Here is a 42,775-nt window from a genome sequence, read left to right as displayed (position 1 = left end):
AACAACGCGCCGGACAATGTCCACGCTGGTCTGGCCACATCCGACGCCTACGGATCAGGCTGCCCGAACACGTCCGTCCTGACTGCCATGCGCCCTTGCCGACCCCGTCGCCTCGATACGAGTCGTCGCGCACAGCATGGCGCAGGTGCCGGCCGTCCGCTCGGTGACGACCCAGGCGTTCCTCGACCCGCGCGTGACGGCCGACGGTCTGCTGGAGGAACCGCGGCCCGAAAACGTACTCAGTTCACCGCAGAGGTTCTGCGGGTGTAGCCGTCTGGCCCTTGCGGGGCGGAGCCCTCCCATGGCGGGGCCCGCCCGGCAAGCCGGTGAGAACGGAGGTGCCCAAAGGTGCGAGTGCATGTCGACAGCGGGGGCAGGAGGCGGCAATGAAGTGGTGGAATCGTGAAGCGATCCGGCAACTCCTCGCTCTGCCAATTGCCTTCCTCGCCAATCTCGTGCCGGGCGAGGCGGTGGTGAAGTCGCTGGCCGCCTGGGATATCTACGCCGTCTGCTATCTGCTACTGACCTGGCTGACCTACCGCGGACTTGATGCGTCTTCGTTGCGTGAGGTGACGCTCGCGACGCGCCGCCGCCGAGCGACCGACGGCTTGTTCAGCACCACCCCGAAACAGCTCCCCCAGGTGGCCGGCGGAATCGCCATGATCGCAACCCTGGTCGCACTGCCACAGGCCGACGAGCTGGGTACGTCTTCGTACCTGACCTTGGCGATCGGCATCCTCGCGGTACTCACTTCGTGGGTCACCCTCCAGATCGGCTTCACCATGGTCTACATGAGTCTGTATATCGATGACGGTGGGCTGACCTTTCCAAACGAAACGGACCCGGAGGTCATCGACTTCACTTATTTCGCCTTCTCTGTCGGAACCACCCTCGGTACGACAGATGTCCAGGTGACCCGGCGCGAGGTCCGCCGACAGGTGCTAGCGCACACGCTGCTGGCCTTCGTGTTCAACACCCTCCTCCTCGCCGTCGCTGTCACTGTCGTGACGTCCTACATCTCCGGCCACTGAGGCCCGAACTCACGGAGTGCAGTTCTGTATCTCATCCCTTAGCCTTAACGCCCTACTCCCCCGAACCCGACAATCCCATGGTGTCCCCCGCTTCCGGCTGAGCGGCGGCGACTGCTGTTACGCGGTCAACAACTGGACGAAGGACCTCACAGGTAGCCGAGGCGGCCGCGCTCGGACATATCTTCGACGGCGAGCGGTCGTCGCCCATCTGCCGGTACGGGGTTGGCTGTGCGACGACTGGCTGTACCGCGGGTCATATGTTTGGGGTACAGACCAGCAGGATTGAGCATCCAAGGCGACGTCTAGTACTCCAGCCGTAGATCGTGATCTGCCGATTGGGGCTGGTCCCTGGGCCTCGACATGCGTGGGAGTGCCCGGTTTCGGGCCGGGTGCTTTAGCGCAGTGAGTGACGCTGGTAGCCCGATTCCGGCGGCCCGAAGCTCAACCCATTCTCGTCGAGGGCGTTGGCGATGGTCACCTGGTTGTCGGGGAAGCGGAAGCTGACGGCGACTGATCCCTGGGCCATGTCGCTCCCGGTCCATTCGAGGAACTCTACGTCTTGAAGGATCTGGCCCTGGAGGGTGTGCAGTTCGGCGCGCATGTCGTGGCGCCACTGGAGATCGAAGTCGGACCACAGGACCGGCTTGTGGGGGTCGATCGCGTTCCAGGTGATCGAGAGGTCGTCGAACTTTTGGTGGTTGATCTCTACCTGTTCTCCGGTGAAGTCGAGCAGGACGGGGCAGTCGGAGAACCACTCGTTGTCCTGAACGTTCCAGACCAACCAAGCATGGGTCAGCGAGCGGCCGATGAGCGCACGGAGTTGCTGGCCGTGGCCTGCCACGACCGCGGAGCGACCATTCAGCCATTGAGGCCGGTAGCTTTCGATCCCGAAGTTGAACACGCCAGGATCCTCTCAGAACCAGACATCACGGGACTTTGCCGAGGCCGCAGTGGCTGGTCCCGGTATGGATGCGACCACCGATGATCATCGGTGTGTGAAGACAGAAGATCAGGCGGCGGCCGCAGGTCACAGCATAGATCCTGCGCGGTGGCAGGACAGGTTCGAGATTCTGATGGGCCGCATCGCAGGGCGGTTCGCCCGGGTGGAACCGCGGCGCCGGGCGAGGGCACTGGTGCTCGGTCTGCTGTCCGACCTGCCACGCAAGAATTGCTGGACGCTAGCCGAGTAAGCCGAGGACACAACCCCGGACGGCATGCAGCACCTGCTGTCCAGGGCCAGGTGGGACGCGGACGCGGTCCGCGACGACATCCGCGGCTTTGTCGTCGAGCAACTGCACCACCACGATGCGGTACTCGTCGTCGATGAGACCGGCGACCTGAAGAAGGGCACCACCACGGTGGGTGTGCAGCGTCAATACACCGGTACCGCCGGACGCATCGAGAACAGTCAGGTGGCCGTCTACCTCGCCTACTCGACCCCGAGGGGGCACGCGGCGATCGACCGGGAACTGTATGTCCCGCGTTCCTGGACCCAGGACACGGCCCGCTGCCGAGCCGCCGGGATACCCGACACCGTCGGCTTCGCCACGAAACCCGCGCTCGCCGCCCGCATGATCGGCCGTTCGCTGGACGCCGGTGTTCCCGCGTCCTGGGTAGCCGGTGACGAGGTCTATGGAGGCAACCCCCATCTACGGACCACGCTGGAGGGACGGGAGGTCGGCTATGTCCTCGCCGTCGCCTGCGACCACCAGATCACTACTCACGCGGGCAAATTCCGCGCCGACGTCCTGGTCAAGAAGCTGCCGAAGCGGGCCTGGCAGAAGCTCTCCGCCGGCGCCGGAGCTAAAGGGCACCGCTTCTACGACTGGGCTCTGGTCGACATCGCCGACGACCGGACCGGCCACCGCCACGCGGAAGCGTGCGCCGCAACCGGCGCACCGGCGAACTCGCCTTCTACCGCTGCTACTCAGCGGCGAGAGTGCCGCTGTCCACCCTCGTGAAAGTGGCAGGACGCAGATGGACAGTCGAGGAGACCTTCCAGTCCAGCAAGGGCCTGGCCGGGCTCGACGCACACCAGGTCCGGCGCTGGACGTCCTGGCACCGCTGGGTCACCCTCGCAATGCTCGCCCACGCCTTCCTCGCCGCGGCCACCGCCGATGAACGTGCACAGGAGCCAGCTCCGGACGACCTGATCCCGCTGAGCTGCAACGAGATCCAGCACCTGTTCACCACACTGGTCGCCCAGACCGTCCCCACAGTCATCCATAGGCTCCGCTGGTCCGAGTGGCGACGACGCCACCAGGCCAGGGCCCGTACCTGCCACTACCGACGGCGGACTGCCCAACAACCATGAAGATCGCGATCTACGGCTGGAGTACTAGGCGGATGACGCGCACGTCCGGGTCGTACGGCTCCCCAGGCTGCGCCGGCTTCGCGGGATCCCGCTGTGCCCGATCGGTCGTCGTCACGCCCTGCGCCGCCAGCCGCCAGAACGCGAACATGTACCGGGCGGTGAAGTCGTCATAGGCGTCTTCGACGATCCCGCCGTCCCACTCGCCGACCTCCGGGACGGGCTCTGCCCGCCACTGTGATGCCTCTTTGAGCGCATGTTGGAGTTCACGGTGCTGAGCGGAGATGTTCGCGAGCCGGTCGTCGGTCTGCTCCTCTTGGGACGTGTCGCCGCGGGCCCCGTACATTCCGTCAGGCATCAGCCGGGGCAGCGGCGTTCCTGACTCACGTGCCTGCCCGACCAGGAGTTGCCAGCCTGCGGGTTGGACGGGTCCGTCACGGTCCATGAACGTGGTGACCCGCACGCCGCGGTACTGGGCGGTGGGCAGGATTTGGTGCTGGATGGTGAACTGCCAGCCGAAGGCGGTGGTGTCGGAGACTGATCCGGCCCGGTTGGTGAGCAGTACCGGTTCGGGCAGTACGAGCAGTCCGTCGGGGACCACGATGTCGCGGTCTCTGTCCAGGGTGGCGACGTCTCCTGGTTCTACGGTCGCGGCGGCTGCCATGACCGCGGCGTGAGCGGCCGGCGAGATCACGAAGAGCTCCCCGTTCCTGAGGAGGCGCATGATCTGGTCTATCTGCCAGGTGGGGACCTGGTCCGGTCCGGCCGGCCAGGGCGGCTTCATGCCCTGCTTGCCCAGGACCATGGCACAGGCCATATCCCAGGCGGTTCCCTCCGGTGCGTCACTGTTGAGGAGTACGGCGTGCATCTCGGCCAGGACCGTGTTCACGTTCCCGGACAGGGAAGCGTGCACCCACGGATTGCCCGGCAAGTTCTGCAGGGTGTCCGCCCGGGCCTTCTGCTTCGACCACGGTGAGGGTGGCTGATCTCCACCCTTTCGGGTGATGCGCCCTGGTGGGCAGGACCGCCCGGCCAGTACGTTCCCCTTGATCTGATGACCGACGGGGGGATGTGGGGATGGACGAGCGGCGGGGTGCGTTACGGGTGCTGCGGGTCTTGATGTGGGTGGTGATCGCTGTAGAGGTGCCGGTGTACCTGGTGTGGCTGGTCCAGGTCGGCTACCAGGCAGGGCAGCAGCTCCCCCGCGACGACGTCATCCGGTGGGCGCCACCTGTGCTGCTGCCGCCGGCCGCCGTGCTGTTCTGCGGGGCAGCGGGCTGGGCGCGGTGGTGGCCGGCATCCGCTCACCGCTGCGGGAGCGGTGGGTCCTCGCGTCATTGGCGTTCGTCGCCGTCAGTTCGGTGTTCTGCGGGGTGGCCTCTTTCGACGCCCCGTCGTTCTCGGTGGGCCTGCTGAGCGCCACCGTGACTGCGCTCGGCATGACCGGGCTGTTCTTCGTCCCGGCCGCCGCCTCCCGCGAGCTGCCCGACGTCGTCCGCCGGCGCTCCCGTCGTACGCCGGGCGAGGCGGGCGCGGCCGATCCCGACCCGGGCCCGCAGTAGGCCGGCCGCCCGATTGTCCGGGGCGCCGTGCGGCGGGCATGCTGCGCGTTCTGCGAGGAAAAGGGGGGAGAGCGTGTCCGAAGACGACGACCCGACGGCGGCGGAAGCGTCGCTCAGGAAGGCCGTGGAGCAGCTGAGCGGCGACGGGGCGGGCGACGATGCCCAGGCCGCGCGCGCCTGGGCACTGACAGCGGGGCAGTTGTGCGGCAATAAGCCTCGCGGAGTGGCTGGTGGCGTCGGAGCACTGGGAGGGGCGGGCCGCACGTCCGGATTGAGGCGCTGCGCATCATGACGTACGAGGACTACCGCCAGGCGAAGCACATGCTGCCAACCGGCAGGACACCACCGGCTGACCCGGTCGAGTGGAGGCCCCGAGACTGTACGCGGCTCGGGCCCGTCGCGCGGGGGCCTGGTTCACACGCTAATTCAGCGTGTGGTCAGGGCTGTTGGTGGATCATGAGGGGATGAACAACTCTTTGTTCGCTGCGTCGGCAGCGGACCTGACGATCGAGCGCATCCGCGCCCTCGCCGCGCGTCTGGACCAGGTTGAGAGCCTGACGCTGGAGTACAAGAGCGAGTACTCCGCGAGTCTGGTGACGACCATCGCGGCGATGGCCAACACCTACGGCGGCATGATCCTGGTCGGCATCAACGACAGGGTGGAGCCGGGCGTCGAGCGGGTGGTCGGCGTCGACGCCCAGGCGACGATCGACCAGATCGTCAGCGGGTGCAGCACGATACTCGATCCGCCTTGGGAGCCGGCCTTCTTCAATGTGCCCTTCGGCGACGGGTCGGGGCGCAGCGTGGTGGTTGTCCGCGTGGACGCCAACGTCGCGCCCCGGCCGGTTCTGGTCAAGCTGAAGGCACCGATCCGGCTGAGCGGACGCAACGCCACCGCCGACCGCGCCCGGCTCCTCCAACTCGCCCGCGAGGAACCGTCCGCAACAGCCCTGCCTATGGGGCAGAACGTCATGTCCCCGAACCTGGACAGGGACAACGAGGGCAAGGCCACCGCTGACTTCGTCCTCCGTACTGGCATCAACCTTCCGATGGGAGAGGCCGGCGCTTGGCGCCCGCTGTCGGAGAAGACCGTCGCCGCCCTGGCCCAGGCGCTGGACGAATCAGCCTTCCCTCCGGCCCTGCGCAACCTCGGAAACGGGGCGATCGACTACACCACGGGTTTCCGTCCGCTCGGGCACAACCGGGCCCGGAAGGCCCGGCTGGTGTGGCAGGCCACCGGCCGGCCCGACGAGAAGAAGCACCTGGTCGAGGCGATCGTGTCGGTCGAACTCCCCGAAATCTACGGCACTGCGCCAGCGTCTCAGGTCGCGAGCGTCACCATTGACGTCATCGCCCGGGTCTGCCAGTACGCCGAAGGCCGAGGAAACGCAGGATGGAACCATCGGTACGAGGTGCCCGATCTGGCAACGCTGTTCGACGGGCTGCTGAAGACAGCCGTCGATCCCAAGGTCGTTGCGGAGATCGCCCGCATCGCCGACATCGACACCGCCCTGGTGGCTCAGCCTCGTGAGCTCCACCTCGTCGCGGACCGGCAGGTCAAAGAACTCCTCTACTCCGGCGGTCTGCAGGAGATCCCGGACGCCGGTGCGTCGGCCGGCGGCGTCTTCCGCAGCAATCCGGCCCTGAACCTGCGCAGCGTCACCGACCGCCAAGAGCAGGTGGACGACTGGCTCCGACAACTTGGCCTGGATGCTGGCCTGACAGGTATGGAAAGCGTGGTCGGAAGCTACCGGGCGGCCGCTGCTCGGACCACAACGTAGTCCGTAGGCTGAATACCCCGTGGTCCCCGGCAAGTCCAGTGCCGGGGACCACGCGGTTTTCGAGCAGACCTACAGCTCGATGTCGAGCCGCTCCACATCGGTGAACTCCACCCCGAGGCCGTCGGCGCGGGAGTTGTTCGCGCGGAAGTACATCCGGGCCAGGCCGTCGGCTGCGATCTGCTGGAGCCGCTGCTCGGTGGCTCCCTGCTCCCGCGCGGTGAACAGCTGGTCTGCGAAGACTGGCGGCAGGGCCTGGGTGATGTCGCGGATCCGGGCGTCGTCGGTCGTGCCCGATTCCGCGGTGAAGCCGAACCGGGCGCGGGTGAAGACGACCAGGCCGTCCGAGGACGCCGCCTTCTTACGCGCCTTCGCGCGCACCTGGGGCTGCCACCTCTTCTTGACCTCGCGCTCCAGGCGGCCGCGCAGGTCCTGGCGGGGCCGCTTGAGCTTGCCCGTCACGTACCGCTCCACGGTGCGCTGGGAGATCCCGAGCGCCTGGGCGGCGGCCTTGGTGCCCTTGAGCTGTTTGACCAGGTACTTCATCTGCGCCTGAGCGGACTGGGGGATGCGGCGGGTGAACGCCCCCTCCAGCGCGCGGTCCAGGCTGTCCCCGAGCGAGTCGACCATGGCCTACTCCCCTTCTCCGGGTGTCGGGTCGGCGGTCTTGATCAGGTTGGAGATGTTGAAGACGCCTCCGCGTTCCTCGAACTGGGCTTCCGCCCACAGAACGGTCTGCGTCCCCTGGTGCTTGACCATCCCCGGCGACACCCCGAGCCGGAACGTGCCCGGCGCCGGCTTGCCCTCGGGCGTGTGCGGCAGGACGTCCAGCGGGGACGGGCCCGGCGAGGGGTAGACGATCGCGTCGGTGCCGATCGCGACCGGGTACAGTTCGGCGGCCGCCGTCTTCATCAGCCTGCGGTGCAGGCCGGTCCGCTGGTTGGCGAGCACGGCGGCCCGGATGTCGGGGCGCCAGTTCACACGCTCCAGCGCCGGGTACGGCTCGTAGTACGGCACCTGCCCCCGGGAGCGCTGGCGCAGCTTGCCGATCGCGCCCTTCGCCGTCGCCTTGATCGCGGTCTCCAGCAGCGCCATCGTCGGGTCGACCTGCTTACGCCGCGCCATCGCCTCGAGGAACTCGCTCTCCCCGAGGTCGGTGGTGACGCCCAGGTCGGCCATCGTCGCCACGTAGGCGTCGCGCAGCCGCTTGTACCAGGAGTCCAGGTAGCGGCCGCTCTGCGTGCGCACGTACGCCTCGATCGGCGCGACGTCGAAGCCGAGCTCCACCGCGTACTGCACGGTGGGCGTGGCGTACCAGGCCGGGCCCTGGGGTTGGTCGCCCTTCGGCGTGAACGGGCTCGGGAGACGGGAGCCGTCGACGGTGCGGCCGTTGACCCGTACGCGGGACAGATCAACGTGGGAGAGGTCGACCAGCCACGAGCCGGGCAGCGCCGCGTCGAACTTGGGGTGGCCGGTCAGGTGGGTGGGCCCGTTCAGCCCGACCGTGAGACCGTTCGCGGCGGCGGCGAAGCTCATGTTGAGGTCGACGACGACCAGGTACGGCTGGGCGCACTCCTCATCCGTGAGCGGCCGGCACCAGTCGTAGGGCTCCTCCATCAGCATCTGGGCCGGGGTGCGCAGGTGGTGCCGGGCGAACCCCGCGTCCTTCAGGATCGGGTGTTCGCGGGGACCTCGCACGGCACCACCGGGTAGAGCTGGGTGAGCGCGTCGTCGTTGTACGCCCGCTCGAACTCGCCGGTCGCCGGGTTCTTCTCCGCGCGGGTGGGCGGGCGCAGCGCGGTCATCAGCTCCAGGCCGGTCGTCGCGGTGGAGCCGCGCGGTGTCATCACCCGGGCCGCGTACAGCCCGAGGTACTGGACGAGGTCTGCCGGGTGCATCGTCAGCAGCAGCTGCGGGTCGTCCTTCCTGCCCCACTCGCGGACGTCCAGCGCGTTCCAGGGCAGGACGCACAGCTGGACGCAGCGCCGCTTCGAGCCCTCGGGGGCCCGGTAGACCCGGGCCCACGGGCCGAAGCCCCGCTGGGTCATCTGCTGCCCGGCCCGCTCGATCTGCTTGACCACCTTGTGGCCGGCCGGGAGCCGGCCCGCGTGCCGCTCCTCCTCCGACAGGGTGACCGGAAGGCCGAAGCGTTCCAGCGCGGCTGCGGTGAGGATCGGGTCGGCGTCGCGGCCGTTGCGGTGCAGCCGGGCCTGCCCGAGCTTCGCCTCGGTCAGCGTCCAGTCGACCAGGGCGGGGATCGTCTTGGCGGGCACGTCCAGGACCAGGCCGCCGACGCAGTACGCCGACACCTGCCCGTCGGCGTTGGCGTCGACGACCGCGAGCGGCCCGTTCTCGAAGCGCGGGTCGACGTCGGCGGCCGCGGCCGCCGTGGTCTTCTTCGCCACCGCCTTCTTCGCACCCGGGCGCCGCGACGTCGCCGACGGCCTGGTGGTGCCGGGTGCCCCGGACTTCGGCCGGGACGGCGGGACGGCGCGACGGGCGCGGTGGGGGCCGGCTCCGGGGCCGGGCCGGTGAATGTCTCCGGTACCACCGGTGCCAGAGCGGCGGCCGAGGGGGCGTCGGCGGCCGGGGCGGGGAACCGCGCGGCGAGGCCCTCCAGGAGCCGGGCGTAGGCGGCGCGCTTCGGCGGCCGCGGTTCGGTACGCCCGGTCTCCCAGTTCCCGACTGCCTCCCGGCGGGCGTCCAGCGCCGTGCGATCTGCGCCTGACTCAGCCCCGCCGCCTCCCGCAGACGCTTGCGCTGCGCAGGTGCCGGCAGATCGTCCTGCGCAACCTGCTCCAGCAGCGCATCCACGGCGCCGAACAACGCGTTCTCATCAGTGGACACAGAGGTCACCTCCAATAGACAGCATATCTGATCGCGCTTTGATTCGCGCATTGATTCGCGCGTTAAATCGCACATGAATCGCGCAATGGCGGGAGTGCGACAAGCGGACGGATAAGCGGTGCAACGGCTGTTGATCTCTGGCAGCGAAGGTTGAGCATTGTCACCGAAGCTTGGTGACCGCTAGGTTTTCTCACTGAAGGTTGAGTGATCATTTAAGGCTGACTGTCTGGGGAGACGGTGGGGGAACCGTTGCACGTACGGCAATCCTGAATTCCCTCCGGCGACCAAGGAAGCACAACCGGAGGTTATGCGATGCCTGACGCCAATCGAGATAGTAATCCGAATGAAGAGTCAGAGTCCCAGGACGCTGAAGCGCCAGACCAGAATTCCGCAACACCTGAAGGCGCAACGAATCAAGCAGCTCAAACGCCGGGAGAGGCCCGGGGCAGCCAGGACCTAAACATCCCCGAGACGACGGACCAAGCGGGTCGGGCAGACTCAGGCGAAGCCGGCTGCGAGACTCCTGAATCTCCGACTCCGTCCGGTCGAGACACACGCAAGTACGAACGCGCGTCCGCTTTGGGCACTCTCATAGCCGCAATTGCAGCGGTCGTAGCTCTGGTCTTCTCGGGCATTGCAACCCTCTACTCTGTTGAAGTCTCCAAGGATCAGCTCCAGAACAGCAGAGAGGACGACGAGAAAGAAGCACAGGCCCAGGCAACGAGGGTCAACGTATGGACCGATACGGATCTGGTCGGGAAGAGATGGGGTGACTTTGACCACTTCATCTACATCGAGAACCGGTCTGCCGACACAGCGTATTCACCCGTAGTGTACTTCGATATTCTAGAGCACAATGAAAGCAAGCCTGCCGAGAAGGGGAAACGCAAGACCCTCACCTTTGCTGTCGGAAGATTCCTACCGGCATGCACCCGAATGAAGATCAAATCACAAATGATAGTGGATCAGCTCTACAACTTCTCCCACGATAAGAAACTTACCGGAAGGTCTATGTGGGGCGGCGCCGGGATCAATTTTTACGACACATCCGGCTTGGTATGGGATCGATTTTCGGGCGATCGCACGGACCCCCCTAAGCTGAAGAGAATTGAGAAGCTGCGCAAGGTGACCAACTGGGCTTTCACTACTTGGTACCTGGAGGAGCTACGACAAGTGGGAGCAGTTCAGAAATCCTCCAACTGTGGCGTGGACTAAAAACCTCACCGCAGGCGTGCGGCAGATACAGAAGGCAGAAAGACGCCCAGGGCGGCGTACGGCGCGGCACAGTGCGAGGGGTTACTGCGACACCGGACCGCCTTGACCTGCCCGCCCGCCGACGCCGCCACGCGCGGCACATCGCCGCCCTGACCACGCTGATCGGCGGCTGCGCCGAAGTGGCCGGCTCGGTGTACGAGCCGATCCCCGCCGCCCCGCCCGGTCAGGACGCCGTGGCGGTGAACCTCCTGCCGCTCAAAAAGATGGTACCGAGCGCTGCCACCCTGCTGGACCGTGCCTGAGACGAGGACCGGGCGCGGTGGCAGGCTGTCGTGACGCGGGAGCAGGAGGAGGCCCTTACGGACGTACGCCGCGCCGTGCGTTGTGGCCCAAACCCAGGAGCTCGTGGAGGATGCCGGGCCATCTGGGTCCTCCGGAGCGCCGTTGCCGACGGTGGGGCAGGCCGCAGCCCTCGATCTGGTGAGTGCCGGCGACGCGGTAGCGGCACAGTGGCAGCACGAGCCGCAGCAGGCGGTCGTCTTGGTGCACGAGCTGGCGGCCGGAGGCGAGTTCTACGTGGTGCTCGGGAGGGCCTTGGCGAGCGTCGATCTGGACTGATCACCGCCCGCCGGCCTGGTCGGTGACGTGCCCGACCTCGAACTCCGCAGATGCGGGGCATCGCGTCCCGCAGGAGATCGGCTGAGTGACGTCATGACGATTCCCGCTGGTCAGCGAGACGACCGGCGGGGTGCCATGCCAGCCGACTACAAAGTGATACTTGCCGCCGGGCCGGACCGGCCAACCGGCGAAGGTCCGGAGTGAGCTCCCTTGAGCGCTCGGATTTGCGAGCCTTCGATCGCGACGTCGTCCATGTCAGCAGACCCGCAGACCCACATGTCCGCCAGCAACACCTCATGCAGTTGCGGCCAGACGCCAGCTTCGGTCCAGGCCCGCAGACGCTCACCGGCGCCCAAGTCGCCGTGCTACTCCGAATTTTTGCAGTCAACGCCCGCTGTGTGGGGGGAGGTTGACGACTGCACCAACCGTCGCAGAGCATGACCTCACCATCTCCCTGAAGGCAAGGCTTCACTCGAAAGGTGTCGCATGAAATTCTCTCGTCGCGTTTTGCTTATATTTGCCACCCTAGCCAGCCTCGTAGGCGCGAATCTGCTGGTTTCCACCTCTGCGCAGGCCGCCTCCTCTGCGCAGGCCGCCACTTCCTGCTCCGGTACCATATCGGCCGATTACACCTTTACGTACCCAGGGGAAGGTGTAATCGGCGAGTTGACCATCTACTACAACAGCAGTAATGGCGGCACCAATAGTGCTTGCTTCTACCATCGCGGGTCAGCCGCCGGGGTGGCCGCTGAGACCTACGTCGCTATCATGCGATGCTCTCAGACGTCGGGCGAAGGGCAGACTTGCCACAATAACACCGCCCCCAATGATGACTTGGGTACTTACTCCTCCTACGCCGGTCCTGTCGGCGTGACTGGCACAGCGAATAACTGTGTCGGGGCGATTGGCTGGATAGTGTGGCACGGTATAACCGTTGGTCGTGGCACTCCCATCACGGCGGGTTGCTGACCACGGAATCGCGGCGGAGGCCGAAGCGGTAGGGCTCCTCAGCTTGCTGGCGAGTCCTACCGATCTGTCCGGTCTAGGGCAGGGCCCCGGCGGCCCTCTGGACTTCACCCAGAAGGCTGCGTTGCGGCAATGCCCTCGCTACCGGGAGCGCCCCTACCGGTGAGGCCTCGTCGCAGGCGCACTGGCCGCCGGCGCAGTGCCGCCAACGACACCGTGAGCCTTTTCCAACCTCAGTTTGAGCTGGTGAGGTGGAGGGTGAGGACAGCTTGGACGAGGCTGGTGATGCGGGTGGTCGAGCAGCGGAGTTTGCGCAGGAGCCGCCAGGTTTTGAGGGTGGCGATGGCGGGTTCGACCAGGGCTCGGATCTTGGCTTGTGAGCGGTTCACGGCCTGCTGGCCCTTGGAGAGGGTCTCCCATCGGCCTCGGTACGGCACGCGGACAGCAGGTCCGGCGCCCTGGTAGCCCTTGTCGGCCCAGCAGTGGATCTTTGCTGCGGTGAGGGCGTCGAGGATGCCGTGTTCACGTGCGGCGCGGATGTCGTGGACGGCTCCGGGCAGGGTGGGTGAGGCCCACAGGAGACGTCCGGCCGGGTCGGCGAGGACTTGGACGTTCATGCCGTGCTTCTTGTGCTTGCCCGAGTAGAGTGGCCGGTCGGCCGCAATCCGGTCGATGGGCAGGAGGGTGCCGTCGAGCAGGACGAACGCCTTTCGGGACGCTTGGCGGACGGCTTGTTCGAGCGTGGGTGCCAGGGCGGCCAGGAGGTCGACGGCTTCGGTGATGTAGCGGTAGGCGGTCGTCGTGCCGATGCCGAACCCGGCTGCGAGCTGGGCGTAGGGATGTCCGTTGCGGAGGTGGGCGAGGGCAAGCAGGGCCTGCCGGCCGGCGCTCAGCCGGCGCCACCTGCTGCCGATCGCACGGCGACGTTCGCGCAGTCGGGCGGTGAGGAAGCGAAGATGCGAGCTGGACAGGTCCAGCCCGGACGGGTAAACAAACACGTGAAGCCTCTGGCAGCGCGGGTGATCTTGGTCGTGAACCCGTCTACCAGGGGCTTCACTCGTCTGTCACGCCAACTGCCGTGTCGGCAGGGCAGGTTGGAAAAGGCTCCGTGTCATGGGTACACACTCAGCCCGACCTGAGGCAATTCATCCTCGGTGCAGCAGGACACGCGCTTCACGCGGGCAACCGGCCCTTCGTAGCGTGCAAATGCTGCGCGGCACCCGGAACACACCCTGCTGCAGCCCGAAGACCACCACCAAGACCACAAGCAGCATTTCGTCAACCATGGCCGCCGCTCCCGAACAGAGCGTGCGGAAGCACGTGCGCAAGCCCTGTCTCACGCCCTCACAGCCTCACAGCGCACGGCGTCTACCTGGAGAAAGAGGCTGTAAGGCTTACAGCCTCTGTGTCGTCGGACAGGTCCAGGTGCTCTTAAATTGCACCCCGTCCCGGCTTGGGCTGTCGGTACTGTCCTGACATGGAATCGCCGGTCACGTTCGATCGTCTCTACGAAGGTGCCAAGCGCTTCGCGCGCCTGGCGATGGAAGCCCATGCCAAAGAGGACCAGGAGGTCTTCCTGTTACACGCCGGCGTCAGCGTCGAGCGCCTGGCGAAGGCGACGTTGGTCCTTGTCCATCCCACTTTGCTCGCCGAGGTGAACGGGAAGGACGACATGCTGCTGCACTTCGCGGGAGCGGTACGCGAACCGCCGGTCCGTCTCAGGACCATCGGCGCCTCAGCGGCCATCGGCCGGCTGAGGAAGATGGATGTCCTCCCGCAGAAGACCAAGGGCGAGGCTGATGCCCTGGACGGTCTGATCGAGCTCCGCAACGGTGTCGCGCACCTCGGTACAGGGGAATATGTGGAGGACTACCTGGGGACTTTCACCGCGACAGTGGACAGCCTTCTGCAGCGGGTGGGGCGGGACTGCGGGTCCTTCTGGGAACCCTGGTCGGACACGGTCCAATTGGTGTTGGACGACAGGGCGGACCGCTTGCAGAAGGCTGTGCGGCTGCGGATCGACCAGGCCCGGTACCGGTTCCAGACGCGCTTTGGTGAGTTCTCGGTGGGGGCGCTCGACAGCTTCGCGAAGACAAAGAGCGAGCGCGGGCTGATAGTGCTTGAGGTCGGTCCCACAAAGGCGCTGTTCCAGACGCTGAGCCAGTGCCCTGCCTGCGAACAGGATTCCGCCCATCTTTTCTTGGCCGCGCGGGAGGATATCCCGATGTTCGACATGGACCTCACGGCCGAAGGTCTCCTTTGCGGGCTGTGCGAATTCCGCCTCACCAGCACGGACGAAGTCGAGGCCGTCGGCTTGCCGACCACTGTCCAGCTCTCCGTGGAAAATCTGACGCGAATCGATGTCGAAGCCCCGGGCCCGGCAGAGCACTTTGCCAGACTCAAACTCGCCCTGCCGATCGTGAGACCCAACGCCGACGACAGGCTCTAGGAGGCGTGTGATGCCCAGGAAGACCGTCGCCGACGACGCGTACGACCGCGAGAGCGACACGGTCCGGGTCGGGCGACATGACCTGGAGCGGCTGCTGCTGGAGTTCCGTTCGCTGGTCTGCCGGCAGGCGCCCGGCAGCTGGGAACACATGAGTGACTACGACGTGTCCTTCGAGCGGCTGGCCGACGCCGCCGACGCCGCCGCACAGGCCCGGCAGGGGGCTCGCTGGAAGGGACCTGACCTCCGGATGCGCTGCACCACCACCGAGGCCGTGTACGGCTGGCCGGAGGGCGCACCCTACGACGGCGGGACGACGGTCACGTGGAACGTGCGGGGCTACGGCTCCCACGCCACCCCCGCAGATGACGAGGACCAGCTCACGTCGCTGTGCGGCTTCAGCTGGGCGGAGGGGGAAGGCCGGCGCGCGAGCGGCCTGCCGGACTGCCGCGAGTGCGGGCGCGAGGTCCAGCTTGGCGCCCAACGCCCCCCGGTAACTGGTGATTGTCAGGGATGCGCCTTCGTGCCCCGCTTCCGGGGGGTCAGGCTGCGGGATCGCTACAACCGCTGGACAATGGCCTGCTGGAGATGGACCGGCCCAAGAGCCGCCTGATCTGGCTCCGCAACCCCAACGTCGTCCGCCTCCTGCGGGGCCTGGCCACCGGCACCGTCCCACTCACCCACGACGGGCTGGACCAGGAAACACCCTGGCGAACCGTCGTCCACCTGCGTGACCTGCTGATGGACAGCGGCGTCCTGCCACGCGTCGATCGGCAGCTCATGCTCTATCAGCGCTGGCTGACCGAACGGCTCGCCACCATCGAGGACCGCGAACACCGTCGCCATCTTCAGCACTTCGCCATCTGGCACCAGATGCGGCGCCTGCGGAGCAAGGCGGAGAAAGGGTCGTTGGGACGCTCCCAGACCAGTCAGACGAAACAGGAGATCACCCAGGCCGGCGCCTTCCTCACCTGGCTTGCCGACCGAGGCCGCACCATCGAACACTGTCAGCAGGCCGACCTCGACGCCTGGCACACGGAGAAGCTCGCCACCCGGCGCCCGGCCCAGACATTCCTGCGCTGGTGCATGAAGACGAGCCGGATGCCCCGCCTCACTCTGCCACCCCAGGTCATCAACCAGGACCAAGCGCCGCTGCACCAGCACCGCTGACTCGCCATTCTCCGGCGGATCCTTAACGACGGTTCTCTGCCCTCTCGGGCCCGGGTCGCCGCCGCGCTCGTTCTCCTCTACGCGCAACCCGTCACCAGCATCGTCCGCCTCACGGTCGACGGCGTCCTCGACGACGGGGCAACCGTCACCGTCCGGCTGGGAGACCCGCCGTCCCCGCTCCCGGAGCCCGTCGCTGACCTCATGCGGGCCTACATCCAGTCTCGCCAGCACCTGCCCTACGTCAGCAGCAGAAGCTCACAGTGGCTCTTCCCAGGCCGCCAGCCCGGACAGCCCATGAACCCGGTCAGCCTCCAAGTTCACCTGCGAGAAATCGGCGTCCCGCCGCAGCGCGGCAGGACCTCCGCGATCCGACAGCTCGTCCTCCAGGCCCCGGCCTCCGTCATCGCGAAGGCGCTTGGCTACCACGACAAGACAGCCACCCGCCTGCTTACCGAAGCCGGAGGAACCTGGAGCCGATACGCCCCTGGCGACCACTCACGGTGACGTCAGGATTGACCTCACTGAGTCCAGTTGTGGAAGCGCGCCCGCTTGGGACCGCACGCGCCGTCGGCGAGGGCCTTGTTGTAAGCCCGCTGCATGGCGGCGTCGGTTTCGGCCTTCGGCGCATTCATGGGGGTGTAGGCCCCGGAGTAGACGACGCACGACGAGTCGGAGACCGGCCACAGCGCCCACGACCCGAAGGCGACGACGGCGGCCATCACTGTGAGCACGGCTGTGACTCGGCGGCGCGGCGTGGAGAAGAGACGGGATATCACCAGCGGATGGTATGGAATGGCGCGCAGGCAGCGGACGACCGGGGTCTTGGGCCAGCAGCTGATGGCACCTTCGGCAACCACCCACGGTGACACCACGACTGACCTGACCGAGGAATACGCGACACCTCAACATGTGGGCCTACCAGTCTCACGACCGTTCCAGGACACCGCCCGCAGCCGGGTGGACCTGGCGCGGTTGGAGCGGCACTGGGGGGACATGCTGCGGACCATCACCTCCATCCACACCGGCGCGGTGCGCGCCTCGACATCACCTGCATGCTCGCCGCACTGAAGCTCACCGCAATGCGCGACATGTCCGCCCGCCACGCGGCCGTGCACCGTGGGATGCCTGACCTCCGCACCGGTGCCGGCCGACTCCCCTCGAACTCCGGCGGTGACTGACGACCATCGCACGACCGGCCACCTTGCACAGGATCACGCGGTGGATTCAGCTGTGGGCGGCAAAACCTCGATGACCGTGGCCGTGCCGGCAACAGGCCGGGCTCCGTGCATCGTGATCACGTCACCGCACTTCAGATGCCTCCACTGCTCGGGGCTCAGAGGAGCCAACCGGACGTCGGCGGTCTCTCCCGGGCCGAGCTCCTCCGCGAACTCCACCCACACCCGTGCGACGTTCAGCTCTCGTTCTCCATCGGTGGTGCGGTTGCCGATGTCCCACATCGGTCTGAGTCTGCCGTCCCCGGCAAATGCTCTCCGCCGTCCGTCATTCTTTGCCTCTGGAAGACTCAGTGGCGCCCGGACCGTGCCGTGCCGGACTTCCCAGCCCCGCCACTCACACCAGCGCCGGCTGCGGTCGAGCATCATCTGCCGGGCGGCCTCGGCGAGAAGCGCCCAGAAATCCAGGGAGATCGGATGGACATCTCCGAATTCGGTGAGAAGGCCGAGCACCATCTCCCACTCCTGGCGCCTGATGTCCTCGCGAACATCCCCAACTGTCGCGCAATTCTCTGTCGTGGCATCCTCGGGCAGCAGGTCAACGGCTTGCCGAAGGAGTGTGAACGCGTCATCCATGAGCCGGATTCTCCCCGGCCTTGGGCACCTTGTCACAGCCGAGCACAAGGACCCACCGGCGCGACACGAGGCAGCTTCTTGTCCTGTGACAGGTGATCGTGACCCGGGACTGGTACCGACTCCCCCCACCACCGGTCAAGATCAAGTGGCAGAAACCCAGCGCTGGTCAAGATCACTTGGCAAACGGTCAAGATCGCCTGTCAGAGGACACTTCTGGGCGCGACGACCTCCGCCCACTACTTTCGGCAACTCGGCTACGGTCCGGCCCACCAAGCCCGATGGCCGTGTGCCGGTCGAGCAGCGCGCGGGCCTGCGGAAAGCGCCCCCATCAGGCAGCGCGTTCACTGGCCGGTCGCGCACAACGGCGCCCCTCCCGGCTGTCTCCCAGAGACGGCGACCGCCTCGCCGAGTACTTGCTGATCCAGCGCCAAGACCGAGTCGCACACAAGCCCTCCGGGCGGGACGAGAAGAAGATCGGCCCCGCCCGGAGGGCTGAGTGCGCCTGAGCCACAGGGGAGGCTGCAGGCGATTCAGGGGGCCACGGGCGGCCGCGCGGCATCGAGCTGGTCGAGTGCCCGGTACAGCGATTTGACCAGCCGGGCCCGGTTCTGGGCGTGAGCGACCGTGCGCTGGGAGGGCACGGACAGGCGGCGTACCGAGTCCCGGAGGATCGCTTGGGTCCGTGGCCGCAGATCGCTGTCTTTCGGCAGTTGCTTGTAGCGTCGGCGGACGTCGGAGGCGACACATCGGGCGTGTCCGGTGAGTTGCAGACTGATCTGTTCGCAGTCGTCCGCCCGGAGCCCGGCCGGGGCTACTCCCCAGGCGAGCACCGCGGTGGCGAGGGCCAGGTGCGGGTCACGATCGAGCGGCAGGGGCTCCGCCAGGATGCACTCCGGGTCGTGAAGGACGCGATGGGTGTCCGTCATGAAAGGGCCTTCTCGGCTACGGGCGTGACGAGTTCACGCAGGTGGGCGGCGAGTCGTTCCGTCTCGACAAGCACCGGTATTTCGTCGTCCTCGCGAGGATGGCTGACCCAGTCGGCCACTGCGGTGCCGTTGTCCGGGGCCGCCGGCACGAGCAGCTGGTGGCCCGTGGAGAGGACACGAACGCCGGGGATTCCGTTGCAGGCCTCGCCCGTTCCGGCCGGGACCATCACGTAGAGCACGTCACGCAGATGGTCAGTGAGCACGCAGTGCCGGCGGCGAGTCCCGGCCCGCATCGCGGTGAGAGCGGCTAAGCCGGTGTCCGCCGGGGAGATGGCCACCACATCCCAGCGCCGGCCGCAGGCCGCCCAGACAGTGCGCTGCTGGCTGTGCGCCCACCGGGCGCGCTTCGTGTCGGTCACGGCAGCCAACTCGTGCCAGGTGGGTGCGGACGGCCTCGTTGTCCTGCCCGTCCCTTTGGCGGAGGAATTCACCACTGCCGCCTCCCTGATTGCTCGTCATGTCACCGTCTACGCAAGCAGCACAGGGCAGGCGGAAGCGATGCCAGGGGGATGCAAAACTGATGTAAGACCGGCCCACGGGAGTGATCCGACCTCAAGTGGCGGGCAGGACAGATGCAGGAGCGGTACGGTCACCGCACCCCTGCCGACACGCCGATGCTTCTGGAGCCCGGTATGGCCGATCACCGCCATCACCCCAACCCTCAGCTGCGCGCCGTGCGCGTGGACGAATTCCAGATGTCCCGCCAGGAGTTCGCGAAGCTCATCGTCACGGCCGGGACCGAGATGGGCGAGAGCGTCGGCTGCACCTCGCGCCTGGTGGCCGCCTGGGAAGACGGTCACGTCAAGCTTCCTCAAGCGGTCTACCGCCGCATCCTCACCAAGGTGACCGGGCGCGGCATGGCCGAGCTCGGCTTCCGTCCCGCCGCCTCGGCAGTGGCACGGGCTGTGTCACCGGCGGCCGCCACAGGCAGGCTGGAGGTACAGAGCGATTCGGTGGAGCGCCGTGCGGTTTTGCTGGAAGGTGCGGGAGCAGTCCTGACGCTCCTTCCTCCCCGCGCCGACAGGCGAGCGCCGGGAAGGATCGGCGTGGGCGAGGTTCGCGCCGTCACCAAGGCGGTGACCCGGCTCTACGCGCACGATCACGATCACGGTTCGGCGCCGCTGCGTACGGCGGCGGCCGAGGCCCTGCACACCGCCTACCAGTGGTTGCAGAGCGGCACCTACACGGAGAAGACCGGGCGGAAACTACGGTCCGCGACCGGCGCCCTGGCGGTCGCCGCCGGGTGGCTCGCCTTCGACTCCGGCCGCACCGGGGATGCCCATTCCCTGTACGGGGAGGCCCTGGCAGCCGCCCGGATCGCGGAAGACACCGAACTCGAAGCGCACGCCTTCGGCTGCCTGTCCCTGCTCGCCAAAGCCAGCGGCCGGCCCCGGGAAGCGATCGGCGCAGCACAGGGCGCGCAGAGCGTCGCCCGCAGGCTCAACTCCCCACGGATGCTCGCCCTGTTCAACATGCGCGAGGCCGGCGGCTGGGCGTTGATGGGCGACGCATCAGCCACCGACCAGGCCATCATTCGCGCCCACACCTTCTACGCCAAAGGCCCGTGCGAGAGCGATCCCTTGTGGTTGGAGTTCTTCGCACCGGGCGAGCTGGCCGGCCTTGAGTCCCTCGCCCGCGCCGACCTAGGGCAGCACGAGCGCTCCGCCGCCGGCGCCGAGCAGGCCGTGCTCCTGCACGGCGAGACGTTCGCCCGCAACCGTGCTCTGTACACCGCGGACATCGCCATCCAGCATTCGGTGAGGGCACGACCCGAGCCGGAGGCAGCCGCCGAGGCCGCGGGCCGCGTCCTGCAGTTCCTCCCCGAGGTGCGCTCCGACCGGCTGCTGCAGTCCCTGCACAACGTCGCCGGCGCGCTCCAGCGGCACAACCGTGTCCCCGCGGTCGCCGACTGGATCGAGGAGTACCGCACCATCACTACCGCCTGAGGAGACCGGCCGTGACGCCCAGCACCCGCACCGACGTCGTGATCCGCACCTACGGGCCGGGCCAGGTCCCGCCCCTGCTCGACGCCGTCGCCGACATCTGGGCCGACGCCCACCCCGAACTCGTGAACAACCCCGGCGCCTCGACCGACGGCCTGTCCACGGCCGCCCTGCGCCGGCAGATCACCAACCACCTCCGCTTCGAAGGCTTCACGCTGGTCGCCGCGTACGCGCACGGCACGATGATCGGCTTCGGCTACGCGTTCCCCTGCACACCCGAGTACTGGTACGGCCCCACCCTGCTGCCGGACATCCCCGGCCCCGCTCGTGCCGACGGTGTCCGCCTCATGGGGCTGTGCGAACTCGCCGTCAGCCCGTCCTGGCAGTCGCAGGGCATCGGATCCCGCCTGCACGCCGAACTGCTCCGGGCCATCAACCCCGAGTGGTCCTCCCTGCTCGTACGCCCGGACAACACCGGCGGCCGCGGCCTGTACACGCGGCTCGGATACGAGTACGCCGGCCCCTACCACAACACCACCGACGGACCAGAGTTCGACTTGCTCCTCGTCCAAGTCCCCTCGACCACCTGACTCGGGGAAGCGTGGACGGACGCAAGTAGCGTATCCGTACTCGATGACAGGTGTGGCTTCGAGGGCCGATCGAAGCGCAGGTGAACCTGCTTCAATTTCGAGGCTGCTTCATTGCCATGGCGTGGTGGGCTGCCCGTCTGGGTCAAGCCCGTCGGGCCACCGTGCAGCGAAAACAGGCGTCAAAACCTGGCCGTGGTCGGCGGCCTGCAGCAGGAGGTCGTCTGCGGCCGCCTGGTCCCCGGCCTCCTCCCGCTTCTCGGCCAGCCGGACCAGGGCGACGGTGTCGCCGCGGTCGGCGGCCTGCCGGGCAAGGTCCTCGGCGCCCGTCTGGTCCCCGGCCTCCTCCCGCATCTCGGCCAGCAGGACCAGGGCGTCGGCGCTGCCGCGGTCGGCGGCCTGCCGCAGAAGGTCCTCAGCGCCCGCCTGGTCCCCGCCCCTCTTCCGCTTCACGGCCAGCCAGTACAGGGCGGCGGTGTCGCCGCGGTCGGCGGCGCGGTCGGCGGCGCGGTGTCGCAGGTGATGGCCCCATTGCAGACGGTGCCGAGAGTCCGCTTGGTCGGCGGGGGCAGCGAGTTCGTCGGGTTGGGTGAGGTGAGTGAATGCGGCGTGCCAGAAGGAAGCGGGCGGGCACAGTGCACGGCGGGTGGTGCGGCCGTGTTGTTCGAGGTAGTCGGCGAGCCGGAACAACGGTCCCGTAGCTGTCGGCGTGTGGGTCTCAGTGGGTGGCAAGGGTGAGGGTGGGCGGCGCTGGGGTCGTGGGGTGGTGCTGCGCAGAGGAGCTTGCTTGCCGTGGACTTCTTTGGCGAGTTCGGCGTATGCCCGTTCGGCCCAGTCCTTTGTCGTGGCGAGTCGGTCGTACTCGGCATCCGTGAGGTAGTCGGCGGTGGCGGCGGTGAGGAACGCCTGGGGCAGGTGGAGGCCGACCCCGAGGCGGCGGGCGTCCATGGCCGCCTTCAGCACCGCGCGGGCCACCGGGGTCGCGCGTTCATAGCGTTTGAGGAGTTCCGGTGCTCCGGCCAAGTCCTGGGCCAATCGACCATGTTGGTTGGCGCGGGTGAGAGCATCAGCCAGCAGTTGGTCTCCGTCGTGTGCTTTGGCCGCTGCGCTTGCCATGGCCTGGGCGTCGAAGGTTTCCGGGACGCTCAGCGTGCGGCCGGCCAGGAGTTCCCGTACCCGGCTGTACCGGTCGTCGTGTCCTGGCGGGGGCAGGGCGGTGTATTGGTCGGCGTACTCGGGCCACAGGGTGCCCAGCACCAGCACCGGGCCGCGTTCGGGGGTGGTGAGCAGGGTGTGGAGTGCGGCGGCGATCCGCTCGCCGGCCTCAGCATCTCCGAGGTAGTGCTGGGCTTCGTTCAGCCACACCACCGTCCGCGGGGCAACGCGGTGCAAGTCGTCGAGAGCGGCTTCGGCGCGGGTTGGGTCGAACGGGTGCCACAACCGCCAGCCATCCTCGGCGAGCAGTTGCACCGCCTCCCAGCACGCCCGGGTCTTGCCCGTCGACGAATCACCGACCAGGACCAGCATCCGGCTCCGGCCAGCCGCAGCATCCTCAACCGCCTGGGCCAGGACCAGGTCGTGCGCCCGCTGCACGTATCCCGGCAGCGCACCCGCTCCTGGTATTCCGGGTCCGGCGGGATGTACTTCCAAGTCGTGCGGATGCCACTGTGCGATCGGACGGCCGAGCTCCGTCCCGTGGCCGCCCGTGACCGCGTCCCGCCGCAGTGCCAGCAGCTCCTCCGCGGGCAGCCTCAAAGCGCGAGCCAGTGCCATGAGCGTCTGTTCCGAGGGAATCGGTCCGTCGGCCTGGAAAGCCTCCGACACGGTCGTACGCCCCAGATGCGAGCGGGCGGCGAGGTCCTTCTTGCTTATCCGGCGGCGTGCCTGCGCCTCGCTCAACCGTGTCCGCAGGTCGGCGAGCGCCGGAGTGTCACGAGTCTTGTTCTGCTCGTCCTGCATCTCGTTGCCCCCGTGCGGTGGTGTTCGCCGGTGTTCATCTTCCTCCGGCGGATCCCGGCGAACAGGTTCTTGGCGAAGTTCGACCACGACACCTCACCCAACTACTGGAGCCTGCCGTGACCGTCGTCCTCGCCCTCCTCGCAACCGCACTCATCTTCGTCCTTGCGCTGCTGGCCGCCGCCGGCGCGGCCAAACTCGCACGCCTGGACGGCGCCACCTACCCCGCCGCCCTCACCCGCGCCGCCGCCACCTTCGCCGCGACCATCACCCTCGCCGCCGTCGTAGCCGGCGCCCTCGCAGCTTTCCTCGCCTGACTGGTCCCCCGCTCGGCACGGCGCGCCGTGCCGAGCGGGGGACCAACCAGGAATGTTGAGGGTGAAGGTTCCGCTGATGATGCTCGGACGTGGGCCGCGTCGACGCTCATCCGTCCGATGACAGAAACGCCTTGACGAGATGATCGACATGCCCATCGTCGGGGCGATGTCGCCGGGGCCAAGGTCGGCCGCGACTGCAGGAGACGATGTCTACCGCACCGAGGCCCGCTCGATTAGCGACGCCATGATCCTCCTGGCCGGCAATCCCCTGCGCTCCGACGGACAGCTCACCGTCAACTCACTGGCCGCCGAAGCCCAGCACAAGCGGCACAAGCCGACGCCCAAACACACCGGGCTCAAGGACCCCTTCTACACCCTCTTCCGCTCACAGGACCCGTCGTCCGGACCTTCCCCCGGCGTCCAGTGTGGGACTTGGCCAGGATCTGTGAGGCATACCCGGCCTCGGGAAAGGCTCGGTAAAGCCGTTGGCGCTGAGACCGATCATGGCCGATCCGTGCGATCGTGCTGCCCCCGGTTGCGAGCGCCCCAACCGTGCCCTCCCTGAAAGCGAGTAAAAGTGATCAACCTTGAGGAGCGCGTCGCCGCGTGCTGGTCTCCGGAAGTCCGCCCGCTGATTGGCGAGGCGTACCGGTGCTATGCCACCGGCTCCGCGCGTGCCGCCATTGTGCTCACCTGGACAGCAGTCTGCGCCGACGTGATCGAAAAGCTGCGCCACCTCGCCGGTGACGGAGAGGCGCAGGCGAAGCAGCTCGTGGAGAAGATCGAGAGGGTGCAGGGCAAGGCTGATACCGAGGCGATCAAGACCATGCAGGACGTAGAGACCGGGCGCCTTCTTGACACGGCGCTGGCCTTGGAGCTGATCGATGCCGTCCAGCACCGCAAACTCAACCAGCTGCGCCTGGACCGCAACCTGTGTGCCCATCCATCACTCAGCCCGCTCGGCGATGTCTTTGCCCCGAGCCTGGAGGACGCGCGGGCCCACCTGGCGGTGGCGCTCGACGCGCTGCTTATCCACAGTCCCAGCCAGGGCGCCAAGGTGGTCGCGCGGATCCAGACATTGCTCGCCGACACAGCGTTCATTGGCGAGGACTTCATCGCTCAGACCTATTACGACCAGGTCAGGCGGTCAGCCGTCCGTCGGCGCCTCGTCAATCTTGTCACCAAGCATGCACTGCTGGAGGTCGAGGCGAAGGACCTCAACGCCAAAGAGATCGCGGATCGCGCCGCTGTCTGCCTGGCGGCCTTTGCCCGCCGTGACCGGGACTTGGTCAGGAACGAACTGCGCCACCTCGTCCCCGAGCTGAGCCAGAAGCCAGGCGACGTGCAACTGCGTGCGGTGGGGCGTCTCGGTCACCTCGATCTGTTCTGGGAGACGACCGACCCCGTGCTCCGTGACCAGATCAATGGCGTCGCTGCAGACATCGACCCGTCCGTCAGCACCCTGGCCCCCCACCATCTCGCACTGCTGTCGCTCGTGGCGGTCGACGAGGTGCGCGCCCTGCTGCCCGCGCTTGAACCGGTCCACCGTCAGCTCCCCCTGCCAGCGAAGGCCGCTGCGATTGCGCGTCGGCCGGGACCGTACTTCGTGCCAGGGCTCGCCGGGATGCTCCAGGACGCTATGTCCTTCCGAACCGCCGAAACCGTTTGTCAGGACGCCGTGCTGACGTGTGCTCCGTTCCTCACCACCGAGGAACTGACGGCTGTACTGAATGCCTGGATCGACAATGTCCAGTGCCGAGAGGCATCCCAGATGCCTGAGCACGCGCTCACCCTCTACCGTGCCACCTCACACCTGCCCGGCGCTGTCGAAGTCTGGCGTACCTTCACCACGCGGGCGAAGGAGCTCCGCCCGGACTGGGCGTACTACCACTACACGGAGGTCGCAGCGCTGCTGCCCGCGCCAGCCGCAGAACAGTGAACCGTGAGCTGGGCCCGCGTCGGCGTTCATCTGTCCGACGGCAGAAACAACTTCACGAGATTGATCGGCCTGCCCGTCACGCGTGGCGATGTTGCCGAGTCCCAGGCTGGCCCCGAGTGCAGGAGACAGTGTCTACGGTCCGGCGATCAGCCAGAGGATCAGTACGGCGTCGAGATCCGCTGAGAAGCGAGAGACGACGCTGAGCCCGCGGCCGCCGGTCTGCTCGGGCAGCAGCTCGATGACGAACGACTCGCTGTGCGGGTCGGCGTCCGGCAGGACCCGACCGTGGCCGGGCTTGGGGTTGTCCTCCAGGGAACGGCGGACGGATTCGACGGCGGCCTGCTCGGACCGGCTGAGTTCGGTGCGGATCTTTTCGGCGGCGTCGGAGTAGAACGCGTGGGTCACCGGGCGCCGGCCTCTTCGAGCTTGCGGCGCAACTCCGCCTCGACGTCGGTTGTCGGGCGGGCGAGTTCGGCCAGTGCCGCGGGGTCGAGGCGGAGCAGAACACGGTGCCGGTAGGCCTGGGTGATCTCGCTGACCTTGGCGTGGTCGTTGATGTCGGTGGCGCCGAGTTCGTCGTCGAACTTCTGGCGGTCGCCGTCGGAGCCCCACCGCGACAGTGCTTCGCGCAGCTCGGCGAATGTGCGCATGGGCGGGGTAAATCCGGGCCGGTCGGCCTCGTGGTCAGGCTGTGCGGTCACGGTGACCTCCTCGTCGCTGGGATCGACGCTACTCGCCTCTCACCTGGACGCGACATGGCCCTGAAGAATCGGCGGGCCGTGACGGCCGCCGGGCAAGGCAGAGCAGGGCCCGCGTGCGGTGTTTGCGCTGGTCGCTGTGTCAGCTGCTCATGGGGTGTTGGGCTCAGCGTTGATGGCCATGCAAAGGGCGTCGAAGGCTCGCTGATCCGTTTCTACGTGCCGCGCACGTGCCCAGGGGAACCCGAAGAACTGCCGAAAGACCGGCACGGTCAACAGCCGCAGGAACTCCACCTTCATGGCCTCGTCCCGTTCGGACATCACGACGACACGCGCGTAGTAGGCGTGGGCGTTGGCGAGCCGGACGAGGCGGGGGAATGGCCAGCTGCTGGCGTAGATCGCGGCGTTATCGACCAGCCACATGGTGGCCTCGTCGATCTGCTGCCACCAGCGGTTCCGCTCTCCTGTCAGCCGTTCGCGCATGGCGGGCGTGCAGTGAGGATCGTCGGCCGCGGGCAGCTCGAACTTCTTGAGCAGTTGGCAGGAGGTGGTGATGCGCATCAGGTTCGCGTGGAAGGTGTCGCGGAGGCTGTTCAGGTCGCCGACCCGTTTCTTGCGTGCCTCCATGCGTGGGGAGATGAACAGGCCGACCGCGAGGGCGGTCACCATGGCGGTGACGGCGGCTACCAGCAGGGTCCACAGGGTGTTGGACATGGGGAACATGCTCCCGTACCGCCGTACTGTGCGCGAGGGCCGCTTTCTCAGCTCGCCCAAAGGGCCGCTCTCGCCCGGCCGTTGGAGCGGCTGGGCGAGAGCGGGTGCCCCTGCTCGATCCGGCACGGAACGTGGGGGCTGCCTTCCGGACGGGAAGGTCCGACACCTAAGGCGTCTGGTCCCATTCATGTGCCTGCCGCGTGCAATTGCAAGGAAAACTCGGAACTGCCCACCAACGGGTATCCGACGCGGCATCATCTGCGCCCGCACACCTACCGGTTGGTAGCAGGCAGTCCTCCAGGCAGGTCATTGTTCCGTGAATCCTTTATCACGTGGCGTGATCGCTTCCGTTCGGACCATGCTGACGTCCGGCTCCTCGATGACGCGACCGGCACCGCCGAGGGGCCGCAACAACCGCCACACGGTGCCCGTCGACCAGGGCCCGTTCCCGGCGGGCAGCCTGGCCTGCCCCGAATGCGATCCCACCAGGAAGGACCGACGGTGATGTTCCCCCTGCTCTCCCCCGAACCTGCGGACAGTCTCGCCCTCGCGGACGAGGACCGGCCGACGCGGCTGACCGACCACCGAGCTCGCCGCGCTCCGCGAGCGCGCGCGCCGCGAGGCCGGCCCGTTCGTGGACCCCAAGGTTGTCCACGCCTCGCGGCCCTTCCACAACCGCGACTGGGCGGCGGCGATCGTCGGCACCACGTCCTTCTCCCTCGGGGACTGGCCGACCATGTACTTGCTCGCCATCGCGATGCAGGCCGAGCCCGAGCCTCCGACGACCCGCGCCCAACTCTCCGCGCAGGCCGCCATCGAGGAGCAGCAGCGGACCGCGGAGACGAATCGGGTGCTGCGCGAGCAGCGCATCGCCGAACGCCACCGTGCCGAAGCCGCCGCGTGGGCTGCCGTGATCCGCACGTGCCTGGTCAAGGTCGTCGTCCGCGAAAACCGCAACGGCCGCGTGCGCGGCGGTGCCCGCGAGCGACTGCCGCACGTCGTACCGATCAGCGAGGCCGTCTCCGGAAAGCGCCGACGCCACCTCGCGGGCCGCGCCCTGTGCGAGACACCCGGCCGCGCCAAGCCGCTCGCGCTGAACGAGGACCCCATCGACGCACCGGCGAAGTGCCAGCGCTGTCTGACCTACGTCTCCCAGATCCGCCCTGCGGATGGAAGCGTGTCGGCCGGCTGAACACGGCAGATGACCTCTGGGACAGGGGCACGGAGCATCCGACTTTGTGATCTGCCGGGGCAGCCCGATCAGCGGAGCGCATATGGACCGGCCAAACCGACGCACGGTGCGGCCGGTCGGCGCGCGAGGGCGCCGTGCGTCTCACGACGGCGGTGGCCGTGTGGATGTGCGAACGGCTTCGCCGCGCCGCGCTCCCGCTGTCCCTGGTCGTGTGCGAAGTGACAGGCCCTCGAAGGGGTCGAAGCCCAGCATCTGGATCTTCCGCTGACGCGTGGTTTCCTTCGGGCGCCACTCCTCACTCGCGGGGTAGAGCAGGTTCAGCGCGGCGGCCGGGGGCGAGCGAAGGTATTCGGCCTTGGGGCAGCCGGTGAGGTGCGGGCGCTCTTCCAGCGTTCGGTTACAGAAGGCGCAGAGCAGGCCGCGTACGAGCCCGGTCGCGTGGTCGTGGTCGACCATCGCGCCTGGGTAGAGGCCGCAGAGGTGACAGTGGGGGCCGAGGGCATCGATCAGCGCGGCGCGCAAACGCCGGATGGTGGAGGTACGGGCCGGCGTGGGGGGCCAGCAGTGGCCTCCGCCGTGGCAGCGGTCCCGGCGCTCGACAGTCCCCGGGTCCTGCCCCGCGCCGATCGGGCGCACAACCCAGTCCACCGTGAGGGAACCCCAGTGCGCCTCGGTGGGCGCATCCCGTCCTCCGGTCCAGTCCTGAGGCCCGCTGTCGCTTTCGACCCACGAGCAGTCCTGCCGGTGCCCGGCCCCGCCGGTGCGCTCCGGTTCACCGCACAGCATCCGCTCGCCCCATACGAGGTGGAAGCGGCCATCGTCGCCGAGGACCGCGACCGCCACCCCGGGTGGTGCCGGCGGAGGGACCGGCATGAAGCACCGCCGCCCGTCGGCTTCCTGGACCATCCGCTCGACGAAGGGGCGGCCCAGGTGCGCACAGAGCCAGAGCAGCTGGGCTCGCCGATACGGCGGTAGGTCATCCAGTGTGGGCATGCAGGGATCGTGGCGCACGGCACTGACAGTCGCTCCTGCGGGGAGTGTCCGGCCGTGTTCGCAGGACCAAGCTCTTCACGAAGGCGACCCACGAAGACTCAACACGCCTCTGCCGGCGTTTGAGAGCTGAAGTCGGCAACTAACCGAGTGTGCTCGATCGTCATCCGGATATGGCAACCCCGAGCACCACACCGAGCCCAACTCCTCCTGCCTGGCCGCACTGTGGCCACGGCTCCACTCCGGAGGACCCGGTCGGCTGCCGGGGCATCAACGTCTCCGGCTACACCACATGCCTCGCCCACCTGGACGCCGCCGACCTCAGCACCTATCTGGGCAGCCTGTTCCCCGGTACCGACGTCGACCACCGCGGCACCACCATCACCGAACCCCTTCTCAATGCCCTCCTCGTTGCCCTCCGCGACCCTGGCACCGGACAGCCACGTATTGGTGCCGCCGGGTTCGGCTCGGTGGTCTTCAAGGGCGATGCCCGGTTCGCGTCGGCGACCTTCGACGGGGACGCCGTGTTCGAGTCGGCGACCTTCGACGGCGACGCCGAGTTCGCGTCGGCGACCTTCAGCCGCGGTGCCCGGTTCGCGTCGGCGACCTTCGACGGGGACGCCGTCTTCGAGTCGGCGAGCTTCCGCGACGCCGAGTTCGCGTCGGCGACCTTCAGCCGCGGTGCCCGGTTCGCGTCGGCGACCTTCAGCCACAGTGCCGCGTTCACGTCGGCGACCTTCAAGCACGCCATGTTCGATTCGGCGACGTTCAAGGGCGACGCCTGGTTTAGGTGGACAACCTTCAAGGGCGCCGCCCGATTCGGGTCGGCAACCTTCAAGGGCGACGCCCGGTTTAGGTGGGCAACCTTCGAGGGCGACGCCCAGTTTGGGTGGGCAACCTTCGAGGGCGACGCCCAGTTTGGGTGGGCAACCTTCGAGAGCGACGCCGTGTTCGTGTTGGCAACCTCCGAGAGCGACGCCGTGTTCGCGTCGGCGACGTTCAAGGGCGACGCCGTGTTCGCGTCGGCGACCTTCAAGGGCGACGCCCAGTTCGCGTCGGCGACCTTCAAGGGCGACGCCCAGTTCGCGTCGGCGACCTTCAAGCGCGACGCCTGGTTTAGGTCCGCGACCTTCGAGACGACATTGAATCTGGGGCCGTTGGTCTGTGCCGGGAGCGTGTTGTTGTCCGGCGCGGTATTCGGCGGCCCTGTGACTCTTGCATTTTCCGCGCGCCGGTTGGAGTGCCGGCGGACCCGCTGGACGTCGACGGCTGAGCTGCGGCTGCGCTACGCCACCGTGGACTTCGCCCATGCGGTCTTCGAGTATCCCCTCACCATCGCGGCCGAGCCGGATCGGTTCCTGCTTGCCGACGGCACGCAGGTGACCGAAGCCCCCATCCTTCGCGCGCCGGACGCTGCGGTGCGCATCGCGTCGTTGCGAGGCGTGGACGCGGCTCACCTGGTCCTTGCTGACGTCGGGCTCGCGGGATGCCTGTTCACAGGGACCGTGCACCTCGACCAGATCCGCCTGGAAGGCACCTGCTCCTTCGACACAGTCCCTCCCCGCGACGGGCATCTCGTGCGGTTCACTCAGCGCCGCACCCTTGCCGAAGAACATCACTGGCGCGCGAGCCAACCGACCGCCGTACGGGGCTGGAACGTGGCAGTACTCGGGGCCGGGCAGGTCGGGCCGGCGCAGCTGGCACCGGTGTATCGGGCGTTGCGCAAGGCGTCCGAGGACAGCAAGAACGAGCCGGGCGCTGCGGATTTCTACTACGGCGAGATGGAGATGCGTCGCCACGACCACACGGGCAGCACCGGCGCCGAACGTCGGCTGCTCCTCGGCTACTGGCTGCTGTCCGGCTATGGCTTGCGCGCCCTCAGGGCTGTGCTCTGGCTCGGCGCTGCCATGGTGGTAACCATCGGGCTGCTGATGAGCTTCGGGCTCCCCAGGGACGATCCGAAGCAGGAGGCGACCGGCACCGTGCCGGCCGGCGGCGGCCGCGTGACCTTCGAGATCGGCAAGGACGATCCGCGAAATCCCACCGGGAACCGGTTCACCGGCGAGCGCTTCGAGAAGGCGTTGAACGTCACCCTCAACTCGGTGGTCTTCCGCTCCGCCGACCAGGACCTGACGACCAGCGGGACCTACATCGAGATGGGGTCCCGCGTGGCCGAGCCCATCCTCCTCGGGCTCGCGATCTTGGCCGTCCGCAACCGAGTCAAACGCTGACCGGGCAAGCGGCCAGGGCAGCGGACACCTCACGGACTGGCCCCTGCTCCCGGACGAGGACGACGGCGTCGGCGTGCCGCACGGCTTTCGTGGAAGCTGTGTCAGAACTGCTGATCTGTGACGTTCTGAAACTGGTTGGCCGGTCGTTGGAGCTGCCCGGCTCGAATCACGAAACCTGCCCCTCTCCGCGCCCCGGCGCGGGACGATGGTGTCATTGTTGGCGCCCCCAGATCGCGGAGGATTCGTGAGCAGGGTTGTCCTCACCACCGACCACGTCCACGACCACAGCAACGACGGCCGCCGCCGTGTCGTCCTGCCCCTGGCATACGAGGAGAAGGAGGAAGGCGCGATCGTCGGCCTGGTGGCGCAGCTGTACGACGCGGTCCTCGATGACTGCCAGCCGTGCCGTGAGCAGCTGCTCGCCCTCCTCAAGGAAGACGCCGCGACCACGGGCCTGTTGGTGTACGAAGCGTGCCTGGTCACTTCCGAGACCTACGGCGGATTGCCCGAGATTCTCCTGGAGGGCAGTGAGCCGGCCGACGCGCCCTTCCATCCCACGGCACCGTTCCGCTCCGCCGCCCACGTCTACAGAACCCGCGGTGTGCCCGCGGCGGTGCGCGAGGCCTGCGCTGCGCTCACCCCCCAGGAGCGGCTGGACGCGGCGATGACAGCGCTCGAACTTCTCGGCGGACTAGCCGAGTGGGACGTCGATTTCCTCTACCAGTGATCGCCCTCGTCGCAGCACAGCGCTGGGCGGTGAGAAGCCCTGCGAGCCTCATCGACCGCGACCCTGCTCCCGTGGCTGGAGTCTGGATGCCGTCCACAGCCTGATGGTTGGCAAGCGGACAGCAGGCTGTTCGAGGACGTCACACGGCTCGCTTTCGAGGGCTCCCCCCTTCCCCTTCTTGGGCCGCGACCAGGGTCGGGATGCCCGAGATCCATCCTGCTCACCGTGGTGCTCACACGATCAACCCCACGCCCGGCACGTCCAGTGGGCGGGCGGCGAGTTCGGACAACCGGTCCATCCATGACGCGGGCATGGCCACGATCCGGGCGGCGGTCTGCTCGCGCAGCTGGACCAGGCGGGTGGCCAGCAGATACTCGGCCGTACGCCCCCGGGCAGCGTTGGCGGCCTTCGCCGCCGCCGCGGTGGCGTCCTCGCCGTCCGGGTTGTGCTTGAACCAGCGCCGGCTCTGCTCGGTCCGGTACACCCGCCTTGCTTCCGCTTCGGCTTCCTCGGTCCGTCCCAGCATCGCCAGGGCCTCGCGCCGGTACTCCGCGAGTGCCTGCTCGGCGGTGTGGAGGCCGCCGAACGCGAGGGCGGCCGTGGCGCCCACGGGGTCGCCGTGCTGGTCGGCCGGGACCATGGCGCGCAGGTAGTCGGCGCGGGCGGCGTCGATCTCGCGCTCGATCGACGCCCGCACACCGGTGCTGACGGCGGCGACGTCGCCCTGGTCGCCCAGGTCAGCGGACCAGGTGGCCGCGACCATTCCGGCCTCCACGATTGCCGCCTCTGTCCGGCGCCGGTAGCCGCATGCCTCACACCGTCCGGCCGCCCGCTCCTGACCGCAGTCCTCGCACGGCAGCGCCTGACGGGACGCATCGGCGACGGCCGCGGCCGCGCGCTCGCGCTCCGCCCGTGCCTGGTCAGCCGCGCGGACCACCGCTTGCCGGGCCTGATCCGCGCGGGCCTGCTCACGCCGCCACACGAAGTCCTCCGCCTCGATGGCCGCCTGCTCTCGCAGCCGCTCATCGAGGACCCGCCGGCGCTCGCCGTCGGATAGGCCGGGCTGCTCCCTTTCGATCTCCGCGCCGATCCGGGCGCGGCGGCCGCGACGGATGTGGATCACGTTGCCGCAGGTCCCGCAAGGCGGGTACTGATCGGTGTCCGTCCGTAGGTGAGAAAAGTGACGCCGTCTCGCTGCCTAAGGACTGTCCCGTAAACGATCTCCGTCTCAGGGGCGTCAGGGGTGGTCAGGGTGATCGGCGTAAGGTGACGCGGCTGAGCCCCCGCACCTTCGGCAAGTTGGTGACTCAGCTGCGGACCGCAGGTGGCGATGTCGTCGGCCGGGGCCGTCCGTGGAAGCTGTCGCTGGAGGACCGGGTGCTGCTGGTCGCCGCGTACTGGCGGACCAACCTGACCATGCGACAACTGGCCCCGCTGTTCGGGGTGTCGAAGTCGGCGGCGGACCGGGTAATCGACCACCTCGGGCCGAAACTCGCTCTGCAGTCCCGCCGACGGTTCGCCAACGACGCTGTACTGATCGTGGACGGCACCTTGGTGCCCACCCGCGATCACCAGGTCGCCGAGCAGTCGAAGAACTACCGCTGCTCCACCAAGCGCCAGGTCGTCATCGACGCCGACACCCGCGCGGTCGTGGTGGTCGGCCGACCGCTGCCGGGTAACCGCAACGACTGTTTGGACTGGCCGGAGTCCGGCGCCGAAGCCGCCGTCGGCAACACCACGACCATCGCCGACGGTGGCTACCCGGGCACCGGGCTGGTGATGCCGCACCACCGGCGCAAGGGCGAGGAACTGCCCGCATGGAAACAGGACCACAAGAAGTCCCACAAGCAAGTCCGGGCCCGTGTCGAGCACGCCTTCCCACGCATGAAGACCTACAAGATCCTGCGCGACTGCCGTCTCCGCGGCGACCGCGTCCACCACGCCATGCTCGGCGTCGCCCGCCTGCACAACGTCACCCTCGCCGGGTAGCTGAGTCCGCCGACCCTGAGCCGAGCACATCCCGACCATCCGGAAGATTATTTACGGGACAGCCCTTGGCACGAACCAGTCTGTTTCGCGGCCCATACGCATTCCATGCAGGGGCCGTTGGTGCCTAACCGACCTGGGGGTGCTTGGATTACGGGGTTACTGATCATCTAATATCGACACCGCAAGAGCGCGGGACGTATGCCTCGCACAGGACGACGGCTCCCTGTGCTCGACGCAACAAGTCGGTTCGCACCCTTTGGTGGAACACGCCCCGACGTGAACACACTTTGCGGCGAAGGAGCAATTTTGCACAGGCGTAAGAAAACCAAACAGTGGGTCTCCGCTGGAGTCGCGGGAGGAGTCCTGGCTGCCGCAGCCTTCGTCCTTGTCCCGTCACTGGCGCAGGCAACCGACACGCAGCCGGCCGACACGCAAACCGAGTTCGAAGCTGCGGCCAAGGCATACGACGTGCCGGTGTCCGTCCTTCTGGGGGTGGCACACGCCGAGTCCGGTTGGCAGTCCCACAAGGGCTACAACGCCAACGGCGGCTGGGGGCTGATGAATCTCACCGACGTCACCGGGACCATGCTCTCCGGCGGTGACGCCGGCACGGCCGGCCGCGGGGACCTCACGTCGATGGCCGACCATCCCGAACTGCACACGCTTCAGGCGGCCGCCAAGCTCACCGGCGCGTCCGCCCAGGACCTCAAGAACAACGCGCGCGACAACATCTCGGGCGGCGCCGCTCTACTGGCCTCCTACCAGAAGCAGCTGACCGGAGGCCTTTCCTCGAAACCGGCCGACTGGACCGGCGCCATCGCCAAGTACAGCCAGCTGTCCGACAACAAGGCGGCTTCGAGGTTCGTCGACAACGTCTTCAGCACCATCAGATCCGGCACCAAGGCGGGCACCCAGGACGGCACGGTCCAGCTGTCCGCCGTTCCCTCCGCCCGACCGGACACAGCCCAGCTGAGCAAGCTCAAGCTGAAGAACACCGCTTCGCCACTGGCAGAGTGCCCGTCCACGATGAACTGCCAGTTCGTCCCCGCGGCTGCGTCCAACGGCCAGGTGTCCGATCGGCCGGCCAACGGCGTCAAGATCTCCGAGATCGTGATCCACACCACCGAAGGCTCCTACCAGGCCGCCATCGACACCTTCCAAACGCCCGGTGGATCGTCGGCGCAGTACGTCATGCGCTCGTCCGACGGGGCCGTCACACAAATGGTGCCGAACAAGGATGTCGCCTTCGGTGACGGCAACTACTGGAGCAACCTCCACTCGGTGCAGATCGAGCACGAAGGGTTCTCCGCGCAGGGCGCGGACTGGTACACGGACGCGGCCTACCGGGAGACGGCCACGCTCGTGAAGTACCTGGCCGACCGGTTCGACATCCCGCTCGACCGTCAGCACATCGTCGGCCACGACAATGTCCCCGCCCCCTCAACCTCCGGCATCGCCGGCATGCACTGGGACCCCGGCTACGCGTGGGACTGGGCACGCTTCATGCGACTGCTCGGCGCTCCCTTCGACTCCGGTACGCACGGGGTCGGCCGTGTGGGCTCGGCGGTGACCATCGCTCCCGCGTTCACCAAGAACCAGCAGACCTACACCGTCTGCCCTGCCGACGACCCGGCCGGCGGCGGCACCGAATGCCGCGAGATCACCGCACCGTCGAATTCCCTGTTCGTCCGCAGCGCACCGAGCTCTGACGCCCCGCTCATCCTCGACCCGGTGGTCCACCCCGGGGAGACGGCGGGAACGAATCAGGTCAGCGACTGGAGCGACACGGTTCAGGCCGGTCAGCACTTCGTCGTCGCCGACCGCCAAGGCGACTGGACGGCCATCTGGTTCGGCGGCCAGAAGGGCTGGATCAACAACCCGCACGGTCGCAACACCGTCCCCGCCGAGGGAGTGCGGATCATCAAGGCCGCCGGCACCGCGGCGGCGCCGGTCTACGGGACCGCGTACCCGGACGCGAACGAGTACCCGGAGGGTCTGTCACCGTCGTCGCAGACACCTCTGACGGCGACCAACTACGCCGTCCCGGCAGGCCAGAGCTATGTAGCAGACCAGGAACCGGCTGTCAGCGACGACTACTTCGCGTCCAGCGGAACGGTCGTGAAGGGCGCCAAGACCTACTACACGATCCAGTTCAACCACCGCTACGTCCAGGTCAACTCGACTGACGTCACCGCGTCGAACGTGAACTGACCCCCGGCCGCTACAGGTTGAGCGGCCGGTACACGCAACGCAGGGGCCCTCGCATCCGTGCGAGGGCCCCTGTCATACGCCCGGAACCGTCGCGGCCGACGTCGCAACTCGGCACCCGCGCTCGAACTGGTCGTCGCCGGGACCGGGTCTAAGGCGTACACGTCTGCACGCTGGTCGCGCCGGGAGGGCGGACCACCGTGACGCGTACCTTCTGGAGGGGCGTGCCCTGTGCGCCGCTCTCTGCGTCGGCGGCCGTGCAGACGAGCTGGCGCAGCGCGCTGCTCGGCTGCCATCCCTCGGGTGCCAGGACGCGCAGCGCGCCCATCGTGTCTGTTGCTTCCACGTCCGGGGCGTCGTGAGGCGCGTAGCTGACAAGACCCCGCGCCTGTTCAGCGGCGTCGGGGCCTGTGGCGAGGTACCGCAGGGCGGTCGCGACGGGGTCAGGGCCCCGGTAGGGACGCGAGACGCGTTCGAGGCCGTCGGGTGAGTAGAAGTACAGGTGCACGGCGACCCGGGCGTCGGAGTCGTGGTCGGGCAGCCCGGAGGCGGCCGGGCCGCCAGGGATCGGCGCGGTGCCGGTGACACCGCAGGCGGCCAGTGCCAATACCAGTGGCAGCAAGAGGGCGAGCGCAGGTCGGAGCGGCCTACGGTGACCTGTCATGACGGGTCACCGGGCAGGATCAGCGTGAAGACCGCGCCTCCTGCGGGGTCGTTGTCCGCGGTGAGGGTGCCGCCGTGCAGGCGGGCGTTCTCGGCCGCGATGGCCAGTCCCAGGCCGCTGCCCTCGCTCCGCGCCCGCGCGGCGTCGCCCTTGGCGAACCGGTCGAAGATGTGCGGCAGCACGTCCGGTGCGATGCCCGGCCCGCTGTCGCGGACGGTGACGGCGAGGCCACCGTCCAGGACCTGGGCCCGTACCCACACTTGGGCCTGCGGCCCGCCGTGCCGTAGGGCGTTGCCCGTGAGGTTGGCGATCACGAGGTCGATGCGGCGCGGGTCGAGGCGGGTCCGCAACCCTTCCGGGGCGTCCACGCTCACCTGGTCCTGCCAGTGGCGCAAGCCAAGCGTCTTGCGCAGCAGTTCCCCCACGTCGATTTCGTCGATGTGGAGGCGTGCGGCGCCGGCGTCGAACCGGGAGAGCTCCATCAGGTCCTCGACCAGGCGGGCGAGTTTGCGGGTCTCGTCAGCCACCAGGGTGAACGCTTCGGAGTACTCCGGCCCGAGGTCGCCCGAGGCGGCGTCGTGATCGAGGACGCCGGTGACCGCGACCATCGCGGCCAGCGGGGTGCGCAGTTCGTGGGAGACATCGGCGGCGAACCGCCGGGCCGTAGCCTCCATGGACCTCAGGGTGGCCGCGTCGCTCTGCAGCGTCGCCGCCATGGTGTTGAAGGCGTCGCCGAGGCCGGCGAGCTCGTCGTGGCCGGTGACGTCGACCCGGGTGTCGAGGTCACCGCCCGCCATGGCCTCGGTGGCCGACCGCAGTCGTCTCACCGGCCGCAGGACCCGCCGGGCGAGCAGCAGCGCGGGTACGAGGGAGGCGAGCACCACGGGCAGCGCTCCGGAGCGTGCGGCGGTGACCAGGGAGTCGACGTCCTGCTGTTGTGCGGTGAGGGAAAGCGTGGAGTAGACGACCAGTCCGGATGCCTTGCCGGGGTGGCCGGCGGAGGAAACGGGCAGGGCGACGGCGAGCCAGGGCCGGCCGCCCTGATGGAAGCGCTGCACCATGGCCGTGGTCGCCGAGGACACGCTCGGCCGCAGCCCCGGCGGGAGGTCGGGGGCAGATGCCCCGGAGGTGACGAGCGCGCCGCCACGGTACGCGGCGGCGGTGTGCCACTGGCCGGTGCCGCCGGCCCGGTCGAGTTGGAGGGCCAGGTGGCGCAGGTCCGCGTCAGCGGGGTGGGCCGGCAGGTCCGGGACGAGGGAGTCGACCTGCGTACGCAGGTCGCGCACAGCGTTGTCCTGGGCGCGTTGCAGAATCGCGGTGCGCGCCTGGTGGAAGGTGAGGGCGGCAGTGGTCAGCGCGCTGAGCGCCGCCACCAGAACGAAGACCACCACCAGCCGGGTGCCCAGGCTGCGCGGGAGCGGGCGGTGTTTCACAGCGGGCCGAAGCGGTAGCCGAAGCCCCGCACGGTCTGGATGTAGCGCGGGTTGCGCGGGTCGTCCTCGGTCCCGGCGCGCAAGCGCATCACGCACGCGTCGACCAGCCGGGCGTCGCCGTAGAAGCTGTGCTCCCACACCTGTTCCAGGAGCTCCTGCCTGCTGAAGGTACGGTCCGGCCAGGCCGACAGGAAGAGCAGAAGCTTGAGCTCCGAGGGTGCCAGGGTCAGATTCTTGCCGTGCTTGCGCACACGCAGGGCGGCGCGGTCGATCTCCAGGTCCCCGTGGACGGTGCGCCCGCCGTCGGGCGGGTCTGGCTGCGTCGGGGCGAGCCTGCGCATCACGGCCCGCATACGGGCTTCGATGACCTCGTCGCTGGCGGGCTTGACGATGTAGTCGTCGGCACCGGCCTCCAGGCCCACGACCACGTCGACGTCGTCGCTGCGCGCGGAGAGAATCACGATGGGCACCTGGCTGATCTCCCGGATCCGCCGGCACACCTCGAGCCCGCTCATCCCGGGCAGCATGAGGTCGAGCAGCACGATGTCCGGCGGTGATGCGGTCAGCGCCTCCAGGCCGTCCTCGCCGGTGGCGACGGCCTCGGTCCGGTGCCCCCGGCGCTGCTGGCCGAGCGTGACGCCGCGGCGTACCGCGGGATCGTCCTCTATCAGCAGGACACGTGTCATACGGTTCGTTCCTCTCCTTGTCGTGCTTTCTTTCTCTGCCGTGGCCTTCCATTCCGCGGTCGGCGGTGTCGACGCCGGCCCCGCCCGCTGACTCCGCGGCGCCGGACCGGTCAGCGTCCGGGAGCAGCCGTGTCGGCAGGGGCGGCCGTGTCGACGGGGGCGGCCACGCCGTTGCCGTCGCATCTCGTAGGCCAGGCACCGCCGGAGATGCCCGACTCGTGGATCCGCACCACCACCTCCTGCGGAGTGCGGCCCTCCGGGGCGTCCGCCGCGGCTGCGGTACACACCAATTGGTTCACCGCCGCTCTGCTCAACTCCGAGACCAGCCAGGGAAGATACAGCTCCACGTCGTCCGTCGACGCGCGCGCCCTCACCCGGTGTGTGTGAGCAGGAAGGGCGGAGAACAGTCCGCGTGAGCGCTCCGTGGACGTGGGCCCGGCCAACAGCGCGTCGAGCGCGGACTGCGGCTCACCGCGGTCCGGGACAGTGCGGGCAACCGGCCACGACCCCTGCGGGGTAAGGAAGTACACCCGCAGGACGTCCTGCCCTGCGGCCGTCCCGAGTCCGTGAGCCGACGTTCCCGCGGCGTGTGGACCGGTGTCCGTGACGCCGCAGCCGGCCAGCGCGGCGAGCGCCGGCAACAGACAGCCGAGGAGGAAGGAGACCGGGTGTACGGGCCTTCGCGGCGTCGGCGCCCGGCGCGGTCGGAGGGAGTGTACGCGCGCCACGCGCCCGTGGAGCCCTTGCGCTGTGCCGGTCATATCTTCCTCATCGTACGGATGTCCCTGCTTCCCACACGGCTGACTCTGCCGCCATCAGACGATCCACGTCCACCGTGCCGACGCCCAACCGGGGCCGCGGAACGGCGGCCCACACCCCGACCGCCACCACTGCCGCGGCGGCGAGCGCGACGAGCCCACGGCCGCCGGTGGCCCAGCGGGTCCGGAACCTCACCGGGTCCTCCACCAGCCTTCGGGAGAGGACGGCGGCCACGAGGGACATGCCGATCAGCACCGCGGTACGGGCCCAGCCTCCGAAGCCCAGGGTCGCCGCCGGAAGGAGCAGATACAGCGGCCAGTGCCAGAGGTAGAGGCTGTAAGAGTTCTCCCCGAGCCAGCGCGGAACGGCGGCGCCCAGCACCCGTCCGGCGCGTCCCTCCGGTCCCCGGGCCAGCAGCGAGATCAGTACCGCGGCTGCCAGCGAGTGCGCGAACATCCCGCCTTGGAACAGGCCGGGGGCGTTCTGTCCGTCGGTCAGTACCCAGGAGGCAAGGAGCCCGCATACCAGGACCGCGGCGACCGCGTCGGCAACGGCCAGAGGGACGCGGGCGCACAGACCTCTGATCGGTGCGGTGGCGGCCACGGCGCCGAGTAGCAGGGAGAACGCCCGTGTGTCGGTGCCCTCGTAGGCACGCGTGGTGTCGACCGCGCCGCCGAAGTGGAGCATGAGGACGAGGGAGGTCAGCGCGCCCGCGGTCGCCAGGACGAGCATCCGCCGCTGACCCCGCGGGCCGCGTCCGGCGACGGCGACCACGGGCGGCCAGACCAGATAGAACTGCCATTCCACCGCGATGCTCCACAGATGCGAGAACAGGCGGGTGTCGGAGGCGTTCCAGTAGCCGACCTGCTCGACGACGAAGTGCCAGTTCACCATCTGGACCGCGGCCCAGCGAGCGTCGTCCAGTGCGAACGACAGCAGGGCGGGCGGGGCGAAGGCCCAGGCCAGGAGCAGGGTGGCGAGCCCCATGACGAGCTGTGCCGGAAGCAGGCGCCGGGCCCGGCGCCCCCAGAAGGCCACCAGGTCGATCCGGCCGTGCCGGCCGCACTCGCCCAGCAGCAGCCCTGTGATGAGGAACCCCGACAGTACGAAGAACAGGTCGACGCCGAGGAAGCCGCCGCGCAGGTGGCCGGCGTGGAAAAGCAGGACGGCCACGACCGCGACCCCTCGCAGCCCGTCCAGCGGTGCCACGTGGACGCGGCCACCGGCTCCGCCTTTCTCGGAGGGTCGGGTGGAGCGGGGAGCCAGATCGCGAAGTGTCATCGGAATCCTCAATCGGATGCGGACCGCCGGCCGTGGCAAGGGCGGTGCCTGTCCGTGGTCGGGAGAGGGAGGGAGGGGCGGGACCCCCGGGGTGCCGCGGCGGCCGGCGCCACTCAGCGGCAGCCGAGCTTGGCGTACCGCTGATCCGCCGTCCACGCGCCGCCGGCCCATGCGTCCGGCGAGGTCGGCGTAAATCCGTACTGCTTGCCGAGCTTCTCGGTGAACCACTTGGCGAAGGCGGCGGAGCCCTGCTGGCACGAGTGGATTCCGTCGGAGGACCGTTGGGCCTTGGGCGCGGTGGGGTCGGTGCCCCACAGGGCCGAGGCGTCGTAGAAGTGGACGGTGCCGTGGCTGGCGTCCGCGACCTCTGCCGCGGCCTTCGGCGCGGTCTTGATGGCGCCCGCGTACTTCGTGTAGAAGTCGTCCACCTTGAACGGCGGCGCCGAGACGATCGCGAGTCCGGCGCCGGCACTGTGCGCCGTTTCCGCCAGTTTCCGGTACCAGGAGCGTTGGGTGTCGGAGGTGCCCCAGTCGTACGTGGTGATCTGATAGGCGATCACGGTGGGACGGAAGGCCGCGATGTCCTTGCGCAGTCGCTTCCAGGTGTCCTGGGCGAGGGGGGCGATCGTCTTGTTGCCCTCGACGACGGTGCCCCCGCCGTCACTGGAGGCGTCCTGGTAGCCGGTCCCGGCGGCCTTGAGAGCCGCTCCCAACGGGAGTCCTTCGACGCCTGCGATGGAGTCCCCGACCCACAGGACCCTGGTGTCCGTCTTGTGGTGTGCCCCCGACGGTGCCGGAGCGTTACCGCTTCCGGCGTCTTCCTGGCCACCGCCGCAGGCGCTCAGCACGCCGACCGCTGCTGCGGTGGTGGCCAACAAGGCGCCTCTCTGCAGGGCGTGGTGGCGGAGGCGGGAGGAAGGAGCGCTGAAGTTCTTCTCGGTGTGCATGGCATCCAGCAGACCAGCGGTAAAGGGCGGTCGGCCGCGTTGTCATCCGTTCATCACATACTGCGAGAGCGCGCGTCATACACGGGCCCCGCTCCCCCATGCGGACGTGCTGGGGTGCCGGGCGCCCCGTCCGGTCCGCTCGGGTCAGCTCTCTTCGGCGGCCATCGAGTCGAAGGTCTCGCGCATGAGCCGGTCGATCCCGCCGGGGCGTTCCGCCACGGAATCGAGGAGGTCGGCGAGCAGCCACAGCACGAAGCTGTGCATCAGGGACTCCTTCGCCGGGATCTGCCCGAACTGGTCGCGCCACGCCACGGTGTCCATGCCCATCGCCGCGGCCATGAGAACACCGGTGGCCATCGGCACCTGCTCCGGGTCGGCCAACTCGAAGGTGGGGAGCTTGCGGATCACGGCGGGGATCAGATCACTGAGCGGATCAAGGCAATCCTGCCCTTCGCCCTGCTCGGCCATCAGGAATCCGGTCAGTACACCCACCAGAAACACGGTGCCCCGGGACACCTCCTCACACCCACAGGCGTCCTGCGCGGCCTTCACCCGCTGCTGCGCCTGCCGGCGGTCCTCGGCGGAAGTGCTCTTCTCCAGCACCCGGTACCCGTCCCACGCCGCACGGATCGCCTCATCCGCGACTACACCCTCATTGCTCATGGGCCCAACCGTAACGAGGCGCCGGGTTAGCCAGGGCCGAATGGGGCCGACCGTCCGGGGCGAAGGTGGCGGTGTTCCGTCCGCCCACTGTCCGGGCCCCATCGTCCGGTCGA

39 protein-coding genes and 2 pseudogenes are annotated in these 42,775 nt (G+C 68.3%); 19 read left to right on the top strand and 22 right to left on the bottom strand.

From position 1 onward, the window contains the following. Window positions 1-386 precede the first annotated feature (386 nt). A complete protein-coding gene (locus HY68_RS35840; RefSeq protein WP_041999972.1) occupies window positions 387-1,031 on the top strand; it encodes a DUF1345 domain-containing protein in 645 nt (214 codons plus the stop codon). 394 nt (window positions 1,032-1,425) lie between these two features. Here the strand turns inward: HY68_RS35840 and HY68_RS35835 are convergent, their stop codons facing one another. Continuing rightward, window positions 1,426-1,932, bottom strand: a complete 507-nt coding sequence (locus tag HY68_RS35835) for a hypothetical protein (protein ID WP_041999970.1) — start codon at window positions 1,930-1,932, stop codon at window positions 1,426-1,428. A gap of 172 nt (window positions 1,933-2,104) precedes the next feature. Between HY68_RS35835 and HY68_RS35830 the strand changes: the two are divergent. After that, window positions 2,105-3,345, top strand: a pseudogene (locus HY68_RS35830) (IS701 family transposase). A 10-nt stretch (window positions 3,346-3,355) separates the two neighbouring features. On the opposite strand, the gene HY68_RS35825 reads toward HY68_RS35830, so the two are convergent. Continuing rightward, window positions 3,356-4,273, bottom strand: coding sequence for a hypothetical protein (locus tag HY68_RS35825; protein ID WP_157874512.1), 918 nt, complete (start codon window positions 4,271-4,273; stop codon window positions 3,356-3,358). Window positions 4,274-4,562: 289 nt separating this feature from the next. On the opposite strand from HY68_RS35825, the gene HY68_RS35820 reads away from it, so the two are divergent. Then, window positions 4,563-4,904, top strand: a complete 342-nt coding sequence (locus HY68_RS35820; protein ID WP_041999968.1) for a hypothetical protein — start codon at window positions 4,563-4,565, stop codon at window positions 4,902-4,904. Between the two features lie 464 nt (window positions 4,905-5,368). Next, on the top strand, window positions 5,369-6,685 hold the full coding sequence (locus HY68_RS41315; protein ID WP_078864108.1) for an ATP-binding protein: 1,317 nt from the start codon (window positions 5,369-5,371) through the stop codon (window positions 6,683-6,685). A 69-nt stretch (window positions 6,686-6,754) separates the two neighbouring features. Here HY68_RS41315 and HY68_RS35810 read toward each other — a convergent pair whose 3' ends face one another. Continuing rightward, the gene (locus tag HY68_RS35810) at window positions 6,755-7,312 is read right to left on the bottom strand and encodes a hypothetical protein (protein WP_041999966.1); all 558 of its coding nucleotides are present in this window, start codon (window positions 7,310-7,312) and stop codon (window positions 6,755-6,757) included. A 3-nt stretch (window positions 7,313-7,315) separates the two neighbouring features. Then, window positions 7,316-9,580, bottom strand: a pseudogene (locus HY68_RS44420) (helix-turn-helix transcriptional regulator). Window positions 9,581-9,841: 261 nt separating this feature from the next. Between HY68_RS44420 and HY68_RS43090 the strand changes: the two are divergent. The 3 genes from HY68_RS43090 (at window position 9,842) to HY68_RS39830 (ending at window position 11,362) form a co-directional block, all read left to right on the top strand. Next, window positions 9,842-10,744 (top strand): hypothetical protein, encoded by a 903-nt coding sequence (locus tag HY68_RS43090; protein WP_157874511.1) that lies wholly within the window; start codon window positions 9,842-9,844, stop codon window positions 10,742-10,744. Window positions 10,745-10,815: 71 nt separating this feature from the next. After that, window positions 10,816-11,046 carry a hypothetical protein gene (locus HY68_RS43085; RefSeq protein WP_157874510.1) on the top strand — a complete coding sequence of 77 codons (231 nt, stop codon included), beginning with the start codon at window positions 10,816-10,818 and terminating at the stop codon, window positions 11,044-11,046. A gap of 142 nt (window positions 11,047-11,188) precedes the next feature. Next, window positions 11,189-11,362, top strand: coding sequence for a hypothetical protein (locus HY68_RS39830; protein WP_157874509.1), 174 nt, complete (start codon window positions 11,189-11,191; stop codon window positions 11,360-11,362). Between the two features lie 1,199 nt (window positions 11,363-12,561). Here HY68_RS39830 and HY68_RS35795 read toward each other — a convergent pair. Continuing rightward, window positions 12,562-13,326, bottom strand: a complete 765-nt coding sequence (locus HY68_RS35795; protein ID WP_041999963.1) for an IS5 family transposase — start codon at window positions 13,324-13,326, stop codon at window positions 12,562-12,564. A gap of 479 nt (window positions 13,327-13,805) precedes the next feature. Between HY68_RS35795 and HY68_RS35790 the strand changes: the two genes are divergently transcribed. The 3 genes from HY68_RS35790 to HY68_RS41305 are packed head-to-tail and all read left to right on the top strand — an operon-like array spanning window position 13,806 to window position 15,944. Further along, entirely contained in the window at window positions 13,806-14,777 is a 972-nt protein-coding gene (locus HY68_RS35790; protein WP_041999960.1) for a hypothetical protein, read from the top strand. Window positions 14,778-14,787: 10 nt separating this feature from the next. Further along, window positions 14,788-15,387, top strand: coding sequence for a hypothetical protein (locus HY68_RS35785; RefSeq protein WP_063779744.1), 600 nt, complete (start codon window positions 14,788-14,790; stop codon window positions 15,385-15,387). Further along, window positions 15,363-15,944, top strand: a complete 582-nt coding sequence (locus tag HY68_RS41305; RefSeq protein ID WP_041999957.1) for a hypothetical protein — start codon at window positions 15,363-15,365, stop codon at window positions 15,942-15,944. The genes HY68_RS35785 and HY68_RS41305 overlap by 25 nt, the downstream gene beginning before the upstream one ends. A 518-nt stretch (window positions 15,945-16,462) precedes the next feature. On the opposite strand, the gene HY68_RS35770 is transcribed toward HY68_RS41305, so the two are convergent. The 4 genes from HY68_RS35770 to HY68_RS35750 form a co-directional block, all read right to left on the bottom strand. Beyond that, window positions 16,463-16,720 (bottom strand): hypothetical protein, encoded by a 258-nt coding sequence (locus HY68_RS35770; RefSeq protein ID WP_241778874.1) that lies wholly within the window; start codon window positions 16,718-16,720, stop codon window positions 16,463-16,465. Window positions 16,721-17,155: 435 nt separating this feature from the next. Beyond that, window positions 17,156-17,761 (bottom strand): hypothetical protein, encoded by a 606-nt coding sequence (locus HY68_RS35760; RefSeq protein WP_042000901.1) that lies wholly within the window; start codon window positions 17,759-17,761, stop codon window positions 17,156-17,158. A gap of 521 nt (window positions 17,762-18,282) precedes the next feature. Next, on the bottom strand, window positions 18,283-18,678 hold the full coding sequence (locus HY68_RS35755) for a hypothetical protein (RefSeq protein ID WP_041999947.1): 396 nt from the start codon (window positions 18,676-18,678) through the stop codon (window positions 18,283-18,285). After that, entirely contained in the window at window positions 18,675-19,097 is a 423-nt protein-coding gene (locus tag HY68_RS35750) for a hypothetical protein (RefSeq protein ID WP_241778873.1), read from the bottom strand. Before HY68_RS35750 ends, HY68_RS35755 begins: the two co-directional genes overlap by 4 nt. 273 nt (window positions 19,098-19,370) lie before the next feature. Here HY68_RS35750 and HY68_RS35745 point away from each other — a divergent pair, with 273 nt between their 5' ends. Both HY68_RS35745 and HY68_RS35740 read left to right on the top strand, forming a co-directional pair. Further along, window positions 19,371-20,684, top strand: a complete 1,314-nt coding sequence (locus tag HY68_RS35745) for a hypothetical protein (RefSeq protein ID WP_042000898.1) — start codon at window positions 19,371-19,373, stop codon at window positions 20,682-20,684. An 11-nt stretch (window positions 20,685-20,695) separates the two neighbouring features. After that, entirely contained in the window at window positions 20,696-21,271 is a 576-nt protein-coding gene (locus tag HY68_RS35740; protein ID WP_041999944.1) for a GNAT family N-acetyltransferase, read from the top strand. 108 nt (window positions 21,272-21,379) lie between these two features. Here HY68_RS35740 and HY68_RS35735 read toward each other — a convergent pair whose 3' ends face one another. Then, window positions 21,380-23,227, bottom strand: coding sequence for a helix-turn-helix domain-containing protein (locus HY68_RS35735; protein WP_052457490.1), 1,848 nt, complete (start codon window positions 23,225-23,227; stop codon window positions 21,380-21,382). 116 nt (window positions 23,228-23,343) lie between these two features. On the opposite strand from HY68_RS35735, the gene HY68_RS35730 reads away from it, so the two are divergent. Together HY68_RS35730 and HY68_RS35725 are read left to right on the top strand one after the other, a co-directional pair. Beyond that, on the top strand, window positions 23,344-23,541 hold the full coding sequence (locus HY68_RS35730; protein ID WP_041999941.1) for a hypothetical protein: 198 nt from the start codon (window positions 23,344-23,346) through the stop codon (window positions 23,539-23,541). A 577-nt stretch (window positions 23,542-24,118) separates the two neighbouring features. Further along, complete coding sequence (locus HY68_RS35725; protein WP_041999938.1) at window positions 24,119-25,480, top strand: hypothetical protein; 1,362 nt, start codon at window positions 24,119-24,121, stop codon at window positions 25,478-25,480. 132 nt (window positions 25,481-25,612) lie between these two features. Here HY68_RS35725 and HY68_RS35720 read toward each other — a convergent pair whose 3' ends face one another. From HY68_RS35720 to HY68_RS35710, 3 genes are all read right to left on the bottom strand, one after another. Beyond that, a complete protein-coding gene (locus HY68_RS35720; protein ID WP_041999935.1) occupies window positions 25,613-25,885 on the bottom strand; it encodes a hypothetical protein in 273 nt (90 codons plus the stop codon). Next, on the bottom strand, window positions 25,882-26,181 hold the full coding sequence (locus tag HY68_RS35715) for a hypothetical protein (protein ID WP_041999933.1): 300 nt from the start codon (window positions 26,179-26,181) through the stop codon (window positions 25,882-25,884). The genes HY68_RS35720 and HY68_RS35715 overlap by 4 nt, the downstream gene beginning before the upstream one ends. Window positions 26,182-26,328: 147 nt before the next feature. Next, window positions 26,329-26,892, bottom strand: a complete 564-nt coding sequence (locus HY68_RS35710) for a hypothetical protein (protein WP_041999930.1) — start codon at window positions 26,890-26,892, stop codon at window positions 26,329-26,331. 634 nt (window positions 26,893-27,526) lie between these two features. On the opposite strand from HY68_RS35710, the gene HY68_RS35705 reads away from it, so the two are divergent. Beyond that, window positions 27,527-28,084: a hypothetical protein gene (locus HY68_RS35705; protein WP_041999927.1), complete on the top strand. Its 558-nt coding sequence runs from the start codon at window positions 27,527-27,529 to the stop codon at window positions 28,082-28,084. A 141-nt stretch (window positions 28,085-28,225) separates the two neighbouring features. Here the strand turns inward: HY68_RS35705 and HY68_RS35700 are convergent, their stop codons facing one another. Further along, on the bottom strand, window positions 28,226-29,077 hold the full coding sequence (locus tag HY68_RS35700) for an endonuclease domain-containing protein (RefSeq protein WP_041999924.1): 852 nt from the start codon (window positions 29,075-29,077) through the stop codon (window positions 28,226-28,228). 170 nt (window positions 29,078-29,247) lie between these two features. Between HY68_RS35700 and HY68_RS35695 the strand changes: the two genes are divergently transcribed. Both HY68_RS35695 and HY68_RS35690 read left to right on the top strand, forming a co-directional pair. Beyond that, complete coding sequence (locus tag HY68_RS35695) at window positions 29,248-31,305, top strand: pentapeptide repeat-containing protein (RefSeq protein ID WP_041999921.1); 2,058 nt, start codon at window positions 29,248-29,250, stop codon at window positions 31,303-31,305. A 244-nt stretch (window positions 31,306-31,549) separates the two neighbouring features. Further along, window positions 31,550-32,032, top strand: coding sequence for a hypothetical protein (locus HY68_RS35690; RefSeq protein WP_041999918.1), 483 nt, complete (start codon window positions 31,550-31,552; stop codon window positions 32,030-32,032). A gap of 232 nt (window positions 32,033-32,264) precedes the next feature. Here HY68_RS35690 and HY68_RS45900 read toward each other — a convergent pair whose 3' ends face one another. Further along, window positions 32,265-33,155: a hypothetical protein gene (locus tag HY68_RS45900; protein WP_241778872.1), complete on the bottom strand. Its 891-nt coding sequence runs from the start codon at window positions 33,153-33,155 to the stop codon at window positions 32,265-32,267. Between the two features lie 143 nt (window positions 33,156-33,298). Here HY68_RS45900 and HY68_RS35680 point away from each other — a divergent pair, with 143 nt between their 5' ends. Beyond that, entirely contained in the window at window positions 33,299-34,021 is a 723-nt protein-coding gene (locus HY68_RS35680; protein ID WP_041999916.1) for an IS5/IS1182 family transposase, read from the top strand. Window positions 34,022-34,495: 474 nt separating this feature from the next. Next, window positions 34,496-36,232 carry an N-acetylmuramoyl-L-alanine amidase gene (locus tag HY68_RS35675; RefSeq protein ID WP_241778871.1) on the top strand — a complete coding sequence of 579 codons (1,737 nt, stop codon included), beginning with the start codon at window positions 34,496-34,498 and terminating at the stop codon, window positions 36,230-36,232. 148 nt (window positions 36,233-36,380) lie between these two features. On the opposite strand, the gene HY68_RS39825 is transcribed toward HY68_RS35675, so the two are convergent. The 7 genes from HY68_RS39825 to HY68_RS35640 form a co-directional block, all read right to left on the bottom strand. Then, complete coding sequence (locus HY68_RS39825) at window positions 36,381-36,851, bottom strand: hypothetical protein (protein ID WP_157874507.1); 471 nt, start codon at window positions 36,849-36,851, stop codon at window positions 36,381-36,383. Between the two features lie 38 nt (window positions 36,852-36,889). Continuing rightward, window positions 36,890-38,326 (bottom strand): HAMP domain-containing sensor histidine kinase, encoded by a 1,437-nt coding sequence (locus HY68_RS35665; protein WP_041999910.1) that lies wholly within the window; start codon window positions 38,324-38,326, stop codon window positions 36,890-36,892. Next, window positions 38,323-39,012 (bottom strand): response regulator transcription factor, encoded by a 690-nt coding sequence (locus tag HY68_RS35660; protein WP_041999907.1) that lies wholly within the window; start codon window positions 39,010-39,012, stop codon window positions 38,323-38,325. Before HY68_RS35660 ends, HY68_RS35665 begins: the two co-directional genes overlap by 4 nt. Before the next feature lie 110 nt (window positions 39,013-39,122). Further along, window positions 39,123-39,773: a GerMN domain-containing protein gene (locus HY68_RS35655; protein ID WP_107070272.1), complete on the bottom strand. Its 651-nt coding sequence runs from the start codon at window positions 39,771-39,773 to the stop codon at window positions 39,123-39,125. A 7-nt stretch (window positions 39,774-39,780) separates the two neighbouring features. Then, window positions 39,781-41,052 (bottom strand): acyltransferase, encoded by a 1,272-nt coding sequence (locus tag HY68_RS35650; protein WP_078864106.1) that lies wholly within the window; start codon window positions 41,050-41,052, stop codon window positions 39,781-39,783. 113 nt (window positions 41,053-41,165) lie between these two features. Beyond that, the gene (locus HY68_RS35645) at window positions 41,166-41,999 is read right to left on the bottom strand and encodes an SGNH/GDSL hydrolase family protein (protein ID WP_041999904.1); all 834 of its coding nucleotides are present in this window, start codon (window positions 41,997-41,999) and stop codon (window positions 41,166-41,168) included. A gap of 144 nt (window positions 42,000-42,143) precedes the next feature. Continuing rightward, window positions 42,144-42,662: a hypothetical protein gene (locus HY68_RS35640; protein ID WP_041999901.1), complete on the bottom strand. Its 519-nt coding sequence runs from the start codon at window positions 42,660-42,662 to the stop codon at window positions 42,144-42,146. Window positions 42,663-42,775 lie beyond the last annotated feature (113 nt).

Source organism: Streptomyces sp. AcH 505, assembly GCF_000818175.1.
Lineage (GTDB): Bacteria > Actinomycetota > Actinomycetes > Streptomycetales > Streptomycetaceae > Streptomyces.
The sequence above is the reverse complement of the archived record's forward strand: the minus strand, read 5'-3'. Positions and strand labels throughout refer to the sequence as shown.

Excerpts from the sequence above, each read along its gene's own strand:
- HY68_RS35695 (WP_041999921.1), top strand. The coding sequence starts at position 29,248 with ATGGCAACCCCGAGCACCACACCGAGCCCAACTCCTCCTGCCTGGCCG.
- HY68_RS41305 (WP_041999957.1), top strand. The coding sequence starts at position 15,363 with ATGGACCGGCCCAAGAGCCGCCTGATCTGGCTCCGCAACCCCAACGTC.
- HY68_RS35790 (WP_041999960.1), top strand. The coding sequence starts at position 13,806 with ATGGAATCGCCGGTCACGTTCGATCGTCTCTACGAAGGTGCCAAGCGC.
- HY68_RS35810 (WP_041999966.1), bottom strand. The coding sequence starts at position 7,312 with ATGGTCGACTCGCTCGGGGACAGCCTGGACCGCGCGCTGGAGGGGGCG.
- HY68_RS35710 (WP_041999930.1), bottom strand. The coding sequence starts at position 26,892 with ATGTCCAACACCCTGTGGACCCTGCTGGTAGCCGCCGTCACCGCCATG.
- HY68_RS35745 (WP_042000898.1), top strand. The coding sequence starts at position 19,371 with ATGGCCGATCACCGCCATCACCCCAACCCTCAGCTGCGCGCCGTGCGC.
- HY68_RS35660 (WP_041999907.1), bottom strand. The coding sequence starts at position 39,012 with ATGACACGTGTCCTGCTGATAGAGGACGATCCCGCGGTACGCCGCGGC.
- HY68_RS35645 (WP_041999904.1), bottom strand. The coding sequence starts at position 41,999 with ATGCACACCGAGAAGAACTTCAGCGCTCCTTCCTCCCGCCTCCGCCAC.
- HY68_RS35735 (WP_052457490.1), bottom strand. The coding sequence starts at position 23,227 with ATGCAGGACGAGCAGAACAAGACTCGTGACACTCCGGCGCTCGCCGAC.
- HY68_RS35655 (WP_107070272.1), bottom strand. The coding sequence starts at position 39,773 with ATGACCGGCACAGCGCAAGGGCTCCACGGGCGCGTGGCGCGCGTACAC.
- HY68_RS35785 (WP_063779744.1), top strand. The coding sequence starts at position 14,788 with ATGCCCAGGAAGACCGTCGCCGACGACGCGTACGACCGCGAGAGCGAC.
- HY68_RS35755 (WP_041999947.1), bottom strand. The coding sequence starts at position 18,678 with ATGACGGACACCCATCGCGTCCTTCACGACCCGGAGTGCATCCTGGCG.
- HY68_RS43090 (WP_157874511.1), top strand. The coding sequence starts at position 9,842 with ATGCCTGACGCCAATCGAGATAGTAATCCGAATGAAGAGTCAGAGTCC.
- HY68_RS35700 (WP_041999924.1), bottom strand. The coding sequence starts at position 29,077 with ATGCCCACACTGGATGACCTACCGCCGTATCGGCGAGCCCAGCTGCTC.
- HY68_RS35650 (WP_078864106.1), bottom strand. The coding sequence starts at position 41,052 with ATGACACTTCGCGATCTGGCTCCCCGCTCCACCCGACCCTCCGAGAAA.
- HY68_RS35840 (WP_041999972.1), top strand. The coding sequence starts at position 387 with ATGAAGTGGTGGAATCGTGAAGCGATCCGGCAACTCCTCGCTCTGCCA.
- HY68_RS41315 (WP_078864108.1), top strand. The coding sequence starts at position 5,369 with ATGAACAACTCTTTGTTCGCTGCGTCGGCAGCGGACCTGACGATCGAG.
- HY68_RS35640 (WP_041999901.1), bottom strand. The coding sequence starts at position 42,662 with ATGAGCAATGAGGGTGTAGTCGCGGATGAGGCGATCCGTGCGGCGTGG.